47 protein-coding genes, 4 pseudogenes and 1 riboswitch are annotated in these 45,946 nt (G+C 71.2%); of the genes and pseudogenes, 19 read left to right on the forward strand and 32 right to left on the reverse strand.

Features of this window, described 5'->3' with window-relative positions:
• Nucleotides 1-263: 263 nt before the first annotated feature.
• A complete protein-coding gene (locus ACIBNA_RS42100; RefSeq protein ID WP_399170621.1) occupies nt 264-1,025 on the forward strand; it encodes a GntR family transcriptional regulator in 762 nt (253 codons plus the stop codon).
• 119 nt (nt 1,026-1,144) lie between these two features.
• On the opposite strand, the gene ACIBNA_RS42105 is transcribed toward ACIBNA_RS42100, so the two are convergent.
• The 3 genes from ACIBNA_RS42105 to ACIBNA_RS42115 form a co-directional block, all read right to left on the reverse strand.
• Nucleotides 1,145-2,287 (reverse strand): ROK family transcriptional regulator, encoded by a 1,143-nt coding sequence (locus ACIBNA_RS42105; RefSeq protein WP_399170622.1) that lies wholly within the window; start codon nt 2,285-2,287, stop codon nt 1,145-1,147.
• An 88-nt stretch (nt 2,288-2,375) separates the two neighbouring features.
• Entirely contained in the window at nt 2,376-3,038 is a 663-nt protein-coding gene (locus ACIBNA_RS42110; protein ID WP_399170624.1) for a response regulator, read from the reverse strand.
• Nucleotides 3,039-3,052: 14 nt separating this feature from the next.
• On the reverse strand, nt 3,053-4,222 hold the full coding sequence (locus tag ACIBNA_RS42115; RefSeq protein ID WP_399170625.1) for a sensor histidine kinase: 1,170 nt from the start codon (nt 4,220-4,222) through the stop codon (nt 3,053-3,055).
• Nucleotides 4,223-4,330: 108 nt separating this feature from the next.
• Between ACIBNA_RS42115 and ACIBNA_RS42120 the strand changes: the two genes are divergently transcribed.
• From ACIBNA_RS42120 to ACIBNA_RS42130, 3 genes are all read left to right on the forward strand, one after another.
• Nucleotides 4,331-5,251: an ABC transporter ATP-binding protein gene (locus ACIBNA_RS42120; RefSeq protein ID WP_399170626.1), complete on the forward strand. Its 921-nt coding sequence runs from the start codon at nt 4,331-4,333 to the stop codon at nt 5,249-5,251.
• 2 nt (nt 5,252-5,253) lie between these two features.
• On the forward strand, nt 5,254-5,979 hold the full coding sequence (locus ACIBNA_RS42125; RefSeq protein WP_399170627.1) for an ABC transporter permease: 726 nt from the start codon (nt 5,254-5,256) through the stop codon (nt 5,977-5,979).
• Nucleotides 5,980-6,045: 66 nt separating this feature from the next.
• Nucleotides 6,046-6,477 carry a hypothetical protein gene (locus tag ACIBNA_RS42130; RefSeq protein WP_399170628.1) on the forward strand — a complete coding sequence of 144 codons (432 nt, stop codon included), beginning with the start codon at nt 6,046-6,048 and terminating at the stop codon, nt 6,475-6,477.
• Between the two features lie 4 nt (nt 6,478-6,481).
• Here ACIBNA_RS42130 and mug read toward each other — a convergent pair whose 3' ends face one another.
• The 3 genes from mug to ACIBNA_RS42145 all read right to left on the reverse strand — a co-directional run bounded on the left by mug (nt 6,482) and on the right by ACIBNA_RS42145 (nt 10,366).
• On the reverse strand, nt 6,482-7,027 hold the full coding sequence (gene mug, locus ACIBNA_RS42135) for a G/U mismatch-specific DNA glycosylase (RefSeq protein WP_399170630.1): 546 nt from the start codon (nt 7,025-7,027) through the stop codon (nt 6,482-6,484).
• A gap of 13 nt (nt 7,028-7,040) precedes the next feature.
• Nucleotides 7,041-8,483, reverse strand: a complete 1,443-nt coding sequence (gene purB / locus ACIBNA_RS42140; protein ID WP_399170632.1) for an adenylosuccinate lyase — start codon at nt 8,481-8,483, stop codon at nt 7,041-7,043.
• A 716-nt stretch (nt 8,484-9,199) separates the two neighbouring features.
• Nucleotides 9,200-10,366: an ROK family protein gene (locus ACIBNA_RS42145; RefSeq protein ID WP_399170633.1), complete on the reverse strand. Its 1,167-nt coding sequence runs from the start codon at nt 10,364-10,366 to the stop codon at nt 9,200-9,202.
• 63 nt (nt 10,367-10,429) lie between these two features.
• On the opposite strand from ACIBNA_RS42145, the pseudogene ACIBNA_RS42150 reads away from it, so the two are divergent.
• The 4 genes and pseudogenes from ACIBNA_RS42150 to ACIBNA_RS42165 form a co-directional block, all read left to right on the forward strand.
• Nucleotides 10,430-10,557 (forward strand): annotated as a pseudogene (locus tag ACIBNA_RS42150) (cation transporter); the annotation flags it as partial.
• A 121-nt stretch (nt 10,558-10,678) separates the two neighbouring features.
• On the forward strand, nt 10,679-12,028 hold the full coding sequence (locus tag ACIBNA_RS42155; protein WP_399170634.1) for an aspartate aminotransferase family protein: 1,350 nt from the start codon (nt 10,679-10,681) through the stop codon (nt 12,026-12,028).
• A 23-nt stretch (nt 12,029-12,051) separates the two neighbouring features.
• Nucleotides 12,052-13,131: a phosphotransferase gene (locus tag ACIBNA_RS42160; protein WP_399170635.1), complete on the forward strand. Its 1,080-nt coding sequence runs from the start codon at nt 12,052-12,054 to the stop codon at nt 13,129-13,131.
• Between the two features lie 53 nt (nt 13,132-13,184).
• A complete protein-coding gene (locus ACIBNA_RS42165; RefSeq protein ID WP_399170636.1) occupies nt 13,185-13,865 on the forward strand; it encodes a haloacid dehalogenase type II in 681 nt (226 codons plus the stop codon).
• Between the two features lie 444 nt (nt 13,866-14,309).
• On the opposite strand, the pseudogene ACIBNA_RS42170 reads toward ACIBNA_RS42165, so the two are convergent.
• From ACIBNA_RS42170 to ACIBNA_RS42185, 4 genes and pseudogenes are all read right to left on the reverse strand, one after another.
• Nucleotides 14,310-15,071 (reverse strand): annotated as a pseudogene (locus tag ACIBNA_RS42170) (SGNH/GDSL hydrolase family protein); the annotation flags it as partial.
• A 72-nt stretch (nt 15,072-15,143) separates the two neighbouring features.
• Nucleotides 15,144-16,157: a hemolysin family protein gene (locus ACIBNA_RS42175; RefSeq protein ID WP_399170637.1), complete on the reverse strand. Its 1,014-nt coding sequence runs from the start codon at nt 16,155-16,157 to the stop codon at nt 15,144-15,146.
• The gene (locus ACIBNA_RS42180; RefSeq protein ID WP_399170639.1) at nt 16,154-17,494 is read right to left on the reverse strand and encodes a hemolysin family protein; all 1,341 of its coding nucleotides are present in this window, start codon (nt 17,492-17,494) and stop codon (nt 16,154-16,156) included. Before ACIBNA_RS42180 ends, ACIBNA_RS42175 begins: the two co-directional genes overlap by 4 nt.
• A gap of 156 nt (nt 17,495-17,650) precedes the next feature.
• Nucleotides 17,651-18,541 carry an MBL fold metallo-hydrolase gene (locus ACIBNA_RS42185; RefSeq protein ID WP_399170641.1) on the reverse strand — a complete coding sequence of 297 codons (891 nt, stop codon included), beginning with the start codon at nt 18,539-18,541 and terminating at the stop codon, nt 17,651-17,653.
• Between the two features lie 101 nt (nt 18,542-18,642).
• Between ACIBNA_RS42185 and ACIBNA_RS42190 the strand changes: the two genes are divergently transcribed.
• Genes ACIBNA_RS42190 through ACIBNA_RS42200 form a run of 3 tightly spaced genes read left to right on the forward strand, consistent with a single transcriptional unit; the run spans nt 18,643 to nt 20,873 of the window.
• Complete coding sequence (locus ACIBNA_RS42190) at nt 18,643-18,882, forward strand: hypothetical protein (RefSeq protein WP_399170642.1); 240 nt, start codon at nt 18,643-18,645, stop codon at nt 18,880-18,882.
• Nucleotides 18,864-20,270 carry an amidase gene (locus ACIBNA_RS42195; RefSeq protein ID WP_399170643.1) on the forward strand — a complete coding sequence of 469 codons (1,407 nt, stop codon included), beginning with the start codon at nt 18,864-18,866 and terminating at the stop codon, nt 20,268-20,270. Before ACIBNA_RS42190 ends, ACIBNA_RS42195 begins: the two co-directional genes overlap by 19 nt.
• Nucleotides 20,271-20,312: 42 nt before the next feature.
• Nucleotides 20,313-20,873 (forward strand): TetR/AcrR family transcriptional regulator, encoded by a 561-nt coding sequence (locus ACIBNA_RS42200; RefSeq protein ID WP_399170674.1) that lies wholly within the window; start codon nt 20,313-20,315, stop codon nt 20,871-20,873.
• A 21-nt stretch (nt 20,874-20,894) separates the two neighbouring features.
• Here ACIBNA_RS42200 and ACIBNA_RS42205 read toward each other — a convergent pair whose 3' ends face one another.
• Both ACIBNA_RS42205 and ACIBNA_RS42210 read right to left on the reverse strand, forming a co-directional pair.
• Entirely contained in the window at nt 20,895-21,218 is a 324-nt protein-coding gene (locus ACIBNA_RS42205; RefSeq protein ID WP_399170676.1) for a GNAT family N-acetyltransferase, read from the reverse strand.
• Nucleotides 21,169-21,588: a GNAT family N-acetyltransferase gene (locus tag ACIBNA_RS42210; protein ID WP_399170644.1), complete on the reverse strand. Its 420-nt coding sequence runs from the start codon at nt 21,586-21,588 to the stop codon at nt 21,169-21,171. The genes ACIBNA_RS42205 and ACIBNA_RS42210 overlap by 50 nt, the downstream gene beginning before the upstream one ends.
• 763 nt (nt 21,589-22,351) lie before the next feature.
• Between ACIBNA_RS42210 and ACIBNA_RS42215 the strand changes: the two genes are divergently transcribed.
• Nucleotides 22,352-23,986: an RICIN domain-containing protein gene (locus tag ACIBNA_RS42215; protein WP_399170645.1), complete on the forward strand. Its 1,635-nt coding sequence runs from the start codon at nt 22,352-22,354 to the stop codon at nt 23,984-23,986.
• Nucleotides 23,987-24,058: 72 nt separating this feature from the next.
• On the opposite strand, the gene ACIBNA_RS42220 is transcribed toward ACIBNA_RS42215, so the two are convergent.
• Nucleotides 24,059-24,331 (reverse strand): hypothetical protein, encoded by a 273-nt coding sequence (locus ACIBNA_RS42220; RefSeq protein WP_399170646.1) that lies wholly within the window; start codon nt 24,329-24,331, stop codon nt 24,059-24,061.
• A 42-nt stretch (nt 24,332-24,373) separates the two neighbouring features.
• The gene (locus tag ACIBNA_RS42225) at nt 24,374-25,240 is read right to left on the reverse strand and encodes a hypothetical protein (RefSeq protein ID WP_399170647.1); all 867 of its coding nucleotides are present in this window, start codon (nt 25,238-25,240) and stop codon (nt 24,374-24,376) included.
• Between the two features lie 42 nt (nt 25,241-25,282).
• Between ACIBNA_RS42225 and ACIBNA_RS42230 the strand changes: the two are divergent.
• Nucleotides 25,283-25,744 (forward strand): annotated as a pseudogene (locus ACIBNA_RS42230) (IS5 family transposase); the annotation flags it as partial.
• Nucleotides 25,745-25,830: 86 nt separating this feature from the next.
• Here the strand turns inward: ACIBNA_RS42230 and ACIBNA_RS42235 are convergent.
• The 4 genes and pseudogenes from ACIBNA_RS42235 to ACIBNA_RS42250 form a co-directional block, all read right to left on the reverse strand.
• A pseudogene (locus ACIBNA_RS42235) lies at nt 25,831-26,040 on the reverse strand (GNAT family N-acetyltransferase); the annotation flags it as partial.
• Nucleotides 26,041-26,097: 57 nt separating this feature from the next.
• Complete coding sequence (locus ACIBNA_RS42240; protein WP_399170649.1) at nt 26,098-26,991, reverse strand: LLM class F420-dependent oxidoreductase; 894 nt, start codon at nt 26,989-26,991, stop codon at nt 26,098-26,100.
• Nucleotides 26,992-27,037: 46 nt separating this feature from the next.
• Nucleotides 27,038-29,605: an ABC transporter permease gene (locus ACIBNA_RS42245; RefSeq protein WP_399170650.1), complete on the reverse strand. Its 2,568-nt coding sequence runs from the start codon at nt 29,603-29,605 to the stop codon at nt 27,038-27,040.
• A gap of 4 nt (nt 29,606-29,609) precedes the next feature.
• Nucleotides 29,610-30,425 (reverse strand): ABC transporter ATP-binding protein, encoded by an 816-nt coding sequence (locus ACIBNA_RS42250; protein ID WP_399170651.1) that lies wholly within the window; start codon nt 30,423-30,425, stop codon nt 29,610-29,612.
• Nucleotides 30,426-30,560: 135 nt separating this feature from the next.
• Between ACIBNA_RS42250 and ACIBNA_RS42255 the strand changes: the two genes are divergently transcribed.
• The gene (locus tag ACIBNA_RS42255) at nt 30,561-30,800 is read left to right on the forward strand and encodes a toxin-antitoxin system HicB family antitoxin (protein WP_399170652.1); all 240 of its coding nucleotides are present in this window, start codon (nt 30,561-30,563) and stop codon (nt 30,798-30,800) included.
• 4 nt (nt 30,801-30,804) lie between these two features.
• The gene (locus ACIBNA_RS42260) at nt 30,805-31,179 is read left to right on the forward strand and encodes a hypothetical protein (protein WP_010041116.1); all 375 of its coding nucleotides are present in this window, start codon (nt 30,805-30,807) and stop codon (nt 31,177-31,179) included.
• Nucleotides 31,180-31,187: 8 nt separating this feature from the next.
• Here the strand turns inward: ACIBNA_RS42260 and ACIBNA_RS42265 are convergent, their stop codons facing one another.
• The 6 genes from ACIBNA_RS42265 to bioB form a co-directional block, all read right to left on the reverse strand.
• Entirely contained in the window at nt 31,188-31,871 is a 684-nt protein-coding gene (locus ACIBNA_RS42265; RefSeq protein ID WP_399170653.1) for a class I SAM-dependent methyltransferase, read from the reverse strand.
• A 70-nt stretch (nt 31,872-31,941) separates the two neighbouring features.
• Nucleotides 31,942-32,877 carry an endonuclease/exonuclease/phosphatase family protein gene (locus ACIBNA_RS42270; RefSeq protein WP_399170654.1) on the reverse strand — a complete coding sequence of 312 codons (936 nt, stop codon included), beginning with the start codon at nt 32,875-32,877 and terminating at the stop codon, nt 31,942-31,944.
• 1 nt (nt 32,878) lies between these two features.
• Nucleotides 32,879-33,778, reverse strand: a complete 900-nt coding sequence (bla, locus tag ACIBNA_RS42275; RefSeq protein ID WP_399170656.1) for a class A beta-lactamase — start codon at nt 33,776-33,778, stop codon at nt 32,879-32,881.
• Between the two features lie 84 nt (nt 33,779-33,862).
• A complete protein-coding gene (bioD, locus tag ACIBNA_RS42280) occupies nt 33,863-34,588 on the reverse strand; it encodes a dethiobiotin synthase (protein ID WP_399170658.1) in 726 nt (241 codons plus the stop codon).
• Nucleotide 34,589: 1 nt separating this feature from the next.
• Nucleotides 34,590-35,870, reverse strand: coding sequence for an adenosylmethionine--8-amino-7-oxononanoate transaminase (locus tag ACIBNA_RS42285; protein ID WP_399170659.1), 1,281 nt, complete (start codon nt 35,868-35,870; stop codon nt 34,590-34,592).
• Nucleotides 35,863-37,056, reverse strand: coding sequence for a biotin synthase BioB (gene bioB, locus ACIBNA_RS42290; RefSeq protein ID WP_399170660.1), 1,194 nt, complete (start codon nt 37,054-37,056; stop codon nt 35,863-35,865). The genes ACIBNA_RS42285 and bioB overlap by 8 nt, the downstream gene beginning before the upstream one ends.
• A gap of 150 nt (nt 37,057-37,206) precedes the next feature.
• Between bioB and ACIBNA_RS42295 the strand changes: the two genes are divergently transcribed.
• Nucleotides 37,207-38,334 (forward strand): 8-amino-7-oxononanoate synthase, encoded by a 1,128-nt coding sequence (locus tag ACIBNA_RS42295; protein WP_399170661.1) that lies wholly within the window; start codon nt 37,207-37,209, stop codon nt 38,332-38,334.
• 63 nt (nt 38,335-38,397) lie between these two features.
• On the opposite strand, the gene ACIBNA_RS42300 is transcribed toward ACIBNA_RS42295, so the two are convergent.
• Nucleotides 38,398-38,628 (reverse strand): DUF397 domain-containing protein, encoded by a 231-nt coding sequence (locus ACIBNA_RS42300; RefSeq protein ID WP_399170662.1) that lies wholly within the window; start codon nt 38,626-38,628, stop codon nt 38,398-38,400.
• Nucleotides 38,629-38,637: 9 nt separating this feature from the next.
• Nucleotides 38,638-39,498 carry a helix-turn-helix domain-containing protein gene (locus ACIBNA_RS42305; protein ID WP_399170663.1) on the reverse strand — a complete coding sequence of 287 codons (861 nt, stop codon included), beginning with the start codon at nt 39,496-39,498 and terminating at the stop codon, nt 38,638-38,640.
• A gap of 213 nt (nt 39,499-39,711) precedes the next feature.
• Here ACIBNA_RS42305 and ACIBNA_RS42310 point away from each other — a divergent pair, with 213 nt between their 5' ends.
• The gene (locus ACIBNA_RS42310; protein WP_399170664.1) at nt 39,712-40,170 is read left to right on the forward strand and encodes an ATP-binding protein; all 459 of its coding nucleotides are present in this window, start codon (nt 39,712-39,714) and stop codon (nt 40,168-40,170) included.
• 2 nt (nt 40,171-40,172) lie between these two features.
• Here the strand turns inward: ACIBNA_RS42310 and ACIBNA_RS42315 are convergent, their stop codons facing one another.
• The gene (locus ACIBNA_RS42315) at nt 40,173-41,099 is read right to left on the reverse strand and encodes a LysR family transcriptional regulator (protein ID WP_399170665.1); all 927 of its coding nucleotides are present in this window, start codon (nt 41,097-41,099) and stop codon (nt 40,173-40,175) included.
• A gap of 92 nt (nt 41,100-41,191) precedes the next feature.
• Between ACIBNA_RS42315 and ACIBNA_RS42320 the strand changes: the two genes are divergently transcribed.
• Nucleotides 41,192-41,821: a LysE family translocator gene (locus ACIBNA_RS42320; protein ID WP_399170666.1), complete on the forward strand. Its 630-nt coding sequence runs from the start codon at nt 41,192-41,194 to the stop codon at nt 41,819-41,821.
• Here ACIBNA_RS42320 and ACIBNA_RS42325 read toward each other — a convergent pair.
• The 4 genes from ACIBNA_RS42325 to ACIBNA_RS42340 all read right to left on the reverse strand — a co-directional run bounded on the left by ACIBNA_RS42325 (nt 41,757) and on the right by ACIBNA_RS42340 (nt 44,457).
• A complete protein-coding gene (locus ACIBNA_RS42325; RefSeq protein ID WP_399170667.1) occupies nt 41,757-42,398 on the reverse strand; it encodes a DUF6328 family protein in 642 nt (213 codons plus the stop codon). The genes ACIBNA_RS42320 and ACIBNA_RS42325 overlap by 65 nt on opposite strands.
• An 81-nt stretch (nt 42,399-42,479) precedes the next feature.
• Nucleotides 42,480-42,953, reverse strand: a complete 474-nt coding sequence (locus tag ACIBNA_RS42330; RefSeq protein ID WP_399170669.1) for a C40 family peptidase — start codon at nt 42,951-42,953, stop codon at nt 42,480-42,482.
• Between the two features lie 3 nt (nt 42,954-42,956).
• Nucleotides 42,957-43,159, reverse strand: a riboswitch (cyclic di-AMP (ydaO/yuaA leader).
• Nucleotides 43,160-43,505: 346 nt separating this feature from the next.
• Nucleotides 43,506-43,814 carry a hypothetical protein gene (locus ACIBNA_RS42335; protein ID WP_399170670.1) on the reverse strand — a complete coding sequence of 103 codons (309 nt, stop codon included), beginning with the start codon at nt 43,812-43,814 and terminating at the stop codon, nt 43,506-43,508.
• Nucleotides 43,815-43,821: 7 nt separating this feature from the next.
• Complete coding sequence (locus ACIBNA_RS42340) at nt 43,822-44,457, reverse strand: ATP-dependent Clp protease proteolytic subunit (RefSeq protein WP_399170671.1); 636 nt, start codon at nt 44,455-44,457, stop codon at nt 43,822-43,824.
• 90 nt (nt 44,458-44,547) lie between these two features.
• Here ACIBNA_RS42340 and ACIBNA_RS42345 point away from each other — a divergent pair, with 90 nt between their 5' ends.
• Entirely contained in the window at nt 44,548-44,835 is a 288-nt protein-coding gene (locus ACIBNA_RS42345) for a type II toxin-antitoxin system Phd/YefM family antitoxin (protein WP_399170672.1), read from the forward strand.
• Nucleotides 44,836-44,854: 19 nt separating this feature from the next.
• Here ACIBNA_RS42345 and ACIBNA_RS42350 read toward each other — a convergent pair whose 3' ends face one another.
• A complete protein-coding gene (locus tag ACIBNA_RS42350; protein ID WP_399170673.1) occupies nt 44,855-45,847 on the reverse strand; it encodes an ABC transporter permease in 993 nt (330 codons plus the stop codon).
• Nucleotides 45,848-45,946: the final 99 nt, after the last annotated feature.

The raw sequence follows: 45,946 nt of genomic DNA on the forward strand, positions 1-45,946 counted from the left end.
ATCGACACATCACATCAACGACCACACCGACAACCAGACACCGCACGTGCCTCGTTCCAACCGATCGAGGCACGTGCGAAATCCGGGTCTAGACGGCGGCCGCAGGAGCCCCGCCGCGGCCTCACATGAACGCCCCGTGAACGTTCCCGGCCATTGGTCTTGACCAAGGATCAGGGCCGCCCTATGGTCGCAGAGAAGTGAAACAACCTTTAAAAAACAAGGGCGCTAAAACACCGCCGACCACGGCGATTGCGGAGGACAGGGTGGGGACCACGCAGCTGGAATCGGTGCCGGAACCGAAGTACTGGCATCTCAAGACCGTGCTCAGTCAAGCGCTCGACTCGGAGTTCTCCGTGGGGGAGATCCTGCCCAACGAGCGCGACCTCGCGGCCCGCTTCGGCGTCGCCCGCGCCACGCTCCGCCAGGCCCTGGAGCAGCTCGAACTGGAGGGCAGGCTCCAGCGCCGCCGCGGTGTCGGTACGACCGTCGCGCCGCCCCGCATGGGCGTCTCCCTCGACACCGGCCCGCACACCTGGCCGGGCGGACCCGAGGACGCCTGGCAGCCCGTCGACTGCACGGCGGCGGTGCCGCCCGCGGCGGTCGCCGAGGCGCTGGAGACCGGTCCGGAGGAGTCCGTGCACGTCGTGCGGCGCTCCCGGGTCTCGCACGGCCGGCCCGTCGCCGCCGAGCTGTTGTACATCCCGCAGTCCTCGGTGCCCGAGCTCTCCGGCATCGACGCGCCGTCCGGAGCGGCACGCGCGCGTGCGGTGCTGCGCGAGCTCCAGCGGCTGGAGCTGGAGCGGCAGGAGAACGCGGTGGAGCTCGGCTCCGCCGGGGCCGACGATGCGAGGGAGCTCGACCGGCTGCCCGGGGCGCCCGTGCTGGTGGTGACGACACGGTTCGTCGCCGGGGGGCGTACGGGTGCGCTTTCGGTGGCGACGTATCGCGCTGACACGTGTCGGTTGACCTTCGGTGACTCGGGTGGGGTGGAGATCCACGCCGGGCCGCAGCGGCGGGCTTCCTGACCGTCGCGTTCCGGGGACTGCGGTGAGTGGCGGGGCTGCGGGTGTGTTGTGGCTGGTCGCGCCCACGCGGCGGAGCCGCGTATCGGCTCAGCCTCGCGCCCCAGGCAGGGCGTTGCCGTTCAGCGGCGTTCCACCGTGAACAGTTGTTCCTCCACATGGTCCAGGGCCAGCCGCAGGGCACCTGTCGCCACTGCCGCGTCTCCCAGGCGGGACAAGGTCACCTGCGGGGGGCGCAGGCAGTAGCGGGCCAGTTCGTGGCGGAGGGGGTCCAGGACGCCGTCCAGGCCCGCCGCCCAGCCGCCGATGACGACCAGTTCCGGATCGAGGGCGAGGACCAGGGCCGCCACGTCGTGGACCAGGCGCTGGAGGAAGCGGTCGACGGCCGCCCGGGCCCGCTGGTCGCCCTCGCGGGCCCGCGCGAAGACCTCGGCCACGGCTTGTTCGTCAAGGGGGTGAAGGGGCTCGTCCGTGGTGGACAGGAGCGTCTCCGGCGTCACGTCCCTGCCGAGGAGATGCAGCGCGCCGATCTCGCCGGCCGCCCCGCCGTACCCCCGGTGCAGCCGCCCCCCGATCAGCGAACCGGCGCCCGGGCTGAGCCCCGCCAGCACGAACACCACGTCGTCCGACTCGGTGGCCGCGCCCTTCCAGTGCTCGGCGACGGCCGCCGCGTTGGCGTCGTTCTCGACCAGGACCGGGCACTTGAACGACCGGCTCAGCCGCTCGCCCAGCCGCAGCCCCGTCCACCCGGGCAGCGCGGTGCCCAGCCGTACCGTGCCGTCCGCCTCGACGATCCCGGGCGTGGCCACGCCCACGGCCCGTAGCGAGCCGCGTGCGACACCGGCCCGGCGCAGCAGCTCGGCGACCGCTCCGCGCAGCCGTTCCAGCCGCTCGTCGGCGCCCGCCGTCTCGGGCACGTCCTTGGCCTGGGAGCCGATCACCCGGCCGTCCAGGTCGGCCAGCAGCGCGGCCACCCGGTGCGTGCCGATCTCCAGCCCCAGCAGGTGCCCGGCCTCCGCCCGGAACCGGAAGCGCCGCGCCGGCCGCCCCTGCCGCCGGGCGGCGCCCTCCTCGGCCGCCTTCTCGACGACCAGACCGGCCTCGATGAGCCCTTCGACGACGCCCTCGACGGTCGGCCGGGACAGCCCTGTCACCCGGGTGATCTCGGTCAGCGTCGCGCAGTCCGTGGCACGCAGCGCGTGCAGCACCACCGCGGAGTTGATCCTTCGCAGCAGCGAGGGGTCCCCGCCGGTCAGCCGCCCCACCGTCCGTCCTCCCAGCTCGTGCGCGTGTGGGCCGGATCGTACTCGGCGCGGCGGGGCCCGGCGAGGGGCGGGCGCCCGGCCCCGTCGATCACCCCGGCGCCACGAACCCGGACTCGTACGCCGCGATCACCGCCTGCGTGCGGTCCCTTGCTCCCAGCTTCGCCAGTACGGCGCTGACATGCGACTTCACCGTCTCGGTGCCCACCACCAGCCGGGCGGCGATCTCGGCGTTCGACAGGCCCCGCGCCATCAGCCGCAGCACCTCGCCCTCCCGCTCGGTCAGCTGGGCCCGCTCCATCACCGCCCGCGCGGCCCGGTTCCCGTTGCCCTCGCCGTACTCGGCGGCCAGCTGTCGTACCGAGGCCGGGAACAGCAGCGACTCGCCCTCGGCGATCAGCCGCACCGCGTGCACGATCTCGGCCGGCCGGGCCCGCTTCAGCAGGAACCCGTCGGCGCCCGCCCGCAGCGCCTCGTACACGTACTCGTCGTTCTCGAACGTCGTCACCACCAGGATCCTCGGCGGTTCGTCGACAGTCCGCAGCAGCGCCCGGGTGGCCTCGATCCCGTCGAGCAGCGGCATCCGTACGTCCATGGCGACCACGTCGGGCCGCAGCTGCCGCACGAGCGGGATCACCGACGCCCCATCCGCGGCCTCCCCGACCACCTCGATGTCGGGCTGGGCCTCCAGCACGGCCCGCAGCCCCGCGCGCACGAGGGGTTCGTCGTCGACGAGGAGAACGGTGACCGGCATCGGACCAGCGTAGATCAACTCAACGGCAGTTCGACATGGACCTGCCAGTCGCCCTCGTCGGGGCCGGTCCGGGCCAGCCCGCCGAGCAGGGCGGCGCGCTCGCGTATGCCGCGCAGGCCACTGCCCCGCCCGGGGCCGGGTATCGGCTCCGCCAGCGGGTTGCGTATCGCGAGGACGAGGGTGTCGCCGGTGACGTGCACACGGACCCGTACGGGTACGGCCCCGGCGTGCCGCAGCACATTGGTCAGCGCCTCCTGGAGGATCCGGTAGCCCTCCCGGGACACCGGCCCGGGCATCGTGTCCACGGGGCCGGTCACCTCGGCGTCGACCTTCGCCCCGGAGGCGCGCGCGGACTCCAGCAGGCGGTCGGCGTCCGCGAGGGTCGGCCGGCTGCTCACGGGTTTCTCCGACTCGCGCAGGACACCGAGCACACGCTCCAGATCCTCCAGGGCGGCCCGGCCGGTCTCCTCGATGGCGCCCAGCGCCCGGTCGGTGAACGCGGCATCACCGGCCGCCCGAGCGGCCCCGGCCTGTACGACGGCGACCGTGAGCGCGTGGCCGATGGAGTCGTGCAACTCGCGGGCGATGCGCGTGCGTTCCAGGAGCTGTTCGGTGCGCTCCTCCATGGCCGCGAGCCGCTCCGCGGGTGACGGGCCGAGGAGCCTCACGGCCAGCGCGGTGACGAGGTGGCCCGACCACACCACGGCCACAGCCAACAGCAGGAGCGGCACGGGTGCGATCAGGGCGTGCCACCAGTGGTGCTCCTCGACGTTCACGAATCCGTCGGCGGCCGGCCCGTGACCCAACCCCGTCGTCAGCAAGTCGACCGCGAGGAAAGGCAACTGGACGGAGAGGTGAGCCACGATCCAGCCGAGGACCAGCCGCGCCTCCAGCCACACCACCGTCCGGCCGCGATCGGCCCAGGTGGCCGACGGAGTGGTCGCGATCTCCGTGCCCTCACCATCCTGCCGATGGCCGGTCAGCAGCAGCCTGGCCTGGAACCCCTCCACGACCCGCGTGATCGGTACGAGGCCCGCGAATCCGAGCAGCACCGCGGCCGTGACCTGGGTCCACCACGCCTCCTGAACGAACAGCCACAGCGACGGCCACACGAAGGCCACCACGATGTGCAGCCACCGCTTGTACGTCACAGCCCGTGTGAGCGGGCGCAGCATGCGGACCATTGCGCCATCGTCCCAGCCGCCACTGACAACGAACCTCCCCCGCATGGGGGAGACGATCTCCACCGCCGGGGGAGGCCCGCACCCCGGACGAGCGGCCACGCTGCTGCCATGACCAGCATCGAAGTCCAGGACCTCACCAAGGAGTACGGCACCAAACGGGCCGTGGACGGCCTCACCTTCCGCGTCCTGCCCGGCCGTGTCACCGGCTTCCTCGGCCCCAACGGCTCCGGGAAGTCCACCACCATGCGGCTGGTGCTCGGCCTCGACCGGCCGACCGCCGGCTCCGCCACCCTCGGCGGCCGCGCCTACCCGACGCTGCGCGAACCCCTGCGCCAGGTGGGCGCCCTGCTCGACGCGCAGGCCGCGCACGGCTCCCGCACCGCCCGCGACCATCTCCGCGTCCTGGCGAGCAGCAACCGCATCCCGGACCGGCGGGTCGACGAGGTACTGGAGGAAACCGGCCTGGCGTCGGTGGCCCGGCGCCGTGTGCGGACGTACTCCCTGGGCATGCGCCAGCGCCTGGGCATCGCCGCCGCCCTGCTGGGCGATCCCGAGGTGGTCATGCTGGACGAGCCGTCCAACGGTCTCGACCCCGAAGGCATCGTGTGGATCCGGCAGTTGCTGCGCCGGCTCGCCGGGGAGGGCCGCACGGTCCTGGTCTCCAGCCACCTGATGAACGAGACCGCGTCCTTCGCGGACCACCTTGTCGTCCTCGGCCGGGGCCGACTGCTGGCCGACACCCCGATGCGGGACTTCATTCACGAACGCGTGCAGCCCAGCGTCCGCATCCGCACATCCGACCCCGCCGCCCTCCGCAGCGCCCTCGCCCGGCACGGCCACGACGCCGTGGAACACACGGACGGTCATTGGACCGTGCACCACGCACGCGTGGACGACGTCGGCCGCATCGCCTCCGCCGCGGGTGCGCCGGTCCTCGAGCTCGCCGCCGAGGAGGGCACGTTGGAACAGGCCTATTTCGACCTCACGTCGGCCGAAGCCGAGTTCACCACCCAGCCCCAGGAGGCCTGACCATGGAACTCACCCCCGTCCTCCGCTCCGAGTGGCTGAAGATCCGTACGCTGCGCTCGCTCCCGGGAGCGCTCCTGGCCCTGTTCGCCGCGACCACGGCGTTCTCCGCGATCGCCGGTGTCTCCGAGACGTCGGCCCCCGGATTCGACCCCCTGTTCACGGCTCTGTCCGGTGTCGTGCCGGGGCAGATCGCGGCCGTCTCCTTCGGGGCCATGGCCGTGTCGTCGGAGTTCCAGTCGGGCGCGCTCCGGGTCTCGCTGGCCGCGGTTCCGCGGCGCGGCCGGTGGTTCGCGGCCAAGGCGGCCGTCATCGCCGTACCCGCCCTGCTGGTGGGACTGGTGACCGCCCTCGCCGCCCTCCTCGTGGCACGGGCGGGGCTCGGCCCGGCAGCCGACGGGCTCGGCACCGGCGAGCAGGTGCGCGGCGTCGTGGGCTGCGGGGTCTACCTCATGCTGATGGCCCTGTTCGCCGCCGGACTCGCCGCCCTGCTGCGCAGCGGCGTGGCGACGCTGTCCCTGCTGATCCCGTTCATCCTCGTCGTGTCGTTCGTGATCGGCGACGCGACGGGCACCGTCGCCGACTTCCTGCCCGACAAAGCGGGACAGCTGATCCTGCGGGAGACCTACGACGGCACTCTCGGGCCGTGGTCGGGGCTCGCGGTGACCGCGCTCTGGGCGGCGGCCGCCCTGCTGGCGGGAGCGTGGAGCCTGCGCCGCCGGGACGCCTGACCGGAGAACGGCCGGAACCGGGTTGACGCCCCGCCAAGTGTCAGTGGCGGCGGGTTTACTGGACCCATGAACATCGCACAGCACATCGCCCTCATCGACGAGCTGTGCTACCGCCCCTTTCCGGCGGAGCACGGCCCGTCGGACGTCGGCGTTTCCGGACCCGGTCATCACACCGCGGTGTTAGATGCCGCGGGCGACGACGACCCGGCGCTCCGGGCGGTGACGATCGACCAGTACGAGAAGGACCGGGGCGCCGTCTACGAACTCCTCGCCTCACGCTGGGGCGACACGCTCCCTTACAACCTGCAGACCGTCCTGCTGCGCACCGAGCAGGAGGAGATCCCCCGGCCGTGGGCCGAGTTGAGCGAGCGCGCGAGCGTCGCGTACCTGTGGGAGGTGGAGGGCACCGGCCGCTGGGTGGCCGTGGCGGTCACCGACCGCGACACGTCGCGCGGCATCCAACTGCTGGCGCTGGTCACGGAGACGGACCCGCCGTAGGAGATCAGCTCCCGGCGGCTTCCCGCAGCCGCGCGAACTCCTCGGCCATCGTCTCGGCCGTCCAGTGGGCGTTCAGCCCGCTCGGATTGGGCAGCACCCACACCCGCGTGTCCCCGATCACCCGCGACTGCGGGCCGACCCGGGCCTTCCGGTCGTCGAACGCGGCGCGGTACGCGGTCACTCCGACCACGGCCAGCCAGCGGGGCCGCAGCCGCCCCACCTTCAGCGCGAGCAGGCGCCCGCCCTCCCGGTACTCCTCGGCGCTCAGCTCGTCGGCCCGAGCGGTCGGCCGCGCCACGACATTGGTGATCCCGAGCCCGTACGACAGCAGCTCCTGCTGCTCGGACGGCGCCAGCAGCCGCGGCGTGAACCCGGAGCGGTGCAGCACGGGCCAGAAGCGGTTGCCCGGGCGGGCGAAGTGATGGCCCGTCGCGGCCGTCATCAGACCGGGATTTATGCCGCAGAACAGCACCCGCAGACCGTCCGCGACCACGTCCGGCACGATGCGGTCGCGGGCGGCCTCCAGCTCCTCGGGTGTGAAACGGGGCATCGTGTGCGGCGCGTCAGAGGATCGCGCCGGGCGTGTAGCCCGCGGCCTGGGGGTGCTGCTTCACGATCTCCTCGACCCGGGCGACCACGGCGGCGACCTGGTCGCCGGCGGCACCCGTGAAGGACAGCTTGTCGGCCATCAGCGCGTCCAGCTCGGCGCGGTCGAGCGGAATGCGCGTGTCGGCGGCCAGCTTGTCGAGCAGCTCGTTGCGCTCGGCGCCCTGCTCGCGCATCGCGAGCGCGGAGGCGACGGCGTTCTCCTTGATCGCCTCGTGCGCGAGCTCGCGGCCCACGCCGGCGCGCACGGCGCCCATCAGCACCTTGGTGGTGGCGAGGAACGGCAGGTAGCGGTCCAGCTCACGGGCCACGACCGCCGGGAACGCGCCGAACTCGTCGAGCACCGTCAGGAACGTCTCCAGCAGACCGTCCAGCGCGAAGAACGCGTCCGGCAGTGCGACCCGGCGCACCACCGAGCAGGACACGTCGCCCTCGTTCCACTGGTCGCCCGCGAGCTCGCCGGTCATCGAGGCGTAGCCGCGCAGGATCACCATCAGGCCGTTGACGCGCTCGCAGGAGCGGGTGTTCATCTTGTGCGGCATCGCCGAGGAGCCGACCTGGCCCGGCTTGAAGCCCTCGGTGACCAGCTCGTGCCCGGCCATCAGCCGGATCGTCTTCGCCAGCGACGACGGCGCGGCCGCCAGCTGCACCAGCGCCGTGACGACCTCGTAGTCCAGTGAGCGCGGGTAGACCTGGCCGACCGACGTGAACGCCTGGGAGAAGCCCAGGTGCGTGGCGATCCGCTGCTCCAGCTCGGCGAGCTTCGCACCGTCCCCGCCCAGCAGGTCCAGCATGTCCTGCGCGGTGCCGACCGGGCCCTTGATGCCGCGCAGCGGGTAGCGGCCCAGCAGCTCCTCGATCCGGCCGTAGGCGACGAGCAGCTCGTCGGTGGCGGTCGCGAAGCGCTTGCCGAGGGTGGTGGCCTGCGCGGCCACGTTGTGCGAACGGCCGGCCATGACCAGCTCGCCGTACTCGCCGGCCAGCTTGCCCAGGCGGGCCAGGACCGCCACCGTGCGGTCGCGCATCAGCTCCAGCGAGAGCCGGATCTGCAGCTGCTCGACGTTCTCGGTGAGGTCGCGGGAGGTCATGCCCTTGTGCACGTGCTCGTGCCCGGCGAGGTCGTTGAACTCCTCGATCCGCGCCTTCACGTCGTGCCGCGTGACCTTCTCGCGCTCGGCGATGGAGGCCAGGTCGACGGTGTCGAGCACACGCTCGTAGTCCGCGAGCGACGCGTCCGGCACCTCGATCCCGAGGTCCTTCTGTGCGCGCAGCACGGCGAGCCAGAGCTGCCGCTCCAGCCTCACCTTCTGCTCGGGCGACCAGAGCGTGGCGAGCTCGGCGGAGGCGTACCGTCCGGCGAGGACGTTCGGGATGCGGGGCTTGGCGGGAGCGGAAGTCACGTGGACGGATTCTACTGGCGATTCGTGCAGGCCAGCGCCGCGGGTGCCTTCGTGGGAACCTACGAGAGGTGCTCGACGAGGTCCGCAGGCACGTGCGCGTGGCACGGCTGAGGCGCACACCAGCAGGCCAGCGCCGTGCGGCACAGCTCCTCCTGGACCGGTGCTCGCATGTCTGCAGCAGCTCGGGCCGCTTCGGCGGCGGGCCGTCGCCCGGCAGCGTACCCATGGTGTGAGGACGCCGCCCCTTCCGCCGGCCGCTGCAAGACGAGGGAACGCGACGACTTCACGCGGCTCGTATCGGGTCTTCGCACCGGCCGCTTCGCAGCCCAGGTCTTGATCTTGTGGGAGTCTTCCTGTGGCTCCCGCGATGTGGGCCAGTGGGACGCCCTGATCAAGACCTGCGAGAAGCAGCGCGTCCGGGCGGCGCGTCGGCGGGCGCGGCCGAGGCGATATCGGTACGCGGCGATGTCCGCGCCGGCTTCTCGCCGGCGGCATGTACGGCGTCGGGTAGCTCATCGATTGCGAAGTCGATGAAGGACTGCCCTGTGGCGGCGATGTCTGGAAGAGGGGCCGTGATGGTCCGGCCGTCGATCGGCGGCAGGCCCGGACGGAGGTCCCCCGGGCCATCGCGAGGTGTTCGTATGCAGGATCCGAACCGCGTTGCGGGCCGTCTGGGATGAACGGCCTTGCGCGCTCCCGCACGCTCTCCGGCTTGCTCAGAAGGCCGGTGCGGACTGCTCCGTGAGCCGGTTCTGCTGCCGTGCGCCGAGCACGGCGTCTCGCAGTCGTTCCTGAGCAATCGTCAGGCACGCGTAGACCGCTCCTTGTGCCGTCGACAGGCCGATCTGATGCGGACCCGTCCTGATCTCCGGCACCGCCGGAAGGCTCTGGTCGAGCCGCTCGCGCACCTGGGGAAGGACGATGTCGACGAGCGGACGCAGCCGGCCCACGAAGTAGACCGACTCCGGGTCCAGCGTCACCGCGACGACACTGACAGCGGTCACGATCGCCGTGGTGAACGCCTGCAGCACCTCGGCGTGCGGAGCCTCGGTGTGCGGTTGCAGCCAGAGATCCTCGATGCGCTCCAGGTCGAGCCCCCGCTCGCGAGCGAACCGGAGGAGACCTCGGGTGCTCAGCAGCTCGTCGAGGTTCTCGTCGCCGACTCCGGAGGAGAGCACACCGATGTCGCCGAAGGTGGGTGTACTTCCCCGGGCGAGCTCGTGATCCGTGCAGCTGGCGAAGTTCAGTATGGTGCTGACGCTGAAGAGGGCGGCGTTCCTGATGGTGGCGTCGTCGGTGAGGATCCCGAGCAGGGACGCGTTGGCATCGCTGTCGAGCAGCACAGGGGCGTCGACCAGAGCTTCGATAGCTTGCTGGAGGCCTGAGCCCGCGAAGATTTTCATCGACTCCGCGGGGCCGAAGATCTCCGTGCCGCCCCGGACCCGGCCGGGCACTGCGGCGACGATCTGACGCAGAGGCCCCTGCGCGGATTGGGCGGCCTGCGCGATCAGGTCGACCAGCCATCGCGCGGCGTCCTGGACCTCCTGGTGATCGGCGGTGGAAACCGTCACGTGCTGGATCTCACGACCCCTCAGGTCGGTCACCAGCACACCGGTGGTCTGGGCGCCGAAGCTGACACCGGCGACGTGGCCGGTCGTGCCGGGCAGGTCCAGATAGGTGGACCGGCGGCCGCGGCCGGTGATCTCGTCGACCCCGCCGTCGACGACGAAGCCGTCGGCACGGAGCTCCTCCACCGCTCTGGACACCGTGGCCTTGCTCAGGCCCGTCAGCTCGATGAGCTTGTTCCGCGTCAAGGGCGCGTGGGAGAGGACCACGTCGAGGACTGATGCCTTGTTGTAGTCGCGTGAGGTCGGGTTGGTCACGTGACGACCATAGCGAGCCCCGTACGCAGATCGGGCAGGGACCGGTTTGGGCGGTACCGCCCTGCCGTCGGCGAAGCCCGCGAGCAGCCCCTGCGGATCATCGCGGTCTCCTTCTTCGCCTGGCCGCCTACGTCACCATCGACGCCGGCCGCGCCCTGACCGGCAGCGGTGAGGCCGAACGCTCGATCCCCGCCCCTCGCGGAGCTCGCGAAAAAAAGTTTCTAGTTTCAGGTTGGAACTGGAATTAATGATGGTATGTTTCCGGCCAACGCAGCGAGCAACCCCGGAACAAGACTGAAGGTGTGCCTGCCGATGACTTCAACGCTGAGTCGGGCAATCGCTCACTACCCCAACCGGTTCGACCCCGGGGTGCTGAGCGAACTCCCCGAGCACCTCCAAAACACCATCCACCGCCGGAACAAGGTGCTGGGTCCTGGTTACACACTGATCTACAGGGAGCCGGTCGAGTTCGTCTCCGGTCACGGCGCCCACCTGATCGACCGTGACGGCAACGACTACCTCGACGCCTACAACAACGTCCCCTGCGTCGGTCACGCCCACCCCCACGTGGCCGAGGCCGTCGCCCGCCAGATGGCGGTGGTCAACACCAACACGCGCTACGTCCAGGAAGCCCTGGTCGATTACGCGGAGCGGCTTCTTTCGACGTTCCCCGAGGAGCTGTCCAAGCTGAGCATCGCGTGCAGCGGGTCGGAGGCGAACGACCTGGCGGTGCGGGTGGCGCGGTTCCACACGGGCGGCGAGGGCATCATCGTCACCCGCTGGGCCTACCACGGCATCACCCGGGAGGTGGCGAGCTTCTCACCGACCCTCGGCGCGGGCTCGCCGCTGGGGTCGAACGTCCGGCTCATCGACGCTCCTGACCCGCGCCTCGTCGCGCCGGGATCCACGCTCGACGAGCACATGCGCCAGCAGTTGCGCGGCGCCATCGACGACCTCGAGCGCCACGGCTACCGGCTCGCGGCCCTGATCACCGACTGCGCCCACAGCAGCGACGGCATCTTCACCGACCCCCCCGGCTACATGCGGGCCGTCGTGGAGGAGGTGCACGCGGCCGGCGGTGTCTACATCGCGGACGAGGTCCAGTCGGGATTCGCCCGGCTCGGGGACTCGATGTGGGGTTTCAGCCGCCACGGTGTGCTGCCGGACATCGTCACCCTGGGCAAGCCGATGGGCAACGGCCTGCCGATCTCGGGTGTGGTCTTCCGCCCCGAGGTCAGCGAGGAGTTCGGACGCAACGTCCGCTACTTCAACACCTTCGGCGGCAGCTCCGTCCCCGTGGCCGCCGGCGCCGCGGTGCTGGACGTCTTCGAGAAGGAGAACGTGCAGCAGCGCGTCCTGGAGAACGGCAACGCCCTGCGTGCGGGGCTGCGGGAGATCGCCAAGAATTCCCCCTATGTCGCCGAAGTCCGCGGCGCCGGTCTCTACGTCGGCGTGGAGATCGTCAAGGACCGAGAGACCCTCGAGCCCGACCGCGCACTTGCCGAAGACGTCATCAACGACATGCGCGATCGCCGCATCCTGATCAGCGGCACGGGCACGTCCGCGAACACACTGAAGATCCGTCCCCCGCTGGCCTTCGACTCCGCCGATGTGACCCGATTCCTGGAGACCTTCGCCGAGGTCGCGAAAAACCGTCTGTGACAGGCCGGCCGAAGGGACTGACCGTGAACACCTCACCGGCTGCGAACTATGCGCATCGGCTCCTCGAGGAGAGCGGCCTGACATCGTCCCACGAACCCATCGGCGCGATGCTGGTGAGCATTTTCCTTGAGGAGCACTTCCGCCTCAACGGGTGCTTGGAGCGACTGGCGACCGAGAAGGACGACACGTTCAGGCTCAGCACCGACTCGAGCAGCTACCTCGTGAAGGTCTCACCACCTGACGAGGCGGAGGCGGTTGTCGCCCTCCAGACCGCCGCGATGCGCTACCTCGAAACCACCGCTCCGCACTTGCCCGTCCAGCGGGTGAAGCTGACCGCCGGCGGAAACGACAATGTCACGATCAGACTGAACGACGGCAGGGCTCGGTTCCTGCGGGTGTTCGACTTCGTCGAAGGCCAGGTCCTGGCCGATGCGAACCCGGACGCGGAGCGGCTCGCCAAGGCCGGCGAGATGCTGGGGCTGATCGACGTGGCGCTCAGGCCGTTCACGCACCCGGCGGACCGACGAGGTCTGGCATGGGACATCCGGCATTTCCACCAGCTGACCGAACTGGTCGAGCACACGCCGAGCCCCGAGCACCGCCAGTTGGCCCGGTCGGTCTTCCGGCTCTTCGGTGAAAACGTCGTCCCGAAGCTGAGTGATCTCGAAACGCAGGTGATCCACGGTGACTTCAGCCCTTACAACATCGTGGTGGATCCAAAGAGCGATCACTTCGTCACCGGTGTTATCGACTTCGGCGACACTGTGCGCAGCGCGGTGATCTTCGATCCCGCCGTTCCCATGGCGAACCTGCTCGGCAGGACGCCGGATCATCCCTGGCGGGACGCCTGCGCCTTCGCCGCCGGCTACCAACGGGAGCGGCCGATCCAGGCCTCGGAACTGCCGCTGCTCCCGGTTGCCGCGTTGGCACGACTCACACTGCGTGCGCTGATCACGAACTGGCGCGCGGAGCGCGCACCCGAACGGCGCGAGTACCTCCTCGATCACGCCAAGGACGACTGGATCAATATCGAGCGTTCCTTGACCGTGAGCCCGGACGACGTCGTCGCGCACCTCAGGGAAGCCCGTCACGGGCATTCCTGAAAAGCCAGTCCCGAACATGTGCGGTTTCCACAGAAAAAGATAGGAGCATCCTCATGGCCATTCCCTCGTTGCAGTTCCGGCCGAAATACGTCTCGTTCGACTGCTACGGCACGTTGATCGAATACCCGATCACCCCGATCACGCGTGAGCTCGTCGGCGACCAGGTCCCCGCCGAGCAGTGGGACCAGTTCGTCCGGGAGTTCCGCGGCTACCGCTACGACCAGGTCCGCGGCCAGTACTACCCCTACGAGCAGGTGCTGCAGGACTCCTTCGAGCGGGTCTGCCGCAAGTGGGGTGTGAAGGCGGCGCCGGACGCGGGCAAGCGGTTCGCCGACGGCGTCCGCAGCTGGGGGCCCCACCCGGACGTGGTGGAGCCGCTGAAGAAGATGGGCGAGAACTACAAGCTGGTCATCCTGTCCAACGCCGACGACTCCTTCCTGGAGGAGAGCGTGCCGAAGCTCGGGGCGGACTTCCACGCGGTCTTCACCGCGGAGCAGGCCGGCTACTACAAGCCCCGCTACGCCGCGTTCGAGTACATGCTCGACCAGCTCGACGCGTCCCCCGAGGACTTCGTACACGTCGCCTCGCACACCCGTTACGACCACCAGTCGATGCACGACATGGGCTTCCGCAACCTGGTCCTGCTGGACCGCGGCTACGACCCGGTGACCCACGGCTACGACTACGTGACGGTGAAGTCCCTGGACGACCTCAACACCATGCTCGGCATCTGACCCGATGGCAACACCAGTCCCGCACGGCAAACCCCCAGGTTTCTCCCACGCTTTGTGTACGTTTCACCTAGGGCCTGTCGTTTGGATCACGTCGCAGACGCGGGGTCTGGCACGCGCATCTGCGGCGTTGTCGTCGGTTGCCGATTCCCCCACGCTCGGCTTCGCTCGCGCGGGCGGTGCTCCCATCGCATCGCCGCCCTCCTCCGCCTTGCAGCTGCACGCACCAGACCCCGCTCACCGGCGCTGAAGAGATGCCGTCGCTTCCCTGCGACCTGATCCAAACGACAGACCCTAGGGGGCCGGCGTGGCACACACGACGCACGGCTCCGAGAGTTCTGCCACCCTGTGGGTGTGCGGGGCCACAGCGGGCGGGCCGTCCGGCCAGAGGTCGTCCCAGGTCCAGTAGCAGCCGATCTCACGGCAGTGCTCGGCGCACACCGGATCACCCCAGTAGGGGACTGACAGCGGCGTAATGCCGTCGCCCGAGGAGCTGCCCGTCAGGCGGCGGCCGATCCAGGGCAGCAGGTGCTGCCGGGCGAACCGCAGGTCCGCCGTGCGGCGCATGACCCAGCCGGGCGGCAGTGTCGTCGGCATCGGGGTGCGCCACTCGGTGTCCTCGGGCTTGTAGCCGAGCGCCTGCCACACCGCCTCCGCGGCCCTGCGGTGACCCTCGCCCGTCAGGTGCAGCCGGTCCACGTCCCACATCCGCGGGTCGGCGAGCGAGGGGGCGCCGTACAGGTCGACGACGATCGCGCCGTGCCGTGCGGCGAGCTCGTCGACGCAGGCGAACAGTTCCTCCATGCGCGGCCGGAACCGCTCCAGGACAGGACCCCGGCGGCCCGGGCTGCGCATCAGCACGAGCTGCTTGCACGACGGGGCCAGCCGCTCCACGGCCTCCTCCAGGAGCCCGCGCACGCGGCCCATGTCGCACTTCGGCCGCAGCGTGTCGTTGAGCCCGCCGACCAGGGTGACGACGTCGGCCTCCATGGCAGCCGCCACGTCCACCTGCTCGTCGACGATCTGCCGGATCAGCTTGCCGCGCACCGCGAGGTTGGCGTAGCGGAAGCCGGGCGTGCGGGCCGCCATCCGCGCGGCGAGGAGATCGGCCCAGCCCCGGTAGGTGCCGTCGGGCAACAGGTCCGACATGCCCTCGGTGAAGGAGTCGCCGACCGCGACGAGGCTGCTGTAGGTGGGGTTCGTGTGCATGGAGACGGAAATAGTATCCCGTACACATACCCAGCAGTCGGTCACCCATCGGGAGCACCGGGAGCCGGGCCCTCACGCCCGCTGGCCGAACAGCTCCCGCAGTACGTCCTCCATGGTCACGAGGCCGGCCAGCCGGCCGTCCGCCCCGAGGACGGCCGCGAGGTGCGTACGGCTGCCCCGCATCGCCGTGAGGACGTCGTCCAGCGGTGTGTGCTCCCGCACGCGCGCGATGGGCCGCATGTCCCGCAACCGGAACGGCACATCGCGCCCGACGGCGTCCAGCGCGTCCTTCACGTGCAGGTAGCCGACGATCCGCCGACCCTCGTCCACCACCGGGAAGCGGGAGAACCCGGACTCCGCCGACAGCCGCTCCAGCTCGTCCGGAGTGACGCCCACGCGCGCGTAGACCACGCGTTCCAACGGCAGCACCACGTCGCGCACCGGACGGCGGCCCAGTTCCAGCGCGTCGTGCAGCCGCTCCTGGGCGCGGTCGTCGATGAGCCCGGCCTCGCTGGAGTCCTTCACGATCTGCGCTATCTCGGCGTCCGAGTAGGAGGCGGCGACCTCCTCCCGGGCCTCGACGCGCAGCAGCTTCAGCAGCGCGTTGGCGAACGCGTTCACCGTGAAGATCACCGGGCGCAGCGCCCGGGACAGCGTCACCAGGGGCGGGCCGAGCGTCAGCGCGCTGCGCACCGGCTCGGCGAGCGCGATGTTCTTCGGCACCATCTCGCCGAGCAGCATGTGCAGATACGTGGCCAGGGCCAGCGCGATTACGAAGGACACCGCGTGCCCCGCGCCCTCGGGCACGCCCACCGCGTGGAACACCGGCTCCAGCAGGTGCGCGATCGCCGGCTCGGCCACCACACCCAGCACCAGCGTGCACAGCGTGATGCCGAGCTGTGCGGCCGCCATCAGCGCGGACACGTGCTCCAGGCCCCACAGCACGCTCTTGGCGCGCCGGTCGCCCCGGTCGGCGTAGGGTTCGATCTGGCTGCGGCGCACCGAGATCAGCGCGAACTCGGCGCCGACGAAGAAGGCGTTGACGACGAGCGTCGCCAGACCGATCAGCAGCTGGACGGCGGTCACAGCTCCGCTCCCTTCTCGTCGGGCTTCTCGTCGTCGAGGGGCGCGTGCAGCCGGACGCGGGCGGCCCGGCGGCCCGTGGCGTCCAGGACCTCCATCCGCCAGCCGGCGACCTCCACAGTGTCACCGACGGCCGGTATCCGGCCGAGCACCGTCGCCACCAGCCCGGCGAGCGTCTCGTACGGCCCTTCCGGGGCGCGCAGCCCGACGCGTTCGAGGTGGTCCACGCGCGCGGAGCCGTCGGCCGAGTACAGGGCGTGGCCGGCCTCGTCCGTGCCGGCCGGCGCGAGGTCGGGCAGCTCGTGCGGGTCGTGCTCGTCGCGCACCTCGCCGACGACCTCCTCAACGATGTCCTCCAGGGTGGCCACGCCCGCCGTGCCGCCGTACTCGTCGATCACGACGGCCATCGTGCGCTTGCCTGCGAGCCGGTCCAGGAGCCGGTCGACGGTGAGCGTCTCCGGGACCAGCAGCGGCTCGCGCATCAGCTCGGAGACGAAGATCCGGGTCCGGCGCTCCACCGGTACCGCCAGCACGTCCTTGACGTGCGCCGTTCCGACGACCGAGTCGAGGGTGCCGCGGTAGACGGGGAACCGGGACAGGCCGGTCGCCCGGGTCGCGTTCGCCACGTCCTCCAGGGTCGCCTGCACGTCCAGGGCGACGACCTGCACCCGGGGAGTCATCACGTTCTCCGCGGTCAGGTCGGCGAGGTTGAGCGTCCGCACGAACAGCTCGGCGGTGTCGGCCTCCAGGACGCCTTCCCTGGCGGAGTGCCGGGCGAGCGCCGCCAGCTCCTGCGGACCGCGCGCCGACGCCAGCTCCTCGGCGGGCTCCACACCGATCCGGCGCACGACACGGTTCGCCGTGTTGTTGAGGTGCCTGATGAAGGGCCGGAACGCGGCGCTGAACCAGCGCTGGGCGTTGCCCACGGTCTTGGCGACCGTCAGAGGCGACGAGATCGCCCAGTTCTTGGGCACCAGTTCGCCCACGACCATCAGGAACACCGTCGACAAAGCCGTGCCCAGCACCAGCGCCAGGCTGTGCGACGCCGACCGTGAGATGCCGATGTCCTCCAGTGGCCCGGCGATCAGCGCGGCGATCGACGGCTCGGCGAGCATGCCGACGACCAGGTTCGTGACCGTGATGCCGAGCTGCGCCCCGGAGAGCTGGAACGTCAGGTTCCGTACGGCCTTCAGTGCGCCCTGCGCGCCCCGGTCGCCGCGCGCCACCGCCTGCTCCAGCTCGGCACGCTCGACCGTGGTGAGGGAGAACTCGGCCGCCACGAAGGCGCCGCAGGTGATCGAGAGCAGGATCGCCGTCAGGAGGAGGAGCACTTCGGTCATCGGTTCACCCCTGTTCCATGGTTCTCCAGGACGGGGCGGAACGCGCGGTGTCGCGTACTGGGAGGCTCGCCCATGGGCGGACGCTCACAACCTTTCATGCAGAACCGAGTGGCCATCCAAGGGTAAAGGATGGGCAAAGTCCTGCGGTCGGGGTGCTCAGGAGGAGTCGGCGGGGACCGGGGAGAGCCGGTAGGCGCCCTCGTGTGGGACGACGTGGCCGGCGGTGGGCGGTGGGAAGTGGGTGCCCAGGAGGAGGGTGTCCGTGCCGGCGAGCGCGCCGAGCAGCTCGCGGCGCGAAGCCTGTGACCGTCCGGGGTCGATGTCGACACAGGCGCCGATGCCGGGGTGGGCGAGCTGGACGGGGTGGTGGACGCAGTCGCCGGTGATCAGTGCCGTGCGTCCGTGGCTGGTCAGTTCGACGGCGATATGGCCGGGGGTGTGCCCGGGAGTCGGGATCAGACGCAGGCCCGGGACGACTTCGAGGCCCTCGGCGGGGACGTCGAGGAGGTCGAGCAGTCCCGCTTCCTCCACCGGGATCACGGAGTCGCGGAACATCTGCCGGCGGGCCTCGTCCATGTCGTACCCGGACCAGAACTCCCGCTCGGTGCGGGAGGTGAGGTGGCGGGCGTTCGGGAAGGTGGGCACCCACTCGCCGTTCACTTCCCGGGTGTTCCAGCCGACGTGGTCGGCGTGCAGGTGGGTGAGGATCACCAAGTCGACAGAGTCCGGGGGGAATCCGGCGGCGCTGAGGCGCTGAAGGTAGTCGGTGTCGAGGTGGTGCCAGGCGGGGTTGGCCCGCTCCTTGCCGTTGCCGATGCCGGTGTCCACCAGGACGCGCAGCCCGCCGACGGTGAACGCGAAGCTGTGGCTGTCGATGCGCAGGACGCCCTCGTCGTCAGCGAAGTGGGGGCGCAGCCACTGCTGCTCCGTGACGACCTGCGGGGTGGCGCCGGGCAGCAGCCAGGGGCCGGTGGCGGGTGGCAGGGGGATCTCGTCGACGCGGTGGACGGTGATGCCGCCCACGGTCCAGGAAGCGGGCGTGGTCAATGGTCCTCCTCGGAACGCGCTTAAAGCAATCTGTTTGCGTTAAGGCGACCGTAGGTCCTAGAGTCCTCTAAGGCAAACGATTAGCCTTTACAGGGGAGTTCATGTCCCAGCCCGAACTCACGCCGCCCGAAGCGGCCCGCTGGGCCCGCCGCGCCGGGCTCGTACTGCCCGCCGACCGTCACGCGGCGGTCGCGGCCACCGCCGACCACATCCACTCCGTCGTGGCGGTCCTGAGGGAGCTGGACTTCGGGGACACCCCGCCCGCCCCTGCCTACCGCGCGGCAGCGGTGAAGGATGCGCACGATGGCGAAGGAGACGCACGATGCAGCCGTATGAACTGACGCTCGCGGCCGCCGCCGACGCGATCCGGGCACGTCAGCTGTCCCCCGTCGAGCTGGCCGACTCCGTACTGGAGCGCATCGAGCAGGTGGAGCCGGACCTTCGGGCCTACGTCACCGTCGACGCCGAGCAGGCGCGCCGGGCCGCGCGCCGAGCCGAGAACGACATCGCCGCCGGCCGCCACCGCGGTCCGCTGCACGGCATCCCGATGGGCCTGAAGGACCTGATCGATGTCGCCGGCACGACCACGTCGGCCAGTTCCCGGGTCCGGTCCGACCACCGCGCGCAGACCGACAGCACCGTCGCCGCACGCCTGTCGGCGGCCGGAGCGGTACTGGTCGGCAAGACCCACACGCACGAGTTCGCCTACGGGCTGACCACCCCGCAGACCCGCAACGCCTGGGACCCCGGCCGGGTCGCCGGCGGCTCCAGCGGCGGATCGGCCGTCGCCGTCGCCGCCGGCGCCGCCACCTTCGCCCTGGGCACCGACACCGGCGGATCCATCCGGGTGCCCGCCGCGCTGAACGGGGTCGTCGGCCTCAAACCGACCTACGGCCTCGTCCCGCGCCACGGCGTCACGTCCCTGTCCTGGTCGCTGGACCACGTCGGCCCGATCACCCGCACCACCGAGGACGCGGCCCTGGTCCTCGAGGCCCTGGCAGGCCACGACCCGCGCGACCCCGCCTCCCTGGTCACAGCACCGGCCCACTACCGGCCGGGCCCGGACACGGATCTGACCGGACTGCGGATCGGCGTGCCGCGCACCTACTACTTCGACCACGTCGACGCGGAGGTGGAAGCCGCCGTCCGAAGCGCGATCGGCCGGCTCCAGTTTCTCGGTGCCCGCCTCGTCGAGGTCGAGATCCCCATGACCCGCTACATCCAGGCCACCCAGTGGGGCCTGATGGTGCCCGAGGCCACCGCCTATCACGAGAGCACCCTGCGCACGGTCCCCGAGCTCTACCAGGACGACGTCCGGATCCTCCTGGAAGCAGGTGAACTCATGCCGGCCGGGGACTACCTGCGCGCCCAGCGCTCCCGCACCCTCATGCGGCGGGAATGGGCGCGCATGCTGCGGGAGGTCGACCTGATCGCCGCCCCCACCGTGCCGACGACCGCCGTCGTGGCCGGTCAGGGGCAGGTCACCTGGGCCGACGGCACCGTCGAGGGCGTCTCCGACGCCTATGTGCGGCTCTCGGCCCCGGCCAACATCACCGGCGTGCCCTCACTGTCCGTACCGGTCGGCCACGACACGGCGGGGCTGCCGATCGGCATGCAGCTCATCGGGCCGCCCCTCGGGGAGAGCGTGTTGCTGCGGGTCGGGCACGCCTGCGAACAAACCCGTCCCGCCCGCGGTCTCGCGTCCGCGGCCCGGTGCCTGCCGTGCTAGACGCAACGAGTTCGCTTTAAGGTGGGTTCCGTGAGCAGGCAGATGGTGCGCCCCGGCGGGCGCAGCGCCCGGGTCCAGGCGGCGGTGCACACCGCCGTGCGCGAACTCGCCTCGGAGGTCGGCCGGGACGCCTTGACCGTGCCGATGGTCGCCCAGCGCGCGGGCGTGACGCCGTCGACGATCTACCGCCGCTGGGGAGACATGCAGGAACTGCTGTCGGACGTGGCGGTCGAGCGGCTGCGGCCCGACACCGAACCCGGGGACCTCGGCACCCTGGCATCCGACCTGACGGCCTGGGCCGAGCAGTTCCTCGACGAGATGTCCTCGCCCACCGGCCGCGCCTACATCCGCGACGCCCTGCTCGGCGACCCGGACGGCGCCAACGCCGGCCAGTGCTCCGCCTACGCCGCCCAGCAGATCGACGTCATCCTCCGTCGCGCGTCCGAGCGGGGGGAGCCGGCACCCGGCGTCGAGACGGTCGTCGACCAGGTCGTCGCGCCCATGATGTACCGCATCCTGTTCCGCCCGGACGGACTCGACACCGCCTACGCCCACCGGCTCGTGGCAGGAGTCCTCAGCCCGAAGAGCACGCCTGGCCGGTGAGGGGCTTCACTCCGACCGGCCCTAGTCCGTAAGCGGCTTCACCCAACGCCGCCACTTCTCCTCGGGCGCGTACCCGGCGGCCCCCCACGCGCGGTGCGCGGTCTCGTTGCGCGTGAGCACCATCGCGTCCGCGCGCCGCCCGCCGAGCCGTACGAACCGCTCCTCGGCCGCGGCGAGCAGCGCGGAGGCGATGCCCTGGCGGCGGTGGTCCGGATGCACGGCCAGCCGGTAGAGGTGGCAGCGCCGGCCGTCGCATCTTGGCAGCTCACAAACATCGCCTGAGTGCTGCCCGTGCCTACAGCGGCTTGACCCAGCGCCGCCAGTGGTCCTCGCGGTGGTATCCAGCCGCGGCCCAGGTGTGGTGGGCCTGTTCGTTGACTTCGAGGACCATGGCGTCGACGCGTCGCCCGCCCAGGGCGGCGAATCGTTGTTCTGCTGCTTCCAGCAGGGCGGTGGCGATGCCTTGCCGACGGTGGTCCGGGTGTACGGCCAGCCGGTAGGCGGAGCATCGCCATCCGTCGAAGCCGGCTATGACGGTTCCGGTGAGGACGCCGTCGCGCTCTGCGAGGAGCAGGGCTTCGGGGTCCGTTGCGATGAGTCGGGCCACTCCGTCGTGGTCGTCGCTGATGCTCGTTCCTTCCGCGGCTTCGCGCCAGAACTGCAAAACGGTGTCGATGTCCGGGAGAGTGGCGTGGCGTATGTGGAGATCACTCATGGGACGAGCCAAGCAGAGCGCCGGCCTGTCTGGCGAAGGATATTTGTGCCGAGGAGTCGAGAGGGGCGGGTTTGCCCCGGGTTTGCCAACGCCGTTGAGCTCATGGGTCACAGGGGCACGTGACGTTGGTCCTGTCCCGCCGTGGTGTAGCCCGTGAACCTCGACGGGCACAGGAGCGCCTTCGGCGTTGGTGTTGCCGTTGTCCAAGACTTTGCCGTTGCGCTTACGACCGAACCGGCAGTAGCTGCGGCCCTGGTCGTTGAAGAACCAGGAGCGAACGTCGCGTCAGGGGTGCGGACACAAGGTGCTCCTTCGTCGAGAGAACCGGTGTGGCGCGACGCCGGAACGGGCGTGGTCACTTGGCCGGTCACGCGGTGGGCATCCGGTCACGCAGGAGTTGGGGGTTGACGGCTGCGCCGGAAGGAAAACGTGCCGCCGGCGTGCAGCGGTCCCGGCCGTGTGCCCCCTCGCGGCCGCTCTTGCACGGGGGCAGACGACGGCAGCACGGGAGTGTTTCCGGTCTCACCAAGCTCCGTCACGGCCGCCGGTTTTTCGATGCCGGTGAACCGGCGGCCGCAGCCGTACGTGCCAGTCCATGGCATCGATACCGACACCACTCCGGAATGAAGACGATGGCCGACGCCGTCGACCTCGGCACCTCCTGAGCCGACCGGCCCCCTCGACCCGCACGTCCCCACGAAGCAGACCCGCACGCCCACGAAGCAGACCCGCACGCTCCCGAGAAGGCAGAAAGGGCCCGCACATGAACACCTCCCGAAGACTCATCGCCAGGCTCACGGCCACGGCATCCGCCACCTGTTTAGCCGCTGCTGGACTCGCCCTCGTCCCGGCGAGTGACGCCTCGGCGGCCGGCGCGCCGCAGGGTGGCCACGTCTACGCGCTGACGGCGGCGCACAGCGGTAAGAACGCCGCCGTGCTGTCGGACTCCCTGGCCAACGGCGCGGCGGCCGTGCAGAGGACCGCCTCGGGCGGGCCCGGCCAGCTGTGGGAAGCCGTCGACCACGGCGACAACACCTTCTCGCTGGTGAACATCAACAGCGGCAAGTGTCTGGACGTGCCGAGCGGCTCCATGGAAGCGGGAACCGCTCTCAGCCAATGGACCTGCAACGGCGGCAGCAACCAGCGCTGGACCTTCAGCGGCTCGGCGATTGTCTCTGCCCGCAGCGGCCTGTGCCTGGACGTCTCCGGCAGCTCCACCGCGGAGGACCGCGCGCTCGTCCAGTACACCTGCCGGAACACGACCAACCAGCAGTGGAGCCTGACCGAGCGCCTGCGCTCGGCGACCTGGGGACCGAGCATGGTCAGCGGCGGCCAGACCTTTACCAGGCAGACCATCCGGATGGTCGTCCACAACAACACCTCCGGCGCGGGACTGCGCATCCGGCTGTCCAACCTGCGCAGCACGACCCCGCTGTCGGTGGGTGCCGTCAGGGTGGCCGTCCAGTCCAGCGGCGCCACGGCGGTCGCGGGCACCACACGCACCGTCACCTTCGGCCGGTCGGCCACGCCCACCATCCCCGCTGGGCGGGAACTGACCAGCGACGTCATCCCAATGCCGGTCGTCGCGGAGCAGAACCTGCTTGTGAGCATCTATCTCCCGGGCACCACCGGCGCCTCCACCTACCACCACGACGCCCACCAGACCTCGTACCTGTCCAATGCGGGCACCGGCAACCACGCGGCCGAGGAGGCCGCGACGAACTTCACCACCACCACGGCTCGCTGGTTCTACGTGGCGGGGCTCGACGTGGTGTCACCCACGGCCAACGGAACCGTAGTTGCCATCGGCGACTCCATCACCGACGGCTCCAACGCCACCGCCAACGCCAACCGGCGCTGGCCCGACTACCTCGCCCGGCGGCTGCAGACCGAGTCCGGCGGCCAGCGCCTCGGCGTGGTCAACGCGGGCATCGGCGGCAACCGCGTGGTCACCGACAGCCCGACCGTGCAGCAGGGCATCGCGGCCATGACCCGGTTCTCCCATGACGTCCTGACCCAGCCGGGCGTGAAGAACGCCATCGTGCTGGAGGGCATCAACGACATCAACCACAGCAGCGTCACCGCCGAGCAGATCATCGCCGGCTACCGGACCATGATCGACCAGGCGCACCAGGCCGGTGTCCGGATCATCGGCGGCACGATCCTGCCGCACTCCTCGCAGAGCGCCGCCAAGGCCGCCATCCGCGCCCAGGTCAACAAGTGGATACGGACCAGCGGAGCCTTTGACGCGGTGATCGACTTCGACGCGGCGCTCAGGGACCCGGCCAACCCGGCGCGGCTGCTCCCCGCCTACGACAGCGGGGACCATCTGCACCCCAACAGCGCGGGCATGCAGGCCATCGCCAACGCCGTGAACCTCTCGCTGCTCACCTCCTGAACGGTGCCCACCTCCTGGGCGGCTCGTTCCGTTCCGTGCCCCGCGTACGGGCCAGCGAACGGAACGAGCCGCTCACGCGCGCGCAGGCGGGCAGCTGCTGCAGCGGACGATCAGGTCGCCCAGGACGACCACACGCATCCCGGACCGCGGACGCACGTGGATGGGGTCCAGCATCACGGTGATGCACTGGCGCCCCACCTCGGCGAAGTCCGGGTGCACCGTCGTCAGCGGCGGGACGCCGAGGAATCGAGAGGGGTGGGCCTGGTCCCGGGTTCGCGCACGCCACGAGCCCGCCGTGATCCCTTGTAGTGGCTTGATCAACGACGCGATCTCATTCGGGCTCACTGTCCGGGATCTCCAGGGTGTGTTCCTCCAGGCTGCGCAAGGTCAACTGCCCGGCTCTAGCTTGTCCACGTCCTCATCGAGCTCGTGGGTGGCGCGGACACCATGAGCGTGGTGGGAGTCATTCCTGAAGTCCTTGATGTCGCCCAGCAACGGGCGTGCGTTGTCACGACCGTGAAGTGTGGAGAGTTCCCTCAGGCGAGGAGCATCGACCACATTCGGGAGCCTGTCGATGAGCGTCAGCCAGGTCCCGAAGGTCGCCCCTGTACGAAACTTGTTCCGCACATTCCTCGTGAAACCTTCTCTTGCGACGATCTCACTCAGCGCCAGGAGACCCAGAGTGCGGGCGATACCCTCACCGAGCTTGAGGAGGCCATCCTTCCGCTCGGCAGGGTGGGTACTGATCCGGTACCGGTGGGCGAGCGCGGCTACGTGATAGGGGTAGCTCCATTCCGCCCGCCAGACGGGGTCGCCGAGAGGACGCACGAGCTCTCCAACCAACCGGGCTTCGTAGGCCGCGGAGCGAACCTGCTCGCGGAGCCGCTGGATGTCCGTCTCGCTGTCCGCAAAGACGTTGGGCAGGATGCCCGATGTCGCGCTCCGGAGGGTTCGCCGCCCCTCCTGTATCTCCGTCAGGAGATCGTCGACCTCCTCATCGGCAACCAGCGCCACGGGAACAGGGAGGTCGAGCAGGTCGCGCGCATTGGGGAACTGTCCGTTGTCCTTAAGCGAGTTAAGCCATTCGCATAGTGCTCTGCCACTGCCGCGCAACGGATGCAGGACAAACAGGGAGGTGGCCGCCTCGCCGAAGCCCGGAGGGAGTAGCCGCCACTTCCCGGGCCTGCCCACCAGGTTGCCTCCCGCGCAGGGAGTGAGCGCGGGGCCTTCCCTGGGGGCGTCCGGCAGTTCCACGGCCGAGTCGGCCTGGTACAGATCCTGCGCTCTGAGGTGTTTGGGGCGGTCGTCGGTCCGAGTCCGGTTGACCGCGCACGGCCGGGCTCGAAGCACCACGTGCTGACCGAGGCGCACGGTATCCCTCTGCGGGTGTCGTTGACGGGCGGGCACCGCAACGACGTCACGCAGCTCCTGCCGCTGGTCCACGGCGTGCCGCCGGTGCGGGGCAAGCGGGGCCGGCCTCGGGGCAAACCCCGGGCGTTGTATGCCGACCGCGGCTACGACCACGACATCTACCGCCGTCGTCTGCGCGAGCGCGGCATCGTCCCGAAGATCGCCCGGCGCGGACAGCCACATGGCTCGGGCCTGGGCCGGGTGCGGTGGGTTGCCGAGTCCGCCATCGCCTGGCTCAACGGCCCCCGCCGCTTACGAACCCGCTGGGAAACCCGAGACGACATGCACGACGCCTTCCTCCAGCTCGCCCACTGCATGACCCTCGCCCGCAAGAACCCAGCATTCTGAAAGGACCCCTAAGCCGGCTCTCCGGCCTGCCGACGGTGCCGTCGGCTCCGGCCTCGGACGCGCTCTTCCTCACTCCCTCGCCGCTGGCAGCGCCAGCCGTCGAACCCCGCGATCACCGTCCCGGCCAGCTCGCCGTCCCGCTCGGCCAGGATCAAGGCCTCGGGGTCGCGTGCGACCAGCCGCTCCACGCCACTGCGGTCGTCACTGATGCTCGTGCCCTCGGCGGCCACCTTCCAGAAGGCCAGCACGGTGTCGAGATCCTCGGGCGTCGCGGCCCGGATGCGTAGCTCTGTCATGCCGTGATCACATCAGGCACGGCCGCCCCCCGGGCGCACCATTTCAGAATCCGGCCCTCAGACCCCGCGCACCCGCTCCATGACCGGCGCGAACGCCTCCATGTAGGGCTCCAGGACGGTCAGATACGTGAAGCCGTAGCGCTCGCGCCGGGCCAGGACCTGCTCCGTGAGCTCGTCCGGGGTGCCGACCAGGCAGATGGGGAGCTCCAGGACCTGATCCACCGTCATGTCCGGGAAATATTCGAGGAACGGCTGAACCGCGGCCTCGCGGTCCTCGGTGCCGATCACCATCTGGAGGAGCAGGTTCAGCTCGGGCGGCTCCTCGCGGTGGTCCTCCGCGAACTTCAGGTACCGCGCCACGCGTTCGTCGAGCTCCTCCGCGGTGATCGGCGTCAACTGCCCGGTGGCGCTGCCCGGCACCGTACGCGCCCCGGTGAACGCCGCGATGTCTGCGTGCTCGGCGCTCAGGCGCAGTACTCGGTCGCCGTTTCCGCCGATCAGCAGCGGCATCCGGGGCCGCTGCGCCGCCTGCGGCTGGTGCTCGTCCGAGCCCAGCAGCCGCTCCAGCTCCTCGACCGTGCGCCGCAGATGGTCCACCCGTTCGCCCGGCGAGCCGAACGGCAGCCCGGCCTTCTGGTGCTCCGCCCGTACGTAGCCGGTGCCGAGCCCGAGCTCCAGACGGCCGCCCGTCAGCGCGTCCGTCGTGGCCACCTCGCGGGCCAGCAGCGTCGGGTTCCAGAAGCCCGCGTTGAGCGTGAAGGTGCCGAGCCTCGACCGCTCGGTCGCTTCGGCCGCCGCCACGAGCGCCGGGAAGGGTGCCGGCATGCCCAGATGGTCGGGGACGAGGATCACGTCGTATCCGAGCTCCTCGGCCCGGCGGCACTTGGCGCGCCACTCCTCGGCGGACGCGTATTCGAGCAGGTTGACCCCGAAGCGGAACGGACGCGACATGAACTCTCCTCACGTGGAAGCGACTTGAGTACCCGCTGCGATTCCATCACTCGTGCGCGATGGCCGCCAGTACGTTCATGCGGGACGCACGCAACGCCGGGAGCAGCGCCGCCACGACTCCCACCACCGCCGAGCCGATCACCACCGCGACGATCGTGAACCACGGGATCGCGAGGGCCGTCATGCCCTGGAGGGCCAGCACCTCGTGCGTGCACACGCCCCACACCAGCCCCAGCGCGAGCCCCAGGACGGCCCCGAACACCGCGATCACCACCGACTCCAGCCGGATCATCCGCCGCAGCTGCCGCCGCGCCAGCCCGATCGCCCGCAGCAGCCCGATCTCCCTCGTGCGCTCGACGACCGACAGCGCGAGGGTGTTGACCACGCCGAGCACCGCGATGGTGATCGCCAGCCCCAGCAGCGCGTACACGAGGTACAGCAGGACGGCGATCTGGTCGTGCACCAGTTGCTTGTAGTCGGCCAGATCCCGCACCTGCACCTGCGGGTAGGGGGCCAGGGTCCGCTCCAGGTTCGCGCGCAGGTCGTCGTCGCTCGTGCCGGAAGCGGCGTTGACGTACAGCGCGGACTCCTGCCCGCCCGGCGCGTACCGCTCCAGGGTGGCGAGGCCGAAGTAGAGCCCGCCCTGTGTACCGAACCCCTCGGCGGCGTCCTGGTCGGTGAGGGCGCCGACCGTCAGCTCGGCCCTGCGCCCGCCCGGGAACTCCACCGGGAGCGCGCTGCCCACCCGTACGTCGTGGTCACGCGCGAAGTCCCGGTCCATGGCGAGGCGCCCGCCGGCGAGCGCGGCCGCCGAGTCCCCTTGTACGTACGTGATGTTGGCGACCTCGTCGAGCCGCGGATCGTAGCCCGCGGCGGTCGTCTCCACGCGGTCGCCGTCCGGGAGCCGCACCGCGACCGGCGTGAACCGCCCCCGCACGAGCAGGCCCACGCCCTCGGTGCCGCGCACCTCGTCGGTGACCTCCTTCGGGAACGGCAGGAAGTTGGTGTTCTGGATCACGAAGTCGGCGCCCAGCGTCTTGTCGATCTGCCGGTCGAACGAAGCGGTCATCGACTCGCTCGCCACCGACATCCCGCCGACCAGGGCGAGGCCCACCATGAGGGCGGCCGCGGTGGCTCCGGTACGGCGGGGATTGCGCAGGGCGTTGCGCTGGCTCATCCGTCCGATGGACCCGAACAGCGCGGGGAAGGCCGCGCCGAGCACGCGGATCACGGGGCGCACCAGCAGCGGCCCGGCGATCACGGTCGCGATCAGGGTGAGCACGACACCGAGCCCCAGCAGGGACGCCGCCGACGACGTCTGCTCCGACACCGCGCACCCCACGAGCGCCGCCGCACCGGCCGCCCCGACGACCGCGCCCGCCACCGCGCGCACCCGCAGCGGCCGGCCCACCCCGGCGACCTCGGCGTCCGAGAGGGCGGCCATCGGCGAGACCCCCGCGGCCCGCCGCGCCGGCAGGTACGCGGCGACGAAGGTGACGCCGAGACCGACGACGTACGCCGTCACGGGCGTCACCCAGCCGATGACCATCTCGTCGGCTTCGATGTTCATGCCGAGCAGGCCCATCAGTTCGATGAGCCCGGCCGCGAGCCCGATGCCCGCGGCGAGCCCCAGCGTGGAGCCGACCAGACCGAGCAGGAGGGCCTCGGTGAGCACCGAGCGGCGGACCTGGCGCCGGTCGGCGCCGAGCGCGCGCAGCAGCCCCAGCTCGCGGGTGCGCTGGGCGATGAGCATGGAGAAGGTGTTGACGATCAGGAACACCCCCACCAGCACGGCGACCCCGGCGAAGCCGACCATCACGTACTTGATGACGTCGAGGAAACCGCCCAGTTGCTCGACGTCCGACTTCGCCTGCTCGTCGGCGGTCCTGAAGTCGTAGGTGTGCGCGCCGAGCGCGGCGGCCACACGTTGCTTGACCCGCTCGTCGCTGACACCGTCGGCGGAGTCGACCGAGATGCTGGTGGCGGCCCGCGGGTCGCCCAGCAGTTTCGTCTGCGCCGTGGGGGTGTCGAGGAAGACCAGTGCGGCGCCGGGGTTGGTGGTGGTGAACGTGGCGATGCCGACGACCCGGACCTCGAACGACCCGGGCGGCGCGATCACGGTGAGGGTGTCGCCGATGCGCACGTCCTTGCGGTCGGCGGTCTCCGAGTCGAGCAGCGCCTGCCCGTCGCCCCGCGGGGCGTGACCGGAGGTCAGTTCCACGGGGCTGCGCTCGGTCGGGTTCCAGGCGGTGCCCAGCGTGGGAGCCCCGGTGGTCGGGCCGACCGGCTCGTTCTCCTCGTCGACGACGGTGAGGCCGTCCACGTCCACCTCGGCGCGTGCCGCCGCGACGCCGTCGACCCGCCGCACGCGTTCGACGAGCGCGGCCGGCAGGGTGGCCGTCCGGCCGGAGGGCACCGCCTCGTCGAGGTCCTCCTTCGGACTGACGGTGACATCGGCAGCGGTGGAGGCGAACAGCCGGTCGAAGGTACGGCTGACGGTGTCCGAGAAGATCAGGCTGCCCGTGACGAACGCGACGGACAGCAGGACGGCGAGCGCCGAGAGCAGCAGCCGCCCCTTGTGCGCCAGGAAGCTCCTCAGGGTCGCCTTGAGCACGGGATCAGTTCTCCTCGGACGACGCCGGGAGATCCTCGAAACGGGTCCGGATCACGTCGAAACGCTTCATGCGCTCCAGCACGGCCTGAGCAGTCGGCCGCCGCATCTCGTCGACGATCCGGCCGTCCCCGAGGAAGAGCACCAGGTCGGAGTGGGCGGCGGCGCCCGGGTCGTGGGTGACCATGACGACGGTCTGCCCGAGCCGGTCCACCGCCTCGCGCAGGAAACCGAGCACCTCCAGCCCGGCGCGCGAGTCGAGGTTGCCGGTCGGCTCGTCCGCGAAGATCAGCTCGGGGCGGGAGGCCAGCGCCCGCGCACAGGCCACCCGCTGCTGCTGGCCGCCGGAGAGCTGGGAGGGCCGGTGCCCGAGCCGGTCCCGCAGACCCAGCGTGCCGATCACCTGGTCCAGCCACTTCTCGTCGGGCTTCTTGCCCGCGATGTCCATGGGCAGGGTGATGTTCTCCAGCGCGTTCAGGGTCGGGATGAGGTTGAACGACTGGAACATGAACCCGATCCGGTCGCGGCGCAGCCGCGTCAGCTCGCGCTCCCTCAGACCCGTGATCTCCGTGTCGCCGAGCCACACCTGCCCCGCCGAGACGGTGTCGAGCCCCGCCAGGCAGTGCATCAGCGTGGACTTCCCGGAGCCCGACGGCCCCATCACCGCGGTGAACCGGCCGCGGACGATGTCCACGTCCACCGAGTCGAGCGCGAGCACGGTCGTCTCGCCCGAGCCGTACGCCTTGGTCAGACCGCGGGCCCGGGCCGCGATCCCGTCGGCCGACGCGAGGCCGGGGACGTGCTCCGCAGCAGGTGTGGACAAGGCCGCCTCCTCGTGATGGGCGCCGGATTCCGTCGCCTTGCCCGAGGGTAATGTGACGCGGCCCACACTCGGTATCCTCCTCGGGTCGGAGTCCCACCCTTGCCGGTGCTAGCGCCTCCGCGCTAGCTTCGAGGTATGGCGAAGACCCAGCTGAACGTGCGAGTCGACGAAGGCACCGCCCGAGCCGCCCGCGAACGCGCCCTGGCCCGCGGCATGAGCGTCAACCGCTACATCGAGGAGCTGGTCAGACGGGACACCGGCGAGGTGGGCCACACGTTCGTGGAGGCCGCCGCCGACTTCATGAAGCAGTACGAGTCCGTCTTCGCCGAGGAGTTCGGCCCGGACCGTGAGGGCACGCGCGAAGGTCGCCACTGAACCCTTGAACAACCTCGAGATCGACCTCGCCTGGCTGCTGATGCTCGCCGAGCAGAAGACCCCGGGAGACCCCCAGGTCACCGACTGGGGAGCCCTCGTCGCCGCCGTCGCACGCCACCAGGCCGCCATATTCGACGTCCCCGTCTACGACAGCCCGCACGCCCGCGCCGCCGCGCTGCTCCAGCTCCTGATCCACGTCCCCGCGCTGGAACGCTCCAACGCCCTGTTCGCCTCCGCCGTCGCCTACGCGTACCTCGTCGCCAGCGGCGCCAAGGTCGTCACCTCACCCGAGCAGGTCCGCGACCTCGCCCGGCTGGTCAAGAGCGGCGAGGCGTCCGTGCGGGACATCGAGCAGGAGCTGCGCCAGTGGAGCCTGTGACCCGGTGACTACGCCTCGGGCGGGCGCCATGCCGTGCCCAGCACGCAGTACGAGGTGGGCAGCGTCGGCCCCTGCTCCGGCATCAGCAGCTGCCGGTAGGGGCCGAGCTCGAAACCGGCGTCCCGCAGCGCCCGCACCGGCTCCCGAGCCAGATGGCAGCCCCCGTTCAGCACCGGCCACACCGTCCGGTCCAGCGCGCGCTGGCCGAAGGTCATCACCCGGCCGCCGCCCCGGCCGTGCTCGAAGAACCGCACCTCACCGCCCGGCCGCAACACGCGCCGGAGCTCCCCGAGCGCCCGGGGCACGTCCCGCACACTGCACAGCACCAGCGACACCACGGCCGCGTCGAAGCCCTCGCTCTTGACCGGCAGCGCCTCGGCCGCACCCGGCACCACGTCCACCGGCACCTCCGCGCGCAGGGCCGCCTCCACGGCCAGCTGCCGCAGCCGCCGCTCCGGCTCGATGGCCACGACCTCCGAGACGGTGCCCGGGTAGTGCGCGAAGTTCAGCCCGTTGCCCGCGCCGATCTCGATCACCCGCCCGGACAGCCCGCCGAGCAGCCTCTCGCGTACCCTGCCCATGCCCATGCGCCTCTCGGCGGTGACACTGACCCGGGCGTAGTAACGGGCGAACAGCGGATGGTGCACGGCATCCCGTGGCACCTTGCCGGAGCGGCCGGACCGGAGCGGCATGGGAGACCTCCCTGACGAGGCGGGCCTTACCGCGATTGTCCCCCGGACGAGCCCGGCGCATCCCTGCCGGCTACCGCAGGAGTACGCGGCCCAGCACCGGCCGATGGTCACTCCCCGTCGCGTCCAGTGCCGACACCTCCGTCACCTCGACGCCCCGCCCCAGCACCTGGTCGATCCGCGCCACCGGCAGGGCAGCCGGCCAGCTGAACGCGAACCCCGAGGGCGGGGCGTCCAGCCGGGAGGTGAGCGGGCCGAGCCCCCGGTCCTGCACCGTCCCGTTGAGGTCGCCCACGACCAGGAGCCGGTCGGCCGGGTCGGCGGCGATCCGTGCCCCGAGCAGCGCTGCACTCTCGTCACGGGCCGCCGAGGCGAGGCCCGTCGGGCCCAGCCGGACGGACGGCAGATGGACCACGTACACCGCGACCTCCCCGCCGGGCGCGGACACCGTGGCCCGCAGACCGCGCCGCCAGCTCTCCGGGAAACCCTCGGGCCGGATGTCCACCGGCCCTACGTCCGACAGGGGCCAGGCCGACCAGAGCCCGACCGTGCCGTGGACCGCCCGGTGCGGGTGGGAGGCGCCCAGCACGTCCTGATAGGCGGGCCGCGCCGCGGGCGTCAGTTCCTCCACGGCCACCAGCCCTGCCCGCGTGGCGCGCAGGGCGCGTGCCGTGCCGACGGGATCGGCGTTGTCGTCGGCCACGTTGTGCTGGACGACGGTCACGTCGTACGGCTGCGAGGGCGAGACGAACCACATCCCGCCGAACATCCAGAGCCAGACGGCCACGGGCGCCAGGCAGGCGAGCAGCCCTGCCCGTGACCGCTTGAGCACGGCGATGCAGCCGAGGAGAGGCACCGCCACGCCCAGCCACGGCAGGAACGTCTCCAGCAGGCTCCCGAGTCGCCCGGCCCCGTTGGGCACGGCGGAGTGCAGGGCCAGCAGGCCTGCGACACCAATGGCGCCGCCGACCAGCCAGGCGTTCCACGACGGCCTGCCGTCGACGACCACGCTAGGCGAGTTCCGCCGCCAGCAGGGCGGCCGTCCTGGCCACCAGCGCGTTGTCGGCCGGGGCGTCCCGCTCGGGCTGGGTCGTCAGAACGGACAGCACGATCGGCGAACCGTCGGGCGGCCAGGTGATGCCCACGTCGTGGGCGCCGCCGTACTCCGGCTGGCCGGTCTTGTCGGCGAGCAGCCATTCCGCGGGAAGTCCCTTGCGGAACTTCTCGGTACTGGTGGTGTTGCGCAGCAGCCAGTCCTTGAGCCGTGCCCGGTCCCGGGGCTCCAGCACGTCGCCGAGCACCAGACGGGCGTAGGACAGGCCGATCGCGCGGGGAGACGTCGTGTCGGTCACGCGCCACGGTTCCGCGCTGTTGAGCTCCGGCTCCCACCGGTCGAGTCGGGTGACACCGTCACCGATCGAGCGGGCGAAGCGCGTGATGGCGGTCGGTCCGCCCAGCTCCTTCAGCAGCAGGTTGCCCGCGGCGTTGTCGCTGAAGCGGATGGTGGCGTCGCACAGTTCGCCGACGGTCATGCCGGTCGCGAGGTTCTCCTGGGTGACGGGGGAGTACCCCGACTTCGTCACGTAGTCCTGGGTGTACCGGATGCGCCGGGCCAGGAACTCGCCATCGCGGTCGAAGTCGCGCAGGACGGCCGCGGCGGCGAGCGTCTTGAACACAGAGGCCATCGGGAAGCGTTCGTCGGCCCGGTACGCCACCGTCCGGCCCGTGCGCAGATTACGGGCGTACACGCCCAGCCGGGCGGTGTGCTCCCGCTCCAGTTCCCTCAGCCGTGCGGTGGCGCCGCCCGTACCGGGTAAGGCGTGGGCCGTGCCGCCGCCCAGCGAGAGAGCGGCGGCGGCGCCCAGTGCGAGGGCCGTTCGCCGGGACGGGCGTGGGTGTGTGGTGCGCACGGTGTTCCCTTCGGAGGTGATCACGTACGTAGTCCAACACGCGATCACATCCACGCCGGTTTCACCGCGCGCCCGCCCAAACTCTCAGAACGCCGGGGGCGCCTCCCGTACCTGGAACGCCTCCGCGTCCCACGTGCCGTCCAGGCGCGGCGCCAGCCAGCGCGGCGCGGACGCCCGGAAGTCGGCGGGGGAGAGGGCCCCCGACCCGGCGGGAACCGAGCCCAGCAGTGGTGCTCCGGCCACGTCCGGCAGGTCCGCGAGATTGCAGCGCGAGGCGAGGTCCGGCGCGGCGGGCCAGCTCCCGATCACGATCCCCGCCAGGTCCAGATGCCGGGAGCGCAGTTCACGCGCCGTCAGTTCCGTCGTGTTCAGGGTGCCGAGCCCCGCCGACGCCACGACCAGCACCGGCGCCGACAGCAGCCGGGCCGCGTCCGCCAGGGTGCCGCCGGCCGGGTCGAACCGTACGAGCAGTCCGCCCGCGCCCTCGACCAGCACGAGGTCGTGCTCGGTGGCGAGCTTGGCGGCGGCCTCCGCGACCTCGTGCGGGTGCACGGGGGCGCGACCGGCCCGGCGGGCGGCCGTGGCCGGCGCCAACGGCTCGGGATAACGGGCGAGTTCCGCCGTCGTCACGGCACCCGCGAGCCGCGCGACCTCGGCGGCGTCCCCCGGCTCGTCGGGCCGTACGCCCGTCTGCGCGGCCTTCAGCACGGCCACCGAACGGCCGGCCGCAAGCGCCGTCGCCGCCACCGCCGCGGTCACGACCGTCTTGCCGACCTCCGTGCCCGTGCCCGTGATCACCAGTACCGGCATGTCATCCCTCCCGCGCCGCCGCGCACACCGCCCGCGCGATCCGCGCTACGTCCGCGTCGCCCGTCACGTACGGCGGCATGGTGTAGATCAGATCGCGGAACGGCCGCAGCCACACGCCCTCGCGTACGGCCGCCTCCGTGGCCGCCTTCATGTCCACGGCGTGATCCAGCTGCACGACCCCGATGGCGCCGAGCACCCGCACGTCCTCGACGCCTTCAAGATCCGCGGCCGCCGCGAGCCCGTCCCGCAGCCCCGCCCCGATCCGCTTGACCTCCGTGAGCCAGTCCTGGCCGAGCAGCAGCTCGATCGAGGCGCAGGCCACCGCCGCCGCCAGCGGATTGCCCATGAAGGTCGGGCCGTGCGCCAGCACCGGCACCTCGCCGCGCGAGATGCCGTCGGCCACCCGCGAGGTGCACAGCGTCGCCGCCATGGTCAGACAACCGCCGGTCAGCGCCTTGCCCACGCACATCACATCCGGCGTCACAGCCGCGTGCTCCGCCGCGAACAGCGCGCCCGTACGGCCGAAGCCGGTCGCGATCTCGTCGAACACCAGCAGCACGTCGTGCGCGTCGCACGCCTCGCGCAGCACCCGCAGATAGGCGGGGGAGTGGAACCGCATCCCGCCCGCGCCCTGCACCACCGGCTCCACGATCACCGCGGCCAGCTCGTCGGCATGCCGCTCGATCGACGCGCGCAACTGCTCGGCGTACGACTCCTCGTACGCGACCGGAGGCGGATCGACGAACACCTGACGCGGCAGCACACCGGTCCACAGCTCGTGCATCCCGCCCTCGGGATCGCATACCGACATCGGCTGCCAGGTGTCGCCGTGGTAGCCGCCGCGCCAGGTCAGCAGCCGCTGCTTGCGGGGGCGGCCCAGCGAGCGCCAGTACTGGAGGCACATCTTGACCGCGACCTCGACCGACACGGACCCGGAGTCGGCGAGGAACACATGCTCCAGCCCCTCGGGCGACATGTCGACGAGGAGCTTCGCCAGCCGCACGGCGGGCTCGTGCGTGAGCCCGCCGAACATCACGTGGCTCATCCGCTCCAGTTGCGCGCGCGCCGCCTCGTTCAGCACCGGGTGGTTGTAGCCGTGGATCGCCGACCACCAGGACGCCATGCCGTCGACCAGCTCTCCCGAGCCGTCGGCGAGCCGCAGCCGCACCCCGCTCGCCGACTCCACGACGAGCGGTTCCTGCCGGCCGGGCATCGGGCCGTACGGATGCCACACGTGCCGCCGGTCGAGCTCCAGCAGTTCGGGCACCGTCAGTTCAGGCATTGGGCGCGAGGTCCGTTCCGGCGCCCCGGCGGCGGACGGCGACCAGGTCGGTACGGGGCTCGGCTGCCGTACGGGGCTCGGCTGTCGTAATGGGCTCCGCGGCCTCCGGGGCGGCAGCGGAACCGCACCCTCCGCCACCCTCGGAACCGCACCCTCCGCCGCCCTCGTGGCAGCCGCCGGCCGCGCGGTGCTCCGGCAGCGTCACCTGGTCGGTGCCCTCCACCTCGAAGCCGGCGTCCGCGATCATCTCCAGGTCGGCCTTGCCCGCCTGGCCCTCGGTGGTGAGGTAGTCGCCGAGGAAGATCGAGTTGGCCAGGTGCAGGGCGAGCGGCTGCATCGTGCGCAGATGGACCTCCCGGCCGCCCGCGATGCGCACCTCGACGTCCGGGCACACGAAGCGCACCATGGCCAGGATCCTGAGGCAGCGCTGCGCGGTGAGGTTCCACTCCTTGGCGAGCGGGGTGCCCTCGACCGGGATCAGGAAGTTGACCGGAACCGAGTCAGGGTCCAGCTCGCGCAGGGAGAAGACGACGTCGACCAGGTCCTCGTCCGTCTCGCCCATGCCGGCGATCAGCCCGGAGCACGCGGACAGCCCTGCCGCATGGGCCTTCTCGACGGTGTCCACGCGGTCGGCGTACGTGTGCGTGGTGGTGATCTCCCCGTACGTCGCCTCGGACGTGTTGAGGTTGTGGTTGTAGGCGTCGGCGCCGGCCTCCCGCAGCCGCTCGGCCTGGCCGTCGGAGAGCAGGCCGAGGCAGGCGCACACCTCGACGCCCTCGTTCTTCTCCTTGATGGTCCTGATCGTCTCGGAGACCCGGTCCACGTCCCGGTCGGTCGGACCGCGTCCGCTGGCCACCAGGCACACCCGCTTGGCGCCCCCGGCCACACCGGCCGCCGCCGCGTCGGAGGCCTGGTCCGGCTTGAGCCACGTGTACTTCAGGATCCCGGCCTGGGAGCCGAGCCGCTGCGAACAGTACGAGCAGTCCTCGGGACACAGGCCCGACTTCAGGTTGACGAGATAGTTGAGTTTCACCCGCCGGCCGAACCAGTGCCGGCGCACCTTCCCGGCCGCGGCCACTACATCGAGCAGGTCGTCGTCGGACGTCGCGAGGACGGCCAGTGCCTCTTCGCGGGTCGGCAGCTCGCGCCGAAGCCCCTTGTCCACCAGCGTGTTCAGCAGGTCCATGGGAGCCGATCCTGTCGTACGGAGCCGCCCCGGGCCAAGGAGACTTCGGACAACAGAGTCGCTTCGAGGTGTGGGTATTGCCACACACTGACCTGCTGGAGCTCCCGCTAGTGTCTGTGCACTGCCTACAAATTCCCCGGAGGACCACCCATGGCGTTCGGCTGGATCGACGAGCAGGCGCGGCTGCGCCGCCGTGCCGGACTCGTACGGACTTTGCGCCCCCGTCCGGCCGATTCACCACTCCTCGACCTGGCGAGCAACGACTACCTGGGACTGGCCCACCACCCCGAGGTCACCGAGGGCGCGGCCCGTGCCGCGCGGGTCTGGGGCGGCGGCTCGACCGGCTCCCGGCTCGTCACCGGCAGCACCGAACTGCACGCCGAACTGGAACAGGAACTGGCCGATTTCTGCGGTGCCGAGGCGGCCCTGGTCTTCTCCTCCGGCTACGCGGCCAACCTCGCGGCGGTCACCGCGCTGGCCCCGCACGGCTCCCTCATCGTCTCCGACGCGGGCAACCACGCCTCGCTCATCGACGGCTGCCGGCTGGCCCGCGGCACGACACAGGTCGTGGCGCACGCCGAGCCGGAGGCCGTGCGCAAGGCGCTGCACACGCACGAGGGCACGGCGATCACCGTGTCCGACACGGTCTTCTCGGTCGACGGCGACGCGGCCCCACTCACCGCGCTCGCCGAGGCGTGCCGGGAGCACGGCGCCGGACTGGTGGTCGACGACGCCCACGGCCTGGGCGTCCTCGGCGACGGCGGCTGCGGCGCCCCGCACGCGGCGGGGCTCGCGGGCGCCGACGACGTGGTCGTGACGGTCACGCTGTCCAAGTCGCTCGGCAGCCAGGGCGGAGCCGTCCTCGGCCCCGCCCGGGTGATCGACCACCTGGTCAACGCGGCACGGACGTTCATCTTCGACACGGGTCTCGCCCCCGCGGCGGCGGGGGCGGCCCTGTCGGCACTGCGGCTGCTGCGCCGCGAGCCGGAGCGCGCGGCACAGGCCCGTGCGGTGGCGGGCGAGTTGTACGCACGCCTGACCGCCGCGGGTCTGGAAGCGGTACGTCCGGACGCCGCGGTGGTCTCGGTGCGGGCGCCCTCCCCCGAGGGCGCCGTGCGCTGGGCGGCCGAGTGCCGCGCGGCGGGCCTGGCCGTGGGCTGCTTCCGTCCTCCTTCCGTGCCCGACGGCATCTCACGGCTCAGGCTGACCGCCCGCGCGGACCTGACCGGGGAACAGATCGAACGCGCTGTACGACTGATCGGCGAGACGCGGCCATGAGTCGGCGTGACACGGCCGTGCGTCGCTCGACGACGGACTGATCAGGAGTGGTCGGGTATCGGCTCAGATGCGGTCGACCGCGGCCGTGAACTCAGCCCAGCTCCTCGGGGAGAAGAGCAGGGCGGGCCCGGCCTGGGCCTTGGAGTCGCGCACGGCGAGCAGTCCGGCCCAGGGCGGGGCGGCCGGACGCGCGGTCTCGACGCAGTTGTTCGCGCCGGTGCTGTAGCTGCTGCGCAACCACCGCACACCGTGCAGTTCGATGCTTGAGGGGACGTGACGAGGCAGTGCACGCATGGTGCCTCCTTACGCGCCGGCGGCTGTCCCGGCGATGAAATCCAACGAGTCCTCGGGCGAAAGGGCGTGGATCTGAAGGGCGTTGAAGGCCTCCGTGTAGGCCTGGAGGTCTTCTTTCCGTTCGAGGTAGAGGCTACTCGTCAAGTGGTCGAGAACAACCACATCCAGATCAGAAGTGCTCGAAAATGAGAAGATAACGAAAGGGCCGGTAACGCCGATATGCGCCCCGGCGGCGAACGGCAGCACCTGGAGCCGCACTTGGGGCAGCCGCGCCGCCTCCACCAGCCGTTCCAGCTGCCGGGCCATGACCCCGGGTCCGCCCACCTCGCGTCGCAGCACCGCCTCGTCCAGGACGGCGCTCAGCTCCAGCGGCGGATCCGCGCGCAGCACGTCCTGCCGGGCCAGACGCACCTCGACCAGCGTGTCGAGCCGGTCCTCCGACAGGCCCTCCACCGCGGCCTTCGTCACCGCACGGGCGTACTCGGGCGTCTGGAGCAGCCCCGGGACGACGGTGGTCTCCAGCGTGCGCATCGCGCCGGCCTGGGACTCCAGGCTGATGAAGTCCCGGTAGGTCGGCGGCAGCACCCCGCGGTAGGCGTGCCACCAGTGATGCCGGCCGCCGCTGTCCTCGGAACCCGCCAACACCATGAGCAACTCGCGCAGTTGTGTGTCCGCTACGGCGTACGCGTCGAGAAGTAACCGCACATCGACCGGTTTCACCCCGCTCGTGCCCGTCTCGATTCGGCTGACCTTCGACTGGTGCCAGCCCACCAGCCGGGCCGCCTCACCACTGGTGAGCCCCGCCGAGGTGCGCAGCGCGCGAAGTTCGGCGCCCAGTTTCCGGCGGCGCACCGCGGGACCGTGCTGCATGGGTTACTCCTTACTCCTTCCGAGCCACCCAAATACGGTCTCGCGTCGTAGAGTTCACCGCTTTGAGCGACAGATATATGCATATCTTGGTGGATCGCCGCCCTTTAGGGGTGTTCTGGTGGCACTCTGGCGACGAAGCACCAGACCGGGACCGTACTCGAACCTTCCGCTCCGTGTCGGACTGCGGTCCCGTGGGAAAGGGACGACGTCGCCATGGCAGACCATTTGGAAGCATCCGTCACTCTGCCGAGCGATCCCGCCTCGGTCTTCGCAGCGCGCGCCTACGTGGTGGGCACGCTGGCGGAGTGGGGCCTGCCGGCGGACACGGAAGTGTCCGAGTCCATCCGGCTGATCATCTCCGAACTCGCCACCAACGCCGTCCAGCACACCTTCGGGCAGTCACCCACGTTCACGGTGGACGTCGAACTCGACCGCGACGAACACTTGCGCATCGGCGTCACGGACAGCCATCCACGATTCCCCAGACGCCTGCCCGCCGCCGTCCAGCAGGACAACGGCCGCGGCCTCGTCATCATCCGCTGGCTGACGGCGGAGTGCGGCGGCAGGCTCAGGATCTGCCCCACCCGCGAGGGCGGCAAGACCATCTCGATCGAACTCCCGTGGACCGTCCCGGCCCGGCCCGTGACGGCGGCGCGGCAGCAGGAGCCGTGATCTCACCGCGTCTGTGACGTGTGCCGCGCGCGGCCGAACGCCCCGCGCAGCAGGGCCCGGAAGGCCTCCACGGCGGGCGCCGCCTCCTCGCTCCGGTAGGCGACCGAGATCGTACGGCGCAGCTCGCCCACCCCGAGCGGGCGCACCCCGACCGGCGTGACCGATGTCCGCGCCACCATCTCCGGTACGACACCCACCCCGAGACCCGCGCTGACCAGCGCGCACACCAGCGCGTACCCGGGCGTCGACACCAGGACCGACGGGCTGGCCCCGGCCCGGGCGAGCGCCGCTTCCACCCCCTGCCGGGACGGATGCTCCGGCGCCATGCTGACCAGCGGCTGACCCGTCAGTTGCGACAGAGGAAGCCCGGACGCGCCGTCGGCCAGGGCATGACCCGGGGCGGTCACCAGAACCAGTTCCTCGACCAGGACCGGATCCATGCGCACGGAGGCGGGGAGCGCCAGGGCGTCGCCGGGCTCGTACGTGTGCGTCAGGGCCAGGTCGATCTCACCGGCGGCCACGGCCGTGACACCGGCCGGCGGTTCGTAGTCGGCGACTGACAGCTCCACATCCGGGTGGGCCCGGCGGAACGCGCTGAGCACCGGCGGCAGCAGATGGATGCCTGCCGTCTGGAACGTCCCGAGCCGCAGGACGCCGCCCGACAGACCCGCCAGCCGGGCCAGTTCGTGGCGGGCCAGCTCCAACTCGTCGAGCACGCGGCGGGCCCGTGCCACCAGCAACTCGCCCGCGCCCGTCAGCCTCGCCCCGCGGTGATGCCGGACCAACAGCGCCGAGCCCGCCTCCCGCTCCAACTTGGCCAGTTGCTGAGAGAGCGCGGGCGGGGTGTAACCGAGGCGCTCGGCGGCCCGGGTGATGGACCCGGCCTCCGCGACGGCGACCAGCGCCGCGAGTCGGGTCGGGTCGTACATGCCGCTGACCTCCACAGACCAAAGTGATGCTTAAGGCCGGCCCAGGATATTCGACATACCTGCTGAAGGCCCCGGCCCGGCAGGCTGGCCGTATGGACGCACAACTCATCGCCTTCACCGGGGTGGCGGCGGGCATGGTCGCCATGCCGGGCGCCGACTTCACCGTCGTCGTGCGCAATGCCCTGGTCTCCCGCCGGGCCGGCGTCGCCTGCGCGCTCGGCATCGCGGGCGGGCTGCTCCTGCACACCGCGCTGGCCGTGGCCGGCGTCGCCGCGGTCCTGGCCGCCGTGCCCGCGCTGTTCCGCGCGCTCCAGCTGCTGGGCGGCGGCTATGTCCTGTACCTGGGAGTGCGCACGTTGTGGTCGCTGCGCCGGCCCCGTGCCATCGCCGCCGAAGCCACCGGGACCGTCTCGTCCGCCGCGCGCTCCCTGCGGCAGGGCTTCGTCACGAACGCCCTGAACCCGAAAGCGCCCATCACCTTCCTCAGCCTGCTGCCGCAGTTCGTGCCCGCGGGCAGTTCCGCGCTCCCCCGTACGCTGCTGCTGGCGCTGATCGTGGTGGTCCTCGCCCTGCTGTGGTTCCCGGCCGTGGCGCTGCTGGTGGACCGGCTCGGCCGGTGGCTGCGGGAACCGCGTGCCGCGCGGGCCGTCGAGGGGGTCACCGGCGCCGCGCTGACGCTTCTCGGTGCGCTGCTCCTTCTCGAGCCCCTGAGGGCTGCCTGATGGTGCCGCCCAGCGGCGCGGGGACCCGGACGGTGCCCTGGGACGCCGGCTCCTCGACGGTGGTTTCCAGCCGCCCGGGGCTGCCGTGCGTCGCTTCCCGCAGCCCGGCCCGCCGCACCAGCCGGGGGAGCAGCCCCCACAGGCCGACGCAGACCAGGAACGTCGCCGCGCCCGCGGCGATGCCGCCGGTCCGACTGGTCGTCACATCCACCACCAGCAGCACGGAACCGCTGAACGCGAACACCAGCACGATCAGGCCGGTGGTGGCCAGTCGTGAGGAGACCTGCACGATGCGGGGCTTGGCGCCCTGCTGGAAGAGCGAGCGGTGCAGCGCGGCCGGCGCGGTGAACAGCGCCGCGGCCAGGACCGCCAGCAGCAGCGTGACGACGTAGGTGACGCGCTGGACCGTGTCGAGGGACGTGAAGCGCGAGGTGAACGCGAGCGACAACAGGAAAGCGAACAGGATCTGTACGCCCGTCTGGGTGACCCGGAGCTCCTGGAGCAGCTCGACGAAGTTCCGGTCGGCGCGTTGCAGCGGGGTCTCGCCGCGTGCGGTGCAGGGACGGTGCTCGGCCATGGGTGACGGGTAACCACTTGAGACCATGTCACGCCCCGGCGTGCGGCGGCGCGTCAGGGACGCCGCCGCACGCCGGGCGGATCACTTCACGCGCCCGTACCAGACGCTCTTGGTCCAGATCTTCTGCAGCCGCACCACGTCCCCGCTCTTCGGGGCGTGCCAGAGCTTGTTCTTACCCGCGTAGATACCCACGTGGTACACGTTGCTGCCCGAGTGGAAGAACACCAGGTCTCCCGCCTTGCGGTTCTTGGCGGAGACGTGGCGCGTCTTGTTGTACTGCTGGGCCGCCGTGCGGGGCAGCTTCTTGCCCGCCTTCTTGAACGAGTACAGCGTGAGGCCGGAGCAGTCGAACCGGTGCGGGCCGGTGGCCCCGTACCTGTAGGGCGAGCCCTTCTTCGAGGCCGCGATCTGGAGTGCCTTCGTCCCATGGGTGGCTGCCGAGGCCTCCGAGGAGAAGCCGGGGGCCACGATCGAGCCGCCCACCGCGGCGATGGTGAGCGCCGAGGCCGTACCGGCCCGGACCATGAGCGACGGGACACGATTGAGCGCAGTCATGCGCAACCCTTCGTCAGCCGCCTGTGAAGGATGACCTGTCGGATTCGGGCTGGCGAAGTTGCCCGGCCGCTGACGCGGCTTCACCCCAAGGGCTGCTCGGGTCCGGTCATGGCGTGACCGTCCCGGCGACCCGTCGTGCTTGGGTCCTCCACTCCTGCCGATCCACTTCTGTCGACCGGTCATCCAGGCGGCGGCAGGACTCGGCGTCCGCCCGGACCGCCCCGCCGCTGTGGCGGGGGCTTGTCGTCAGTCAGGGATCTTGGCTCATGGATGTCCGTAAATCCCAACGGAACCGGGGGTTTGTGTTGTTACTCACCAATCACCCGTTCGGGTGGACACGTCTGTGTTCGAGCCACCGTCTACGGGCCCATGGGCCGCCGGACCAGCGATGGAATGTCCCATTCCGCCCCTCGGCTACGCGCGTTGCGCAACTGTGAGGGCCCGAAAAAAGGACTCCCGTCTACTCCGAACAGGGGTACGTCGTTTGGTCCGTTTCGACTCAGGCCCGGACGCTCCTGCGACAGGACGGGCGTCCGGGCCGACGGATCCGCGTCAACTGACGGATTCCGGGGGCAGGGTGAGGCGGGCCGTGCGCCGCTCGCCGTCCAGCACCCGCAGGGCCCGGCCGAGTGTGCCGGCGTGCAGCTCCGTCTCGCCCCGCTGGTGCATCAGGGCCAACGCGTCACGCAGCCCGGTCGCCTTGCCGACCAGGGCCTGGGCGGCGCGCAGTGAGCGGTAGGTGTCGCCGGGCAGCGCCGGGTTGATCCGGCCGAGCAGGTCGACGACCTCCAGGTAACGGTCTATCAATTCCGCCTCGGCGCGGGTCAGCGCGGGCAGCGGCGGCAGTTCGGGCGGGAGCACCGGCGGCTCACTCCCCGGTCGGCGGGGCCAGGGTGGCCTTGCGGTTGGGGACGATCCGGTCCACCAGGCCGTACTCCACCGCCTCCTGGGCGGTGAGGACCTTGTCGCGTTCGATGTCCGCGCTCACCTGCTCCCGGGTGCGGCCCGTGTGCCGCGCGAGCATCTCCTCCATCCGGGTCCGGACCCGCGTCAACTCCTCGGCCTGGATCGCCAGATCGCTGGCCTGCCCGCGGACCGGCTCGGGCAGCGCGGGCTGATGGATCACCAGACGGGCGTCCGGCAGCACGGATCGCTTGCCGGGCGTGCCCGCCGCCAGCAGTACCGAGGCAGCCGCGCCGGCCTGGCCCAGGCAGACCGTCTCCACGTCACAGGCGATGTACTGCATCGTGTCGTAGATGGCCGTCAAGGCGTGGAAGGTGCCGCCGGGGGAGTTGATGTAGAGCGAGATGTCGCGGTCGGGGGCCTGGTGCTCGAGGTACATGAACTGGGCCATCACGTCGTTCGCCGAGGTCTCGTCCACCGGCGCCCCGAGGAAGACGATCCGCCCCTCCAGCAGCTTCGAGTACGGATCCATCGTCCGTTGCCCGGACGCGGTGCGTTCGGTGAACTCGGGCAGCACGTAACGGGCGGACGGTCGGGTCATGGTGAACCCCTCCTCGCGGGCAGAGCCGTCTCCGGCGACGGCTGTCTCTGTAAAAAATGTACAGGACGTACGTGACGTTATGATGGAGACATGGCCTACGAGATTCCGGTGACGCAAGCCAGGGCTGAGCTCGCCGACCTGATCAACCGCGTGGTGTACGGCGGTGAACGCGTCGTCGTCACCCGGCACGGCAAGCCCCTCGTCGCCCTCGTCTCAGCCGATGACCTGCGACGACTCGAAGAGGCCGCGGAGCTCGCGGAGCCCACGGAGGAGCAGGTGATCAGCGCGGTCTCCACGGTCCGCGAGGTCGCGTCCGCTCCTCGCGAACGGCAGCGGTTCGGGATCGCGGCGGAGCACCGAGGGGCCGAGCCGACGTAGCTCGGAGTCCGGCGGCGCCTCAGCCCACTGCCGCGAGCTCCCGTCCGTCCGCCGCCTCGCTGCGCGCCTTCCGCGCCCGGAGCGCACTGCCGAGCAGTACCGCGCCCAGGCCCAGCGCCGCCCACCAGGTCAGGGTCAGGGCGGGGCCGGTCGCCGCCGCGCCGTCGAAGTACGACACCGAGCGCAGCAGCGTCGTACCCGCGCCCGGCGGCAGCCACTGGCCGATCGCGCCGGCCGGCTCCGGCAGCATCTGCGGTGCCGAGGCGGCGCCGGAGAAGGGGTTGCCGAGGAGCATCACCACGGCTCCGGCGATCCCGACGCCGGCGGTGCCGACCAGGGCGGCGAGCCCGGCGACCGCGCCACTGACGGCCAGTGCCGACAGTCCGAGCACGGCGGCCTCCGTCCACCAGTCGCCCGTCAGCGCCCCCAGCCAGCTGTGCGCGATCCCGGCCGCGACGACGCCCACCAGAGCGGACGCGCCGAGGAGTGCGGTCACGGACCGGACGCCGCGCAGCCCCAGCACGGTGACCACCGCGCCCGCCGCGATGCCGGCCAGGGCGAGGGGCAGCGCGGCGGCGTTGAACGCCGCGCCGCGCGGATCGCTCGCCGGGGTGGCCACGACGTCGACCGTCCTGACGTGCGTGCCCTCGGCGGCGGCCTGCTGTGTCATCGCCTGCTGGAGGAACTGGGCGACGGCGGGCCCCGCGGCGGACGCCGTGAGCAGTGCGGGGCCCTGGGAGGTGACCACGACCGCGCCGTACACGGTCCGGTCCTCGACGGCGTCCCGGGCTGCGGCCTCGTCGGCGTAGCGGTGGATCTCGAAGGCGCCCTCGCGCTGCTCCAGCCGCTTCTCCAGCTGTGCCGTCGCGGCGGGCGGCCCCGCCACGCCCAGTGGCAGGTCGCGCGGTGCGGTGCGGGCGGCCGGCCAGGCGAAGGCCCACAGGGCCAGGGCGGCGAGGACGGGCACGAGGACGACGATCGCGATCAGGCGGCGGGTCGGGGTGGCGGACATGAGGTCTCCGTAAGTTGTGGGGTGGCCCGGGAGGGCCGGATGTGGCTGATGGGGTCTTGCCTTCAGTGGCTCCGCAGGAGTGGCCGTCCGGCTCTCCGG

This window comes from Streptomyces sp. NPDC050164 (genome assembly GCF_044459945.1).
Classification (GTDB): Bacteria; Actinomycetota; Actinomycetes; order Streptomycetales; family Streptomycetaceae; genus Streptomyces; species Streptomyces coeruleorubidus_A.

What these genes read in the sequence shown, in the direction of transcription:
- ACIBNA_RS42110 (WP_399170624.1), bottom strand. Translation starts at nt 3,038, where the DNA reads ATGCCGGTCACCGTTCTCCTCGTCGACGACGAACCCCTCGTGCGCGCG.
- ACIBNA_RS42115 (WP_399170625.1), bottom strand. Translation starts at nt 4,222, where the DNA reads ATGGTCCGCATGCTGCGCCCGCTCACACGGGCTGTGACGTACAAGCGG.
- ACIBNA_RS42120 (WP_399170626.1), top strand. Translation starts at nt 4,331, where the DNA reads ATGACCAGCATCGAAGTCCAGGACCTCACCAAGGAGTACGGCACCAAA.
- ACIBNA_RS42125 (WP_399170627.1), top strand. Translation starts at nt 5,254, where the DNA reads ATGGAACTCACCCCCGTCCTCCGCTCCGAGTGGCTGAAGATCCGTACG.
- ACIBNA_RS42130 (WP_399170628.1), top strand. Translation starts at nt 6,046, where the DNA reads ATGAACATCGCACAGCACATCGCCCTCATCGACGAGCTGTGCTACCGC.
- mug (WP_399170630.1), bottom strand. Translation starts at nt 7,027, where the DNA reads ATGCCCCGTTTCACACCCGAGGAGCTGGAGGCCGCCCGCGACCGCATC.
- ACIBNA_RS42155 (WP_399170634.1), top strand. Translation starts at nt 10,679, where the DNA reads ATGACTTCAACGCTGAGTCGGGCAATCGCTCACTACCCCAACCGGTTC.
- ACIBNA_RS42165 (WP_399170636.1), top strand. Translation starts at nt 13,185, where the DNA reads ATGGCCATTCCCTCGTTGCAGTTCCGGCCGAAATACGTCTCGTTCGAC.
- ACIBNA_RS42180 (WP_399170639.1), bottom strand. Translation starts at nt 17,494, where the DNA reads ATGACCGAAGTGCTCCTCCTCCTGACGGCGATCCTGCTCTCGATCACC.
- ACIBNA_RS42190 (WP_399170642.1), top strand. Translation starts at nt 18,643, where the DNA reads ATGTCCCAGCCCGAACTCACGCCGCCCGAAGCGGCCCGCTGGGCCCGC.
- ACIBNA_RS42195 (WP_399170643.1), top strand. Translation starts at nt 18,864, where the DNA reads ATGCAGCCGTATGAACTGACGCTCGCGGCCGCCGCCGACGCGATCCGG.
- ACIBNA_RS42200 (WP_399170674.1), top strand. Translation starts at nt 20,313, where the DNA reads ATGGTGCGCCCCGGCGGGCGCAGCGCCCGGGTCCAGGCGGCGGTGCAC.
- ACIBNA_RS42210 (WP_399170644.1), bottom strand. Translation starts at nt 21,588, where the DNA reads ATGAGTGATCTCCACATACGCCACGCCACTCTCCCGGACATCGACACC.
- ACIBNA_RS42215 (WP_399170645.1), top strand. Translation starts at nt 22,352, where the DNA reads ATGAACACCTCCCGAAGACTCATCGCCAGGCTCACGGCCACGGCATCC.
- ACIBNA_RS42240 (WP_399170649.1), bottom strand. Translation starts at nt 26,991, where the DNA reads ATGTCGCGTCCGTTCCGCTTCGGGGTCAACCTGCTCGAATACGCGTCC.
- ACIBNA_RS42255 (WP_399170652.1), top strand. Translation starts at nt 30,561, where the DNA reads ATGGCGAAGACCCAGCTGAACGTGCGAGTCGACGAAGGCACCGCCCGA.
- ACIBNA_RS42265 (WP_399170653.1), bottom strand. Translation starts at nt 31,871, where the DNA reads ATGCCGCTCCGGTCCGGCCGCTCCGGCAAGGTGCCACGGGATGCCGTG.
- bioD (WP_399170658.1), bottom strand. Translation starts at nt 34,588, where the DNA reads ATGCCGGTACTGGTGATCACGGGCACGGGCACGGAGGTCGGCAAGACG.
- ACIBNA_RS42285 (WP_399170659.1), bottom strand. Translation starts at nt 35,870, where the DNA reads ATGCCTGAACTGACGGTGCCCGAACTGCTGGAGCTCGACCGGCGGCAC.
- bioB (WP_399170660.1), bottom strand. Translation starts at nt 37,056, where the DNA reads ATGGACCTGCTGAACACGCTGGTGGACAAGGGGCTTCGGCGCGAGCTG.
- ACIBNA_RS42295 (WP_399170661.1), top strand. Translation starts at nt 37,207, where the DNA reads ATGGCGTTCGGCTGGATCGACGAGCAGGCGCGGCTGCGCCGCCGTGCC.
- ACIBNA_RS42300 (WP_399170662.1), bottom strand. Translation starts at nt 38,628, where the DNA reads ATGCGTGCACTGCCTCGTCACGTCCCCTCAAGCATCGAACTGCACGGT.
- ACIBNA_RS42305 (WP_399170663.1), bottom strand. Translation starts at nt 39,498, where the DNA reads ATGCAGCACGGTCCCGCGGTGCGCCGCCGGAAACTGGGCGCCGAACTT.
- ACIBNA_RS42310 (WP_399170664.1), top strand. Translation starts at nt 39,712, where the DNA reads ATGGCAGACCATTTGGAAGCATCCGTCACTCTGCCGAGCGATCCCGCC.
- ACIBNA_RS42315 (WP_399170665.1), bottom strand. Translation starts at nt 41,099, where the DNA reads ATGTACGACCCGACCCGACTCGCGGCGCTGGTCGCCGTCGCGGAGGCC.
- ACIBNA_RS42320 (WP_399170666.1), top strand. Translation starts at nt 41,192, where the DNA reads ATGGACGCACAACTCATCGCCTTCACCGGGGTGGCGGCGGGCATGGTC.
- ACIBNA_RS42325 (WP_399170667.1), bottom strand. Translation starts at nt 42,398, where the DNA reads ATGGCCGAGCACCGTCCCTGCACCGCACGCGGCGAGACCCCGCTGCAA.
- ACIBNA_RS42330 (WP_399170669.1), bottom strand. Translation starts at nt 42,953, where the DNA reads ATGACTGCGCTCAATCGTGTCCCGTCGCTCATGGTCCGGGCCGGTACG.
- ACIBNA_RS42340 (WP_399170671.1), bottom strand. Translation starts at nt 44,457, where the DNA reads ATGACCCGACCGTCCGCCCGTTACGTGCTGCCCGAGTTCACCGAACGC.
- ACIBNA_RS42345 (WP_399170672.1), top strand. Translation starts at nt 44,548, where the DNA reads ATGGCCTACGAGATTCCGGTGACGCAAGCCAGGGCTGAGCTCGCCGAC.
- ACIBNA_RS42350 (WP_399170673.1), bottom strand. Translation starts at nt 45,847, where the DNA reads ATGTCCGCCACCCCGACCCGCCGCCTGATCGCGATCGTCGTCCTCGTG.